Origin of the sequence: Vibrio sp. SCSIO 43097, from assembly GCF_023650755.1 — a bacterium.
GTDB lineage: Bacteria > Pseudomonadota > Gammaproteobacteria > Enterobacterales > Vibrionaceae > Vibrio > Vibrio alginolyticus.
This window is the reverse complement of sequence record NZ_CP071841.1, coordinates 1-57,671: the sequence shown is the minus strand read 5'-3', so window position 1 is coordinate 57,671 and position 57,671 is coordinate 1. Positions and strand designations below refer to the sequence as shown.

Here is a 57,671-nt window from a genome sequence, read left to right as displayed (position 1 = left end):
CGTTAGTCCCTATCCTGCCCGATATCACAGCGGATAAAGCCACTGTATATGCCTACTATCCAAAGCTGGATTATCAGCATACCCGAACTAAGCTATTCCTCGATTATCTCAAATCACGATTGGAAGAGGAGAAGCGCGCCTAGCTTAGCGTTTTTATCGTTATAGCTTTAAAAGGTTCAAGCATAAAAACATGAAAATAATGATTTGTTCGTTCACAAAATTTGAAAAATCTGCCTTAGTAACCGATAGTTTATTTGATGCATATCAAATAATAATTCGTCGTGTCTTACACGATATGTTAATAACAACGCTAGGTGAAATGCTCAATGGGTCAGGTACAAATCAGTTTCCACAAAATTGATGAGATATTGAAGCTAAACGGCACGGCTCAGCTAAACCGAGTCACGCTAGATATTCATCAACACTTGCAGAGCCATTGCACTTGCGTTGTAGAAGTTGCGCATCTTCAGCATTCGGCTCATACCATCTCCTTCGCCAGCAATGGAAAAATTACAGACAACCTAAGCTACCACCTTTCAGGCACCCCCTGTGAAAAAGTGGCGAAAGACATTGGCGAACATATTTTCTATCAAGACCAGGTATACAAGCGTTTTCCTGAAGATCAGATGTTTCAAGAAGATGGCATTCAAGCTTACATTGGCCTGCCATTGAAGACACAAAATGGCGAAGTTCTGGGAATTTTACTGTCTACCTTTACCCGAAGCATCCACGCGAAAGAAGCGCAAGATATCCTCGACTTCCACCGATTTTATGCCAATGTCATTATTCATAGCTTACGTGAAAAGTGGGTCAGTGAACGTTCAGATAAGCTTCTTAATCAGCTTAGCTATGAGGTATCGCATGATAACCTAACTGGACTGCTCAACCGTAGCTGTTTAGCTGATACCTTGGAGACATTAACGCAGCAGGCGACTCGCCCATTCAGTTTGGCGTATCTTGATATCGATAATTTCAAATCGATCAATGATATCAACGGAAACTATATCGGCGACCAAATCATTAAGTTCACAGCTAACGCCATTCAACAGAGCTTGTCGTCGCCAAACAATGCGTTCCGTGTTGCAGGAGATGAATTCGCCTTCATCACGTACGACGAAGATCCTGTCGCCGTGTGTCAGGAAGTACTCGACAAAATTGAAAGCGGCTACAGCGACAAATCTAACCGGATTTCTTTCACCGTTAGTATTGGTATTGCACGTGCCCCAGTACATATGTTGAACAGCGATGAGCTGATTTTGAATGCCAGTCTCGCTCTCAAAGATTGTAAAAAACACCGCGATACACGGATTCAGCATTACGACACACACCTTAGTGCGTTATACCACCGTAGGACGCAGCTTATTGAGGCAATGCGAATCCAGCTAAGTACTGATATACAAGACAGCGATGAGTTATATGTAGTGGTTCAACCGATCGTCGATATCACGAGCGACCGCTGGAATTACTTTGAAATTTTGACTCGTTGGAATAGCAATATCTATGGAAATATCTCTCCAGCGGAGTTCATTGAAGCTGCCGAGCAATCAGGCCTGATTATCGAGTTAGGTGAACGGATTATTGAACTCGCGTGTATCGCAAAGCAAGAACTCGAAGCGAACCTAGGCTATAAAGTCAAACTCTCCATCAATTGCTCAGCGTATGAGCTGGTTGATTCCAACCGTTATATTAATCACTTAACCAACATGGTTGAAAAGTATCAGCACGAAGCAAAAGACTTTGTTATAGAGCTCACCGAGACCGTCTTACTCTCACAAAGTGGCCGTGAACAGATGGTACTTAACTCGTTGCGATACTTGGGTTTTAAAGTCGCACTGGATGATTTTGGTACGGGATACTCAAGCTTGAACTATATACACAATTATCCGATTGATAGCATCAAAATCGATGCTACCTTTGTGCAGAACATGCTCTCAAATACAACCTCTGAACAAGTAGTGTTTTTGATAGCGCAATTGGCAGAGCTGCTTGATGTGGATTTGATTGCCGAAGGCGTAGAAGACGATAGAGCACTACAAAAGTTAATTGAAATGGGCTGCCACTACATCCAAGGTTATTTTTACTCTCGTCCACACAGTGTTGAAGAAATCGTACACCTGATAAATGAACGTGAAGTGCGGAGTGCCTAACGTACTGAACAGACTGCTGTCATAGAATTCAAATCTAGTTAATGCACAAAGTAAAAGAGACCAAGCTATGCTTAGTCTCTTTTTGTTTTTTGAGCGAAGTACTTTATTACAGCACTGCTTTCTCTTTATCGCGTAATAGTCTATCCATTTCATCTCTGTTCGCGACAAAAGTAGCCATCTCTTTCTTAGGAACAGAACTCGCCATTGGGATATTTGCTCGCATAGCGTTAACTGGACGGCCGTATTCAATCAACTCATAGTGAAGGTGTGGCCCAGTCACTCGACCTGTTTTACCAGAAAGACCGATACGCTGGCCTCGAGAAACCTTTTGCCCTTTCTTCACCAAAATCTTACTTAGGTGTAAGTAACGGGTTTTGTATTTGCTGCCGTGCTCAACAACCACGTAGTTACCCGCATAAGGGTGTTTACGAGTCATGATCACTGTACCATCACCAGTAGAAACGACTGGTGTACCGGTTGGTACAGCAAAGTCAGTGCCGTTGTGCGGCGCAACACGCCCCGTTACTGGATGTAAACGATTAGGATTAAAGCCAGAACTGATACGCCAACGGCTACTTACAGGGTAACGCTGGAATGCGCGCTGTAAGCTTTCACCTTTGGCATTGTAGAATTGACCATCAGTATGAAGGTAAGCGGTGATCTCGCGGCCGCGATTATAAATCTTAATCGCCTCAATTTCGTTCTTACCTGTTGGTACACCATTGATGCTTTGTGAGCGACGAACAACTTCAAATCGATCACCTGCACGAAGATCACGTCCAAAGTTAAGTTGTTCTTTGAGTAAGCTTACGACTTGACTCACTTCCGCCGACGTTAAACCTAAACGACTCGCAGAAGAAGAAAAACTGCCTTGAATAACGCCAACTAAAGGTTCTTGGCTCCACACGCCAGGAATGGAAATATCAGTAAAGTCATAGCTACCATCACTATTCAGCTTGTAGACCACTTTATCTGCAATAGAAAATTGCAGTTCCATTTTCGCTAACTCGCCTGTCGCATCATCACGCCAGAAACGGAGCGTATTGCCCGGCTTAAGTGTATCAAGTGCCAAGTAGTTCAAATCCGTTTCCATTACTTTCATTAACGAGCTGTAACCGAAACCGAGCTGACTAAAAATAGTGCTTAGGTTGTCACCTGCTTGGATTTGATATTCGAAGTTCGGGGGAGTGACAACTTCGGCAGTTGTCGCATCAAGAATTTTTTCAACGACCTGAGATTCAGGTAGGTTCAATGCGATGGTTTTGGTTAAAGATGACTCTTTGAGAGAGTGAGAAACACCAATCGCAACTAAAACTGGCAAGGAGTATAACAGCAGCGCTCTACGACTTGTCAGATTCGGCAACCGTCTTGTAATTTCATTTGTAGACACGGGAATTACTATCTCCTTTCAAACAAGGCTCATAGCTTATGCATTCCCGAATAAGAAATCACTAGGAAATTTCGAGATCTAGCGCAGAAAATACTGAATTTTTACAGAACTCAAAAAAAATTCATCACTGTTGCATATGTAAGTTATTCCCTACACGCTGTAATGTGGATGAATTGAATTGATTTGGCTTGTCTGCCATTGCTTGATCGTCACCGTGCGCTAAATATGAAAGCGTGATAGTTGTATCACTTTTCCATTCGAGCTGAGTAAATTTCACGCGGTCACCAACAAAAATACTGTCTAAAAGTACAACTCGGCTCGGCACGGGGTCAAACTTGAACAAGCCAACATAGTTAAACGAACCGCTACCTTGTGTCGTTACAATCATCGATGCAACAACCCATGAAACACCTTCAATCTCACGCTGGCTAATCGACGCAGTTGGAACAAGTACCTGACCTTTCGTCGCACCTGCATCATAGTCACCTATCAAATAGCCGTTTTCTTTATCCCACTCATCAAGAAAAGTGACCGCACCCTGCTCGGGGACTTGGATCGTCCAAGGATTACGTGCAGTGATACCAAGCGTCTCTTGCACAATAACGTTCGTTTCTACTTCTGTTTGAGGAAACTTAGCCATGATCTCGTCATCAGACAAACTAAAACGATAAACACCCGCGATCACAACCACAACCAATAAAACGATTGGAATAAGTAGAATAAGTGGTATCGGCAGGATTTTTTTGTGAGTCATGAAGAGTTCCTTGTTTCAAGGTATAAACGAAAAGCGAGTATACCATTGTATACCCAAATGATTTCACCTCTTCAAGTGTTTCAAAATTAAACTAAACTGATTGTATCCAAATAGTTTCAAGTCCAGAGCTCATAACGAGCCAGTGACATAAGCTCTGTGCTCTAGGTCTATTGGTGTATTGGGACAAATAGGTAATCACGATGACAAAAACCATTCATACATGCGAGTGCGCCTGCGGTTTAGTTGAGATCCGTTGTAAGGGAGAGCCCACCCACACGTCTGTCTGCCATTGCTTCGAATGCCAAAAACGAACTGGCAGTGTTTTTGGGGTACAAGCTCGCTTTGAAAAAGAGCACGTCACTTTAAACGGTGAATTCACTAGCTATACCCGAATTGGCGATGATGGCAGTGAGGTTCAGTATGACTTTTGTCCATCCTGCGGCACGACAATGAGGTTGTTCGTTTCTGCATACCCAGAAATCATGATCATTCCCGTCGGTCTATTTACTGATAAAGAGTTCCACCAACCTACGGTTTCAGTCTATGAACAAATGAAACACGGGTGGGTGAGTTTCGAATGCACAACGGAACACATCTGCTAGCGGGCAATCCACGTTCACGTATTTACTTTGGCTCGGACAAACGCCCTATAAGTGAGATTTTTTTGAGAATGATCAATCGAGTTTTACTGTAAAGGGTTTCGTAACTCGGTGTGAGCGTTATAATCGGCTCCTAATATTTGGTGGGGGTTTATTGTGATTTCCAGACTTCCTCGTTGGGTGGAATATGGCGCGTTTCTACTAGCTCTTCTCGCGGGCTGCGTCAACGCCGTTGGTCTTCTCGGCTTTCAACACCAAGCGATAACTCATCTTTCGGGAACCGTAACTCAGCTAGGGAACAGCTTGCTAACAGGTGTGGATAGCTCCATTCACCTGCTCTTCATCGTATTTAGCTTTTTGATTGGCGCTGCCTTTAGCGGCTTTTTTATTGAAAGCAGTGCGTTAAAACTAGGGCGAAGATATGGTGTTGCACTGTGCATAGAAGGGAGCTTGCTCTTACTCAGCTTGGGCTTTTTGGTGCAAGGGGATTTGTACGGCCAATATCTAGCATCAGCAGCATGTGGATTACAAAACGCAATGATCACCACGTTTAGCGGCGCAGTAGTCAGAACCACACATATGACCGGAATCATCACCGATCTAGGGATTATGATTGGAGAGAGCTTGAGAGGTCGTCAATTTGACCGACGTAAAGCAAAATTATTCCTATTCATTTTCTTTGGCTTTTTGTTTGGCGGCGTCGCGGGAGCGGCTCTATTTACGGTATATGGTTTATATACGCTGGTTTTCCCAGCAATATTGGCTTTTTCTACAGCTCTGATTTACTGGAGTTACCTATACATACTTAGCCGTCAACAAAAAGCATAAAATTTCGATCCGATTGAAGCGACATGCTTCAATCGGATTTGGCTCAATAAGTTCACACTGCAACGGTACAAGAAACGCTGAACGGTATTTTGACACCACTAAAAACCTTAGAATAGATAAGGCTAACTGAATTTCTGGCAAAGAAGTTAGTTAGATCAAAATCACATTTGTTTACCATTTTATTATTCCAGTCACAATGCGCCCCATAATTCACTGCGCAATTCGCCTCTCGTGCTACAATTTTCTAACACAAGCAACATATTCGCATACACTTAGATGTTATTTGACCAATTACCCGACAAATCGGCTGAATAACTAGATGTATTTAATGAATAGTATTGCAATGGATGCAGTTTGCGGGTACCCTCCGCAAAACTGTGATTAAATACGGATGTTTAGTGAATATTTATGCCATGGAAATGGCAAGTATTGACTAGTAGTAACACGAGACAACTATGCATAACACCACTAATGCTACTGAAGCTCCTAAGGGCAACTTTTGGATGTTTTTCATCCCTTCCCTAATTGGTCTTCTACTCTTTATGGCTCCGATCTCTTACGATGGCGGCCTAACCATTCCCGTTGCCGTGATGGCAAAAGTCATCCCAGCGGTGTTAGGCGATACCTTGATTGCTATCGTCACCAGTATCATCGCTTTCATGGCCGTTGCTTCTGTTCTTTGCAAAATTTTTAAGCCAGCTGCAATTTTACGTAATGGTTTTTTAAACGGTCTCTTCAACCCATCTCCACTTTGGCTCGTTGTTCGTTTAATCGGCGGCGCTGCCGTGTTAATGACGTTCTTCGAAGTGGGTCCAAAAGCAATTTGGGAAGAGAACACTGGCGGGCTTGTTCTTACTGGTCTTCTACCTACTCTGTTTGCCGTTTTCATTTTCGCGGGTTTACTGCTTCCGCTTCTTTTGAACTTCGGTCTTCTGGAGCTATTTGGTGCGTTACTCAGTAAAATAATGCGTCCGGTATTCAACCTACCTGGCCGCAGTGCAATTGACTGTATGGCATCTTGGTTAGGCGACGGAAGTGTTGGTATCTTGCTAACCAGCAAGCAATACGAAAATAAGTTTTATACTCAGCGTGAAGCGGCTGTTGTCGGGACCACTTTCTCAGCAGTATCGATCACGTTTAGCTTAGTTGTTATCGCTCAGGTAAAACTAGAGCACTTATTTTTGCCTTTCTACGGCGCTATCTGTCTAGCTGGTATCGTAGCTGCGATTATCATTCCTCGCCTGCCTCCGCTTAGTCTGAAGAAAGATCGCTACATTGACGGCAGCAACCCAGATAAAGACGCAGATGCAGTGCCAGAAGGCCACACCACATTCTCTTGGGGTATGGATCTAGCTCTTAAGCGTGCTGGTCAAGTCACATCGGTTCAGTCTGTATTTAAAGAAGGCGTACACAACGCAGTCGACATGGTATTTGGCGTACTACCTGTAGTTATGGGTCTTGGTACCGTCGCATTGGTGATTGCAGAATACACGCCTGTATTTGCAATTCTGGGTCAACCGTTTATCCCATACCTAGAGCTACTGCAAGTCCCTGAAGCTGTTGCAGCATCACAGACAATCGTTGTTGGCTTTGCAGATATGTTTATTCCAGCAATTTTAGCGGCCTCAATAGATAACGAAATGACACGTTTTGTTATTGCAGCAATGTCAGTAACTCAGCTTATCTACATGTCGGAAGTAGGTGCCCTACTGTTAGGCAGCAAAATTCCAGTAAACATTGTAGAGCTCTTCGTAATCTTCATTTTACGTACGTTAATCACGTTACCTGTGATTGCTGGCGTTGCTCATCTTATTTTCTAAAATCGAGACGTCAATAAACAAAGGCTCCGCATCGTCGGGGCCTTTTTTATACCCAAAACTCCGTTCACATTAGGCTTTTAGTAAAAAGCTCATAATTTACAAAGACAAAACTTCAACAAAACACCTGCCAGCACCAACAAAATTTTCATCACCTCACCTGCAAAGCCAGTTGATGCCACTATTTGTTAAGCAATTCTTTTCATTATGACGATTTCATTAATCGAGCTCGCAAACATGATCACACTCACAAGTTTTAACGTAAACTACCGTTTTGTTTAAATTTAGTTAAAAAAGACGACAAATGAGTTCATGTTTTTGACAAAGATGTCGATAAAAATATAACCAAACACAATAGGTTTCTCTTTATGCCCAATTCGCTCGGTTTAAAAGAGGCGAAAGCAAAGTGGAACCAACCGGGAGAATCAGAGGAAAGCTCATGAAATTCAGACATAAGGTTGTCACAGCCTCTTCATTTTTGCTGCTAATTACCGTGTCGTTATTGTCGACACAACAAGTTATGACCATCCGCTCCCAAACTCAGGAGCAAATCGACTCAAGTGTAAACGAGATATTGACCAGTGTTGGTAACACTGTGCAATCAGAAATGAATGCAAAGAAGGATCTCGCTCGCTCCATTACTGAAGTGATTGAGCTTGACCCCAGTTCACATAGCTATGTTCAAAACATACTTGAAAGACCCACGCCAAAAAGCAGCTTCCTTGCCATCGGTTTTGGTTATGAAAGTAATGGCTTTGTGATTGAAAATGACGACGGCTGGGATGCGGGCCCAGACTACGACCCACGTCAGCGTCCTTGGTTTATTGCAGCTAAGAGCAAAGGCGATTTGGTCGTAACCGATCCGTACGTCGATGCGTCTTCGAAAAACGTTATCATCTCTGTTGGTACGCCAGTAAAAGAAAATGGCCAGTTTTTAGCCGGTATGTTTTATGACCTCGAATTAACTACCCTTTCTGATCTCGTCAACCAAGTGAATCTGTTTGATGCTGGTTACTTATTTTTGGTCACCGCTGATGGCACAACCATTGCTCACCCTCAAAGTAAATACAACGGTGAGAAAGTCGGTAGCTACCTCCCACAAATCGAACTTACGCAATCAGCACAACATGTTGAGATTGATGGCAACCGCTACATGGTTAACCTGACTCACATTCCTGGCGAGAACTGGTACGTAGGTTCGGTGATCGATGAAGCTGTTGCCTATTCTGCCGTAGGAGAGCTTCGTAACAACGCTATTATTTATTCAATCATTGCCGTGATTGCATCTATTATCGCCCTAACTCTGTTGATTCGCACTCTCATGCGTCCTTTGGACACGCTAAACAATGCGATTAAAGATGTAGCATCAGGGAAAGGCGACCTTACACAACGCCTCGAAACAGATACTGACCAAGAGTTTTCTGAGCTTGCCACAAACTTCAATACGTTCATGGAGAACTTACAACAGCAAATCATTGAGTCGAAACGTATTTCTGATCAAATTTTAAATGGAACTCAAATCACCGCTGAGGGCGCAAAAGACTCGGCAGGCGCAATTCACACTCAGCTGCAAGAGCTAGAACAACTTGCTACCGCGATGCATGAGATGTCTGTCACCGCGACAGAGGTTGCTAATAATGCGCAAGGTGCGGCAAGTGCAGCCAAAGAAGCCGACCAAGCAACGGTTGAGGGGTCTTCTATCGTTGGTGAATCGACACAAACGATAAACATGCTTTCCGATAGCATTGACCTTGCAGTCGAAGAAGTACAAGTGTTGGAATCTGCTACCGCCAATATCGAAACGATTCTAAAAGTCATCAACGATATTGCGGACCAAACGAACTTACTCGCGTTGAATGCCGCAATCGAGGCTGCACGTGCGGGAGAATCTGGCCGAGGCTTCGCCGTTGTTGCAGATGAAGTACGTACACTGGCACAACGTACCCAAGAGTCGACAACAGAGATTCGTACTATGATTGAGCAACTACAATCTGGCGCTTCATCTGTGGCAAATGCCATGCATCAAAGCAAAGGTAGTGCTATAGAGGCCGTTGAAAAAGCGGGTTTAGCAAATAGTGCGTTACAACGCATTCGTGATGCGATTCAGCGTATTTCCGATATGAACTTGCAAATTGCCTCAGCAGCGGAAGAGCAAAGCCTTGTCGCTGAAGAGATCAACAACAATACGGTGAATATTAAAGACCTATCGACTCAAGTCGCCGAATCGGCAAATCGAACCAACGACGCGATGCAGGCGCAACAAGAAGATGTACATAAACAAGATCAAATCTTAAATAGATTTACTGTCTAACACTCATTTAAGCAAAAACAGCGAGCACCGGCTCGCTGTTTTTGTTTTTAACCCTCTACCCTAGTATTGGTCGATGTTACATGTGCCATGTTGGTGCTATTAAGCTCAACATTACAAGAACGCCGACTATGTGTCCTTTCAAGTTTAATTGAGCTCGACATGGATATAGCGATCATTAGAACGACGATAATAGCGGTCGTCCACTTTTAGATAAGTGAAATCTCCAATCTTTATGTAGGTACTATTCCGAGGAATTCGGTCATGGTAATAGTAACTGCGCCTTGGTCGTCTGGTCTCCACATAAATAACGTCACGATGTTTGTGTTTATGCTTGTGCTTGCGCTTGTGTTTATGATGGTGGTGATGCGCATGATCGTGATCGTACCGATGTCCATGCTTATGCTTCGGGTCAGCCACCGCTTCTGTACTCAACACACCTAAAGACAACATAACGCCAACCATGGAAAAAGATAATTGCTTTGACACAACAGAGCCTCTTATTCATATCAACATCGATATAATAGAAGGGTGAATCACTGTACATGTCAGCCTTTCGCTAAGGAGTTTTACTAAAAAGTCAGCGCTAACCGTGATTATCAGAGAAACGTCAAACATCACAAATGCTGATGACTTCGAGTGGCCTGGGTTCGGCTATGAATACAAAAAAGCCGCCCGTTTGACTACGAGCGGCTCAGTTTTTAAATAAGCTAGCGTGATTTTATACTGCTTGGGCAAACAGCAAGAAACAGCCGAATAGGAAGATCATGCTCATTCCCATTGCGCCGCCACCAGCTTCATAAATATTGTCATCTTCTACCGGCACTCGGCGCACTTTCATGGTCATTGATAATGGAACAAAGACCGCGAGAAACACAAGAATAATCCCCGCGTAGCTGAGAATAGCTAGGAAGTGTTCTGGCGCAAATACAGCACCTAATAGTGGTAGCACAAAAGTAGTAACAAAAATCACTGGCTTACTTGCTTTCAGTAGGTCTGCATTTTGATCGTATAGCGCCATCGCAACACCTAAGAACGACGTTAGTAGTGCCAAACCAGTAAACATGGATAGGATGAACTCTAAGCCCTCGTATTGCTGACCTAGTACCGAGATCAACTCTGTTACGTTGGAGTATTGAACAAGCTCATGAGGTGGTAGGTTGCCGACAACCGCTAACAACCATAATAGGTAACAAACAAGCGGAATAGTTGAGCCCACGATAATCATATTACGCAGCTGTGTTTTACTCGCTTCTTTGTTGTAAGTTACAAGCGATGGGATCACGACCATAAAACCGAAACTGGTGAAAAGCACCGAACTGGTTTTGATAAGTGCCATTTTATCGTCGCTCACAACCTCATCAAGTCCTTCAAACGAGACGCTTGGTGCAAGCGCAAAAAGTGTCAGGATCAGCGCTACGATCATGCCTAGGAACAAACCGCGATTAAGCTTATCTACTACCCCTGTACCTGCCGAAACAATGATACCAACTAAAAGAGTAAAACCGACTTGGCTTGCGATCGTGGATGTTGGAAGCCCAATTGAGGCTGTTACTTTTTGTACCAGATCACCCGCACCAATGATGTAAGCCATTAATAGACAAACTAACAGGGCGTAAAGCAAGCTGTTGGTTACCAACTGGCCTCCTTTACCAAGCGTTTCGCGAGCAATTGCATTCATGCTCACACCACCACCGACTTTGCAACTGGCTTCAAGAAGGAGCAGCGCAGCATAAGTCGTTCCAGCCCAGATGAACAACATAAGAAGAGTGCCCCAAAGGAGGCCAAATTGAGCAAGCACCATTGGTATAGCAAGCATACCAGCGCCAAGAGCAGTACCTGCAACGATCAGGGAGCTGCCGACAAGTTTTAGGTTCACGGTTAATACCTCTAAATTCAATCCGTTAATTTCTCGCCAGTTGTGCTTTATCTAAAGCACACAACAAAACGCTCCGACTTAGTCAAAATTTGGTTACAAGAGCACTATGTTACAAGAGCCCTGTATGGCTAAGAAAACATGCAACAAAAGGTGGTTAATCATTTGCACATGAACACTTGAGAGTCATTTTTGGCGATGTCATCGCTGATGAAATGTGCGCAACTTTGGGTTCGAAGCAAAATTGTTCATCTTAATTCATCAACCCCATTCGTTATGAATGGATTTGGTTCGAAAAGATTGTAAGGCATAAGCAGGACGATTGAAAAGCAAAAGGTCAATCTTATAGCGATATATTTTAACAACTCTTATCTTTTACCTAAGATGTGTTGTTTTTTTCGTCACTAATTAGTCTTTTATCGCTTAAAGAAAAGGAAGAACGTGCTCAATGGCTCAATTTGGCTGGGTGTACAGATTAATTTACAGGTTAAGTGAAGGTGTTAGATTCCAAGGACGTAGCCTAGATCGGACAATATCGCTATTATTCGCTGCGTACCGACACTGTTCGGTTCACATACCTCTAAACACTGATTTACGGTTCGAAAATATAGGTAAATGAGTGTCCGAATGCTGGGTGTGGTTCCCCAGCATTTGCATCCTTTCTTTTAGATGGCATCAATTGATCGAAATTCCATAAATCTTGTATCGCCCGACTTTACGGCTGTGTTAATACGCTTTATCTAGCGCGCCAATGATATAAGTTAACACTGGAATACCCATATCGGCGACCTGCTTCTCAGTCTCACTCATATTTTCATGCGCCATCCGCAACTCTACTTCACTTATCGATTCTTTGTGAAGGTAAAGCTCTTTGTAGTTCATCAATCGCTGTTGTGACTGTTGAATCAGTGTCACAACATTCTCTTTAGTCTCACGATGTTGCTGATCAATTTCACTAAATAAATGATCTAAAATGCGTTGCATTTTGCGAATAGAAGCTTTCGTTTCTATTGATTTGTATGATTGATACTTTTCCATTGAGTTAATAACTGACTAAAATATTTACGTTTTTATAAGACAGTTATTTTTATACTGATTGCAAAGCAGGTAAATATGTGGTGGTTAAACTGGTCCACTTCTTGCTCCGTTTAGGTCAAAACTGTCCTTTCAGGAGAGCACATGCAGGTAGACCCTATAATTCAAGCACTGATCGCAAGACGAAAATCGAATGGCCTCTCCCGTGAGCAAATGGCAAACATCGCTGGAATGAGCGTAAAAACATATCAAAGGATCGAGCGCGGAGAGTCCGATCTTAAACTCTCACAATATCGTGCCATATTGCGTTCGCTTCATTTGACTGACCTAGATATTGCCTTAGATGTACGTGATGTTCAGCATGTCACAGCAAATGACTTAACGGCCGTGGCGCGATTGCTCTCACCGGAAGCTCAGTCCCTGCTCGTTCGCCTGTTATCGTTAATCCTTGAACAAAAGAACAAGAAAGGTGATTAACCACATTACTCATACTCAAACGATGAATGCCCTGTTGAGCGTTGAAACATGAATCGTTTAGACAAAAATAAAACTCGTCAAATGACGAGTTTTATTCTTTATATCAGTCCGTTACTCTAGGCTTTTTAATTCCGATGTATCAACGCCTTTTATTGCATCTTTCGCCACTTTATCAGGATCAAAGACATCACGTTCTTCATACGAATTATCAATCATGCCTTGTCCTATCGCGGTCGCCTGCTTTTGTAACTTGTTACCCTCTACCTCACCAGCATCCCAGCCTTGTCGATAATCGGAGTCGGTTTGATACCTTGTTTCGTCCTTAATATAGTGTTCAAAATCATTCCCTGCCTCTTGCATACCACTATGCCGACCGTCATGAAAGCCTTGAATATAAGCTTCATCATAACCGCTCTCTTTTAACGCGCTGTCACTCGTACCACAGCCTGAGAGGAGAACAAAAAATAGCGAAACGAATACCTTATGAAACATATTTAGGCCTCAAAGCTTTCAAATAAATTAATCATAGTTCGCGATTTCAACTTCTGCTTACTTCAGGCTATTAGATAGCATTGTGACTCGACGAAGCCTGTGAACTTGAGTCCCTACAGTGAGTACAAAGCTGGACAAAGCATCACACCTACTGATAAACATTATACTCAACGCGCGTTTAATACTTCCATCGCAAGTGCTTCATCATCTTGCTCAGCCAAACCACTGATACCAATTGCACCGACGATTTTCCCCTCTTGTTCTATAGGCACACCACCCATAAAGCCTGTGATCTTCGGGTCAGTCCAATAACTCAACTGCTTACCCGTCTCACGAGCCCAAGCACCCAGATTGCCGCTAGGCTGACGGTCTCTAGCCGAGGTGTAAGCTTTGTTCTGTGCCAACAAACCTGCTTGCACACTCACATCATCCATTCGGGCAAAACCGAGCAATTCTCCATGTGTATCAACCACGGCAACCGCAATGTTTTGCTTGCGAGCAGTCGCAATTTCCAATGCCGTTTGAATTAGAGTTTGAACTTGTACGTATTTCATTTTTCTCTCCTAAGGGATCTCATGACCAAGGGTTTTCTCGAACAATCCATACCAATGGCTGCGTGATAGCGTGACGTTCTCTACTTGAGCACAAGCGCGAATACGCTGTGGGTTTGCAGTCCCAATAACAGGCTGAATTTGGTTTGGATGACGCGTCAAGAAGGCTAAAACAATCGCCTCTGACGGCACGCCATATTCAGCTGCCAGCGCCATCACCATCTCCGACGTCTGTCTGGTGTTGTGATCATCAGAATGTAAGCCACGCTCTGAGAATCTTCCTTGCGCCATACTGCTCCACGCTTGCAGTTGGATATTGTGCTTACGGGCATGCTCCAGTGTTCCTACAACGTAGTCAGATGCAGACGAAGGAAGCCCCATGCCTTGCTTTATGAAGTCAGACTTAGCCAGACTCATTTCCAACTGGTTCGCCACAATAACTTCGCCCGTTGCTTGTTGAAGAAGATCAATTTGAGCACTGTTCATGTTAGAAACACCGAAGTGGTTAACTTTGCCAGCTTGTTTCAGTGCTTGGAGCGCTGTGCCCAGTTCTTCAAATTCAACCAGAGGATCAGGACGATGCAGCATCAAAACATCAAGGTTTTCCACGCCAAGGCGCTCAAGAATGCCCTCAACAGAAGCCGTCACCCATTTGGCAGAGAAGTCATACTGCTTAACACCTTGCTCATCTCCTAGACGGATGCCGCACTTGGATTGCAGATAAATTCGCTCTCGTAAGGTTGAGTCATTGGCTAAGATGCACCCAAACACTTCTTCTGCCTTACCGAATTTGTAGATATCCGCATGATCAAAGAGATTGATGCCAACCTCTAATGCAGCCTCGACAGCGGCATAAGCTTGGTTTTCATCTTGGGCGGTTAATGGGTTGCGATTCCACTCCCCTCCAAGTCCCATACAGCCGAAGACCAAGCGGCTAACGTTAGGTAAGGTTTTGGCGAGCGGTAGTGTTGGATTGTTCATCGTTATTCTCACTTTTCCGATTTCTGCATCTTCAATTTCTTAAGTTAACTCTAACCATCTTACCGTTCGTAAAAATTAGTTTAATACCGTAAAATCGAATTCATTATCCTCGCTACCGAACAATTAAAGCGAACAATAAAGACGAGCAATCAAGATGGCAGATTATAAGAGAATCGAAAAACTGATGCTGTTTGCTGAAGTGGCTCAAACACTCAATTTTTCTAGAGCAGCGGAGCAACTTGGCATTTCTAAAAGTTACCTGTCGGAACAAATCAAGCGTTTGGAATCGGAACTCGCAACGCCTTTGATTGTTCGAACCACACGCAGCGTGAGACTAACAGCAGAAGGTGAATCGATCTTTGCACAAGCGGAAGATCTCAAACGCCGCGTAGTGGAAATGGAAAAGAGTTTAAGTCAGCGATCTGAACAAATAGACGGTCTGATTCGTCTTACCGCTCCCAAGATGTTTGCTGAAGCGGTGCTGCATGATTTGTGCGTAGCGTTTCGCGCTTTACATCCAAACGTAGAGTTCGAGATTCTTTCTAGCTATCAAGCGTTTAATCTGACGGAAACCAGCGTTGATTTTGCGTTTCGAGCGACAAGAACGCCGCCAGAGAATATGATTGCTCATCACCTTTTGGACTACCACCACTGGCTGGTTGCCTCTCCTCATTATCTGCAAGAAGAAGGTACGCCGGAGACGTTAGCGGATTTAAAACAGCATCAATGCTTAACCACATTGCATCAAAAAGAGTGGCCGTTAAAAACGGGAACAGTTCAAACCCAAGGTTGGCTTTCAAGCAATGAAAACCGCTTACTCAAAGAATCAGCCCTGTCTGGCAATGGCATTGCTCGGTTAGCAAGTTACTTTGTCGAACAAGACGTTGAGCACGGCCGTCTAGTGCAGGTTCTATCGGAAGAAACTTACCACCAGCACAACGCGGTGTACTTGGTGTATCCGCAGCTCATCTATCAATCGGCGAAAACCAGAGCCTTCATTGAATTCGTGAAGCAGCGCTTTGCTATATAACTAAGGCAGTTAATCCGCAGACCACACCGAGCGAATATCTGGCCAACCCCAGTTAGTAAGAGCGACGTCTTCTAAAACACCTTGGAAACGCAAAGTTTGTGTATGGTGGAACATGGGTGCAATCCAGTATTCGCTGATCAACGTCGATGCAATTGGCTCCAATGCATTAAGGTAGTCCTCAAGTGGAACGAAAGATCTGACTCTCTGTAGTTGTTCATCTAACCATTGTGCGTTCTTCTCTCCCAAAGTGTGGAATAGCACAGCGTTGCTGAAGAAGTTCGTGAACGCTGAGGCATGACGATTATCATCTAGGTTTATGTTCGTCACGACCATCGTCTCATTTAGCTCACCATTCTTAGCTTTCTCGTTCAGCTCACGATAGGAATACATAACAATTTCTACTTTACTGCCAACACTCACCAAACGATTAGAAATAGCCCGCGCACAGCGACGCAACGCGGTATAGTTATATCCGGCTATCGTAATGTGTTTAGGTAACTTAAGCGGCTCACTGAACGGACGGAGCACTGGCTTCCAACCTGGTAGCAGGTTATAAGCGGGTATACTCCCAAATACAATATTCTCGCGGCGCATAACTTCGGCCAAGTGCTCAGGCTGAATTAGCTCACTAATATAACGGCGCTGCGCTAAAGAGAGTTTGTGCTTAGCGTGCTGATTAAATAAGGCGAATAAGCAACCATCTTCTATTCGACTACGCTTGCTCGCCGATGAGTTTTCTCGGTTTTGCGTCGACATATAGTGTCCACACAAATCCTCCTCGGGCGAAGCATCCCTTTGCAACGTATTTGCTGCCAATGACGGGTTCTCCATTTGCTCGTCATTAACAATCCAGATAGTCACCAAATCCGTTAGAACTCTACATGCATAGTAACCATTAAATGCTTGCAGTTTTAAACGACTTTCATTGTGCTCGACAACAGAGAATGGGCCACTTCCGACCACCAGCTTGTTATTCGCTACGTTAACTTGGCTTACTGGTTGAACGCCGTATTTCACTCCAGAAATAAGTCCAGCAAAGCCCAAGTCAGCTCGATTAAGCTTAAAAACAACTTTCAATGGCGTTGGCGCAGTAATGTTAGCAACATGTGCCAACTCTTTTTCGTAGTACTGTAGTGAACTCAACTTTGCAAACAAGCTAACCACTGTTTCTGCATCAATGGAATTACCATTATGAAAAGTCAGACCTGGACGAAGGTAGAAAGTCCATTCGTAGGTGTCTTCGTCATAACGCCAGTGATGTGCGAGTTCTGGTTGCACTTTCCCATTGTGATCACTCGAAACTAAGCAACAATAGATTTGCCTTAATAAGAAACGTTCGCTGCTACGCTGAAGTTGATGTGGAACGACGCGCTCAAACATTCGCTTATAGGTTAATTGAATATTGAGCTGTCCTTCTTGCACAGAAGCACCAGACGTTGTTTTTAACAAACGGCCAAATGCCATTTCGTCTTCATCTAATATCGCCAGTGCTTTTTCATACTTGCCTAGCTTGATACGTTCAAGAGCCAAGCTCTCTTTTAAAACGTCTAACTCCATATTCAGAATAAGAGTCGATCGTTGGTTCCGCCCAGCTTTCGGGTGCCAGCTCAACCACGCCTTCTGCTGCATCTGCGTTAGCAGGCTACGAGCATGCCGAGAAGAAGTGAACATTATGTCAGCAATGTCCTGTAACGTGGTTTTTGTTTCATCACCAACACTAAACGAGAGTAATCGTTGGTAATAGCGAAACAAATTGAGATCAGACACTGAATCAACCTTAGATCTGTGAAGTTTGTGGATAGGAATAGTTTACTTAAGTTGGCGGTAATAAAATAAGAAAACTTCCTAATTATCTGTTCCCCTTTTCCACAATTAACCTCCAAATTCGGCTTTAAAGCCCCATATATTTACGTTATTAGGAAAAAAGCCAACAAAAGCACTCTCTTTTTTATATCCCCTTTTATACGCATAATTTACTCGTCAGCTAAAGGAGGAAAAAATGAAGAAGCCAATGATGGCGTACTTTTTTCAGCAACGCCTAGCTCAATCGAGTAATAAAATAGAAGTGATGACTCTGGTTTATCTTAACGATATGTTCCAGTGGTCATAGCCTAACCTCAAGCAGAACTTAGCTCCTGATACTACACCCCCACTTCGTTGTATCTTAAGTTCTGCTTTTTCATCTTTTGCACTCTACTACCTTATTGCAGGTTACTAAAAGTTAACTAGTTGAAACACCGCAAAACAGAGTCTACATTGAAGTCTCATCCCCCAATCGCTTTGTTGAGAAAGGGGCATTCATGGATATACACCACCAATTCGGGAGTCAATATGGCAACTTCAGTGAAACTTAAAGCGGGCGACAGCTTCCCTCATCTTCAAGCCACTTTGCTAGATGGTTCAAGCGTAACGTTGGGTCAGCCGCAAGGTGATGCGACTTGGCAAGCAGTATTCGTTTATCGTGGTAAACACTGCCCTCTTTGTACTAAGTACCTCAACGAGCTTGAGAGTTACAAACAGGCTTTCGCTGATGCTGGCGTCGATATTCTTGCCGTTTCTGGCGACTCAAAAGCACAGCTAGAGGGGCATCTAGAGAAACTCGAAATCAGCTTCCCTATCGCTTACGGCCTGACCGAAGAACAAATGAAAACGCTAGGCTTGTATGTATCTATTCCTCGATCTGAACAGGAAACCGATCATAATTTCGCAGAACCAGGTCTGTTTGTGGTGAATGAACACGGCGACTTACACGTGGTGGATATTTCAAACAACCCGTTTGTTCGCCCTGAGCTTGGCGCACTATCACGCGGATTGGCATGGATTCGCGATCCAAACAATAACTACCCTATCCGTGGCACATTGGATTACTAATATCTTCTACACCCAAGTAAACTTTCTATCCTTAAATAAGCTAGGATTCTTGCCTTAGTGAGAATAACTTGGAATGCATATCAGATCCGTGAGATCTGATATGTATCAACAAGTTGGAAATAGAGTCCTTGTTCATTATACAACGTCTTGATGAAAAACAAGATTAGTGAAGCCCAGACTCCCCTCAAACAACGTTAAGTATTTACTTCTAAGTCACTTTCACGATAAACACATGAAATTAAGACTAAAAACTTAGACTTAACGGATGTATAAATCATAACGATACCTACACAAGTAGTTAGCTAGCGATTATTATCGCTACTGCAACTCACAATTGTGCACTTCTAACAATTCACACCATAAATGAAAACATAGATACCGTAAGAGACAAAATAAAAGCAAACGATTAAATTACCAATAAAACACCGTTCAATTAAAAATAAAAAACATTTCACTTTATAAAAATGTAATTAATCGTTATTTGCAATCACACATCTTAATTGAGAAATACAGTATGAATAAAATCTCTTTGCTTTATATAGCCGTTTGTATCGGATTAGTTGGATGCGGTTCAGGAGGAAGCGACAACGATCCAGCAAAAGATATACATCCCACCATTTCAAACCCGGAACAAGTCAACGCAATGACGGTGGACAAAGGTCATTTCTATTGTTCTGTAAACCAACAAAAACTGGAACACGGAGGGACATCTGCAAGCATGTCCTACCTGATTGAAAAGAAAAAAAATTCTACGGTTGTCGACGATTATGAATGTACCGAATACGGTTTGAAGAAAGGTGAGTCAATTATCGTCACTAAAAGTGCAATTGAAAACTTTTCATACTCAAAACATTATAAAAGCACGAAGAAGAATGACATTAATAGGTTTAAAATCATCTACCCTACAGGGCTTACGACTCCGATTAATAAAGATTATGAAAAAATTACGATCACGTATAATACGGAGAGACCTGACGTTAACATTAAGATAATTCAATATTTTGACGAAAAGTCTAAATTATATACCATCAAAAAATATGAAAGCCACGTTAACGACAACTCACCAATAGGTTTAGTTGAGAAAGAGGAATTCGATAAATATTCCGATTTTGAAAAGAAACTGGAATTAAATAGTGCTTTTTTAAATTCAACTGAAGTGAGTGATTTATTCTACAACTTATTAAGTATGATAAAATAATAACTAAAAATCAAAAACTTAAAAAGTACGATTATGCTCAAGTAGCTTCGATATGCCTGACTCGAAAGAGTACGTTGTTTTACGAAACAAATTACGATTTGAATGAAGCACATCTAAGTTACTTGGGTATAAACGGCGATGTATTGTTAATCAGCTTTCAAAAGAGAGTGACGTTTGCGATTAACTACTTTGGTCTTAACGAAGCTCAATTTGATGCTTTTCAGACCAAATTCGCAAATCATCAAGAATCTTAAGTGCGGTACGGCCGAACTCTGTTAGTTCATAGCTTACGGCAATTGGGCGGTCGCTGATCACTTTACGCACCACCATACCTTCCGCTTCTAGCTCTTTAAGACGTTGGTCGATCATCTTTTTACTTGCACCGCCTAGCATGCGTGCTAAGTCATTGAAACGAACTGGGCCGTCTTTCAAATGATAAATCAGAGAACCTTTCCATTTACCACCAATTAAACGCATCCCTTTCTCGATAGCACATGGCTCCGCACATACGTTCGCCACTGACTTACGACCTTTGCTATCTACACTGATTCTGCTTTCCACAATACACCTCAAGATACGCACCTAATCTAGGTAACGAAAAGTAAGCTAGATACATTTAGTGCTTTAGAGTAATAAAAACGTCACCTCGCCGCAAACAAATAAAAATGGACCGCGTACAGCAGTCCATCTCAATTCATCATTCAGTTCGCACTATCTTTCTAAAAGGATTAGAAGTTTTCGTTAATGTGAGCTTCGAAACGAACAAAATCGTTTTCGATATCTGCGTTCTTCATCACGTCGTAGCAAGCGAATGTAGGTAATGCTGACATACCAAAGAAGCGGAAGTTAGCGTGCATGTGGAACATCAAATCATCCACGCCTTTACCTTGGAATAGGTATTCGCTCTCATCATCAAACGATTCTTCTGGTGCGTTGAATGTCAGTGAAAGCATGTATTTGCTGTTGGTTTGAGTACCGCCTGTACCATAGTTTTTCTTTGGTTCTTCTGCGCTACGGCCATCAAATGCACACAGTGCGCCGCCCATACCCGCAGTAAACACGTCGTCCATGTATTTTTTGAATGACCAAGGCACAGACATCCAGTTGATTGGGCTTTGGATGATCACGCGATCAGCCCATTCAAAGTGTGCGAGTTGCTCATCTACGTTGATCTCATCTTGCATTGTCACAACGCGAACTTCATGGCCTTTTGCTTGCAGAAGCGTCTGTGCTTTGTCGACAAGAGAAGCATTTAGACGACCTTCTGAATATGGTGATGGTTCGTGTGCATTGATGATCAGTACGTTGCTCATGGGATTACCTTTAAATAAGTTCACAAGATGACGCAGTAACCATTGTGCGTCGGATGTGGTTTATTATGGTAACCTAGAAATATAGTGCAATTAGTTAACTTTTAGTAACCTACTTAATTTTTAATTATATCACTGTTTTTAAAAGATATATTTTTTCAACTTTTTATCCATCGTTATTTCACGATTAATTTTTTCATCGACTTGTTGCATCTTCCACAGAGCAGGCGTACACTTTATCGCAATTCGACGATTAACTATTAAGGCCAGCGAATGAGTGATAAGTGCAAGGACACGTGCGAAGTCGTTTTTCAGACAACGCAACAACAGCTCGAGAAAGAACAAACTCTAGCAGCGCAAGCAAAAGCTTTGTCGCATCCAGCACGTTTGCGCATTCTGCATATCCTGCACACGCTCGATACCATGGGCGGTTGTTTGAACAGTGATTTGGTTTCTGAACTGGGTCTTGCGCAATCTACTGTTTCCGAGCACTTGCGTATTCTAAAGCAAGCAGGCTTTATCAGCGCCGAGCCAAACCCACCTAAGGTGTGTTACCGCATTCAACGCGACGCGTTTGATCAGTTCAATCTAGGATTTTCCAAGTTATTTGATTAACTCCCTTTGCACGCTGGTCAGGCGTGCAGAGATAAACTATACCTTTAACTATCGCCTTTCGACGATGAACGAATAAGAGAACACTATGACTACTCAAGTTTTAAATAGTGCCAGCGACAAAATGAGCTTCTTGGACCGTTACCTAACGGTGTGGATTTTTGTTGCAATGGCAATCGGTGTAGGTATTGGCGCAGCATTCCCTCAAGTTGCTGAGTGGAATGAGTCAATGTCAGTTGGCAGCACAAACGTACCGCTAGCGATTGGTTTAATTTTGATGATGTACCCGCCACTCGCAAAGGTGAACTACAACCTGCTAGGCACAGTGACGAAAGACAAAAAAGCGATCACGCTGTCTTTGGTCATGAACTGGATTGTCGGCCCTATTTTGATGTTCATCCTTGCATTGACTTTCCTAGGTGATCATCCGGGTTATATGGTTGGTATCATTCTGATCGGTCTTGCTCGTTGTATTGCGATGGTATTGGTATGGAACGATATCGGTGGCGGTAACAAAGAATACGGCGCAGCCCTAGTTGCACTAAACAGCGCTTTCCAAATCGTGACTTACAGTGTGATGGCATGGTTATTCATCACTGTGTTGCCACCAGTCTTTGGTTACGAAGGTTTCGTGGTTGATATCTCGATGATGGACATCGCGGAAAGCGTTCTGATTTACCTTGGTATCCCATTCCTAGCGGGCTTCCTAAGCCGTAAATGGCTGGTCGCTGCGAAAGGTGAACAATGGTACAACGACGTGTTCATCCCACGCATTTCACCAATTACGCTTATCGCCCTGCTTGCGACCATCGTGCTGATGTTCAGCTTGAAAGGTGAAATGATTCTTGAACTGCCAATGGATGTATTCCGTGTAGCAATTCCACTGGCTATCTACTTTGTGTTGATGTTCTTTGTCAGCTTCTTCGTTGGTAAGAAAATGGGCATTGACTACGACAAAAACGCGTCGATTGCTTTCACGGCAACAGGCAACAACTTTGAATTGGCAATTGCGGTTTCTATCGCGGTGTTTGGCCTAAACTCAGACCAAGCTTTTGCTGGTGTCATTGGTCCACTGATCGAAGTGCCTGTGTTGATTGCTTTGGTGAATGTAGCATTGCGAATGAAGGCCAAATATTATGGCTAACCTAAAAAGCACAAAAAATACAAAAGCGGTAAAACATTAACTCACTACCGTTTTAATATACTCGCTGGGCGTTAGGCCGAACTTACTTTTAAAGCGTTGGCTAAAACGCCCCTCTGACTGATAACCACACAACTGTGCTAGCAGCGCAACGTTATACGAGCCATTTTGCATCAAGTAAAGTGCGTGATTTAGGCGCACTTCTGCCAATACTTCACGATACTGGGTACCTTCTTGTTTCAGTTTGCGTATCAATGTTGCTCGGCTCATAGCAAAGTGCCCCGCGACCATGTCTAATGGATGCTCCTCCCCTGGAGAGCGCGATAAGTAACGACTAAGTTTCTGACTAAAAGAGATATGTGAACTCGAGAACAACCGATGCAATAACCCTCTCTCAGCTAGCTGCTGATATAGACCCATAATCCAATAGCGTTGTGTCGCTTCACTTAAGCTTTCCCGCTCAAACGAAAACAAAGCATTTAACGTCGCTTGCAATGCTTTATCTGTCTCAACAACGGGTACATAGTTTCCTAATGCGTTGCTCATGCTTAGCTCCAACATTTCATCGCTAGGCACACAGTGAAAACTGAACATTCGAGAAAGAAATCGCCCTTGTAGAGGAAGATTTTCAAAATTTAGGGATGCATTTGCTTCACAAAGCATGATATTTGGATGATGGATGTCGAGTACTTCGTCTTTCCAGAAAAGATGTTTACTCCCCTTAACAATCTGAATAAGGCTTGGGGAGTGAATCCTGACATTACGAAGCTTCTGCTGCTGCTCCGCACGAAACAGCGTAACCTGATATTGGTGACCCATTCTCTCCCCTTATATTCAATTATCGCGTGTAAGTCGTGGTTAATGTCGCTTTACCCAAAGCAACACTATTCAAAGTAAACCCTACAATGGCTGGTGGCGTGTTTTCATCCAAATTCAGTTCTTCAGTTGGCAATGCCCACACCGTAAACTGGTAACGATGCATCCCATCATTCTTTGGAGGACACGCGCCGCCGAACCCCGTTGTGCCGTAGTCAATACGAGATTCTTTGCCACCTAACTTGTTCATATCAATGCCTCGAGGCAGCTCGCTAACGGTGGATGGAATATTAAACGCTATCCAATGCCAAAAACCACTGCCTGTTGGTGCATCGGGGTCATACACGGTGATCGCAAAACTTTTTGTGCCCTTTGGAGCTTCTTTCCACATCAATTGTGGTGATTGATTCCCGCCATCACATCCCCAACCAGAGTATTCAAATGTCTTCGCCATCGGGTGGCCTTCTTGAATATCTCTACTCACGAGTTCAAATGCATGGGCAGAACCGACCGCAAAAACACTCAATACCAAAACTGACCTGTAGATCGCTTTCATGTTTTTCTTCCTTTCAATGAATTCAACACTAGTCTAAATACCCAGTAGTCCGAATCCTTTTCAGCAAGTATCAAAAAACACAAAATAATCTATAATTTTGACACTTTAAGATTCTAACACAAACTTCTTACTCTCTTAATTGCACTTGGTTTATGCTAATTAATCGCTCACGGAATAAGGAAGGAAAATGGAATTGGATATCTACGTGGTGGACGCCTTCACCGATACGCAATTCAAAGGCAACTCAGCAGCGGTGATATCGTTAGAGGAATGGCTAGCCCCAGAATTGATGCAAAATATCGCGACAGAAAACAACTTGTCGGAAACGGCTTTTCTAAAATCCATTGGCGCAAACCGATATGAGATTCGTTGGTTCTCTCCGATTACTGAAATCGATTTCTGTGGACACGCAACACTGGCCTCTTCGTTAGTTCTGTTTGATGAGTTTGGCATTAATGGCACGATTGAATTTCATACTCTGGAAGTAGGAACTCTCACCGTAGAGAAGAATGCGCAAGGTAAGATCGAGATGACGTTCCCTGCTCGTCCTCCAAAAGCCGTTTCTGATATTCCCTCGGCATTGATTGAAGGCCTAAGTTGCGATGTGGAACGCGTACTGCTTAGCCCTCAAGCGTATTTCGTGGTGGTCGGCAACCAGCAGGAGGTACTTGAGGTTCAATACCGTTCAGAGCACCTCAAGACACTCGCTCCTTACGATGTGGTCGTTACCGCGAAAGGCGATCAACAAGACTTTGTATCTCGTTACTTTTGGCCTGCAAATGGTGGTGACGAAGACCCCGTAACTGGCTCGATTCACGCTGGATTAGCACCATTCTGGGCAGAAGAATTAGGCAAAACATCACTGGTTGCTTACCAAGCTTCTCAGCGCGGAGGTATTCTTCATTGTGAAGTTATTGGCGAACAAGTAAGAGTGTCTGGCGACGGCGTGCTCTACATGAAAGGCAAGATTTTTGTTTAAATGATATTCATGTAATCAACTTAAAAGAGCCAAGTAAAGCACGGCTTCCGCAGGATCAAGCCAACTTCAATAATTAATCAATTGATGAATATTGAAGGAATTAACTTCCTAGCCGGACAAAACTGACTCACGTTACACTGAATGCAGTCCCATACTCTTCTATAGCTTGATACGAGTTCGAGCTCACCTTCTTAGAGGAAGCGTCGCATGATGAAGCGAATCATTCTTGGCACCCTAGCCCTGACTCTTTTAACTGCCTGTTCCAAAGATGACGGACAGCAAGCCCTTGGCACACTAGAACGTGACCGCGTAACCTTCACTGCCACCTCTAGCGAGATAATTCGTGCCCTACCCATTAAGGAAGGCAGCCAAGTCACCGAAGGAGAAGTGCTGGTTCAGCTCGATACAAAGAACCAAGAAGCCGTTTTAGCTCACGCCGTTGCCGAACAAGCCAAGGCTGACGCCTATCTTTTGAAATTGACCAATGGTGAGCGACCAGAAGACATTGCCGCAGCGCAAGCTCGCGTTGCCAGAGCGGAAGCTCAATTGATTGAAGCGCAAAAGAACTACCAACGTAAAGCGGAGTTAGTTCGTAAAAAACTCATCAGCCAATCAGAAAAAGACACCGCTTTAGCAGCCAGAGATTCTGCCCGTGCAGAGCTAGACTCCTCACAAGAAGAGTTCAGCAAACTGACCGCTGGCTCTCGTCCTGAAGATATTGAACAAGCAAAAGCCGCACTCATGGCAGCAAAAGCCGATGTGGCACTACAAGAACAGAAACTGGCAGAACTCACCATCACCGCCACGCGAGATGGCTTGTTAGATAACCTACCGTTTAACCTTGGCGAACGCGTTCCTGTGAATGGTGTAGTTGCTGTAATACAAGCCAGCCGCGTCCCATACGCTCGCGTTTACGTTCCTGCCAACTACCGAGTCGATTTTGTGCCGGGTAAAACGGTTAACGTGCATGTAGATGGCGTTGAGCAACCATATAGCGGCACCGTTCGTTGGGTTGCGACTGAGCCTTCATTCACGCCTTATTTCGCGCTTACCGAGGAAGAACGATCGCGTTTGATGTACCTAGCAGAAGTCGACCTTCAAGACTCCGCACAATCCTTGCCTTCAGGTATACCAGCGCAAGTGGATTTGGTGGAGTAAGCCAATGACCGAATTCGCGATTCAAGCTGAAAATGTAGTGAAGAAGTTTGGTGACTTCACCGCCATCAACAACATCACGCTCAATGTGCCCAAAGGCAGTATTTATGGTTTTCTTGGCCCGAACGGCTGCGGTAAATCGACAACCATTCGTGTGCTGACGGGCTTGCTTAGCCCAAGCGAGGGCAATGTCGATGTACTCGGGCTAGAGATCCCAAAACAATCTGAGCTTCTGCGCCTCAAGATTGGCTACATGACACAAAAGTTTTCCCTCTATGATGACCTGACGGTTCAAGAGAATCTTGAGTTTATTGGACAAATCTTTGGTATGGAAACCAAGGCCCTAAAGGCTCGCATCGAAGAACAACTAGCCACCTACGGTCTCGACCAACTGCGTAAACAGCGCGTCGGAGGAATGAGCGGCGGCCAGAAGCAACGCTTGTCTCTTGCCGCAGCCACTATGCACAAACCAGAATTGTTGTTTCTTGATGAACCCACGTCTGCGGTTGACCCAGAGAACCGACGCGATTTCTGGGAGCAGTTGTTTGACCTCTCTGACCAAGGCACGACGATTTTGGTCACTACGCACTACATGGACGAAGCAGAACGCTGCCATCGTCTGGCGATTATGGAAGCGGGGGAAATCCGCGCCGATGGTGAGCCAGAAGAACTCATGGCGCAAATGGGCGTTAACATCGTCGAAGTCAAAGCGGACAACCTACGCGAGCTAAAAGAGAAAGTCATTCAGCGTGAAGAAGTCCGCTCAGCCGCACAGCTAGGCATTCGCTTACGCATTTTAATCCACCAGCACATCGAACAACCGATCGAATGGTTAACCCAAACCTTTCCTGAGCTTGATGGCTGCGAGATGAACATTGCTCGTCCTAGCTTGGAAGATGTGTTTGTCAGCGTGACGGGAGAAGGTCGCCAATGATGAAATCTATTGCCCGTATGAAAGCGGTAATGATCAAAGAGATCCGTCAGCTTTCACGTGACCGCATTACCTTTGGCATGGTCGTAATGATCCCCCTGATTCAGCTTCTGCTATTCGGCTTTGCCATTAATACGGATATTCGCGACATCCCCGTTGGCGTCGTCGATCAAAGTGGCAGTACTGCCGGGCGTGTAATTACCGAGTCCGTTAAAGTAACGCAAGTGGTCGATGTGGTCGAAACCTTCGCTACCGCATCAGAAGCAGAACAAGCCATTCAAGACGGTTTGGTGCGAGCGGCTTTAATTCTGCCTAGCGACTTAACCCAACGTATGGTGCAAGGGCGAGAGCTTGGGCAGTGGATTGTAGATGGTTCAGACACCATGATCAGCTCGGCAATTCTCTCACTACAAACCATGCCGTTAACGGATTTTGATTTTGAGATACGCCCTGCCCCAACCAAAACCTTTGAAGTTGCGCTGTATTACAACCCGAGTCGGCGCTCGGCGGTGAACATTGTCCCCGGTTTATTGGGCGTGATTCTGACCATGACGATGATCTTGTTCACCAGTGCAGCCATTGTTCGAGAACGAGAACGCGGCAATTTAGAGTTACTGATTACTACGCCAATTCACTCCATCGAACTCATGGTGGCGAAGATCATTCCCTACATCTTTGTTGGTCTGATTCAGGTGTTTATCATTTTAGGATTGGGGCACTGGATATTTGGCGTGCCAATAAACGGCGCCATTAGTCAGATACTGTTTGGCACGCTGCTGTTTATCGCCGCGAGTTTAACCTTAGGTTTGGTGATATCCACCATTGCGACGACACAGCTTCAGGCCATGCAGATGACGGTGTTTATTCTTTTGCCATCGATTCTTCTGTCCGGATTTATGTTCCCTTATGAAGGAATGCCCGTCGCGGCACAATGGATATCAGAAGCCCTGCCTGCTACCCACTTTATGCGAATTATTCGTGGCGTGGTGCTGCGTGGTGCAGACCTAATGGAGCTATGGCGAGATACAGTTTGGTTACTTGGATTCACCGTTATCGGCCTTATTGTCGCTTCATTTCGCTTCAAAAAATCACTCGACTAATCCCACGATATTGCGTTCATTCCTTAAAAACAAAAATAGCCCCAACGAAGGGCTATTTTTTGTTTGTGTATTCATACACTGTGCTATCGAGCTCAACTCTCAGACAATATTAATAGTACTCACCGTAGGAACAATCTCGTAAATCGGAAATATCGTAGTTTTTCAAAGAGTTTATTTTAAAGTTGAACACTACCTGTTTACAGACAACGCCTTCGCGATCCGTGTACGTGATAATACCTTCACTGTACGCACGCTGACCATCAGAGGATGTCACGTCAGCAACAAGTTCCAAATGGCCCTTATGCGCGTCTACGCGATTCATCATCTCAAACACATCTACCCACTCTTCGCGATTTGCCATTTGTATTAGCATGGACTTCGCCTGTGTTTCCAACTGCTGGGGGTATACATAATAACGGTTGTAACCAAAGTATGCGCACATAAGTAATAAAACGAGTGCAAATGAGGTTGTTCTTGTCATACAAGCTTCCTCTTGTTGTTATAAAAATCTTGCTTCGTTAATTCAGTATAGGAAGCGAGCAAAGTTTAGGTTATAGAACTTGCCCAAATAACAGAGGACAGTCAGAGACAGTCAATTCTATGACAAGCTCAACAACAAACTTTATTGAACTCTCATCATGGGCTTGAACAAAAATACGCCACAGAGACAGCAAGAAGTAAGAAGTAAGAAGTAAGAAGTAAGAAGTAAGAAAGGAAAACTAACCGGAGCGCGGTGATAACAGAAAAGTAAAAGGAGTTTGAAGAAAAAGCCCCCCCGAGTGAATGTAGTGAGAGCGGAAATCAAGATTAGATTATCCGCCCATCAACTAGGCTCAAATTGTCAGTGACCACAACAACGTGACTCGCCGAATTTAAACGTGTTGGTAACTATCTTCGAGAGACTCTGTCTGCGTTGTTTTTTCGCTCACTTCCACTTTAACCGCAGCGACCTTGAACTCAGGGATCTTCGCATGCGGGTCAGTTGCCATTGTCGTTAGGCGGTTGACTGGCGATTCAACAAAGTGGAAAGGAATGAACACCACACCTCTTTGAATCCGCTTAGTCACAAAGGCATCAATCTCAATGCTGCCACGACGTGTAGACACCGTCAGACGCTGACCATTACTGATGCCAAGTGCTTCTGCGTCTTCCACGCTCACCATTGCGCGAGGGCCAGCAAGATTATCCAACCCTTTGGTTTTGCGCGTCATGGTTCCAGTATGGAACTGCTCAAGTACGCGACCCGTCGTTAACACAAGTGGGTACTCTTCATCTGGCAGCTCAGCCGCATAACGGAACGGTACACCCACCATTTGCCCTTTACCACGAGTAAACTGGGTTTGGTGCATGATGCGAGTACCTGCTGGGTTGTTCTTGTTGCTAGGCCATTGCACACCGTTTGGCGTAATCGCATCCCAACGAAGACCTGCGTATTGAGGCGTCACTCGTGCAATCTCGTTAGTGATATCAGACACGCAGTGGTAATCCCAATCACTGCCCATTGCATTGGCGATTTCTTGAATAATCCACCAATCTTCTTTCGCTTCACCCGGTGCAGTTACAACCGGATTCACGCGCTGAACACGACGCTCCGTATTGGTGAAGTGACCCGCTTTCTCTGCAAACGAGCAAGAAGGCAGGACCACATCCGCGTATTGTGCAGTCTCCGTTAGGAAGATGTCTTGAACCACCAAGAAGTCGAGTGCTTCTAAACCTTCAATCACATGTGCTTGGTTCGGGTCACTCAACACTGGGTTCTCACCCATGATGTACATACCACGAACGTCACGATGGCAAGCCGCATCAATGATTTCTGTCAGGGTTAGACCTTGCTCAGAAGGCAGATTTGGTGCGTTCCATTCAATAGCAAACTTCTGTCGCACAATTGGGTTGTATACCTTTTGATAGCCCGGGAAGCTGTTTGGCAACGCGCCCATATCACACGCGCCTTGCACGTTAGATTGACCACGTAGCGGGTTAATACCACCACCTTCAATACCGATGTTGCCACACAGTAATTGCAGGTTAGCGATAGAACGCACGTTGTCATGACCTGTCGTGTGCTGAGTAATACCCATCGAGTAGTACACAGCGGTACGATCTGCCGTGCCAATCATGCGCGCCATTGCTTGAATGTCTTCAGCTTTAACACCCGTAACCAACTCCACTTTATCGAGGTTGTAAGCTGGCGACATCACTTCTTGCAATAAGGTATCAAAGCCGTCGACACGTTCTTCGATGTACTCTTGATCGTACCAACCGTTCTTGATGATCTGCTGCATGACACCATTTAGGAGCATCACATCTGTACCCGGACGGTGCGCCATATACAGCTCTGCATGCTCTGCCATATCGACACGTTTCGGGTCAGCCACAATCAAGCGAGCGCCGTGGTGACGAATGGCTTGTTTGATATGTGAAGCGATGATCGGGTGTGCTGATGTAGTATCCGAACCGATAATAAAGATCACATCCGAGTGCTTAATGCTTGGAATGTCGTTGGTCATTGCACCACTACCCAGTGATGCCTCAAGACCGGTTACACTCGATGCGTGGCACAAACGCGCACAGTGGTCGACGTTGTTAGTGCCCAGTTCACGACGGACAAATTTTTGGAACGCGTAGTTGTCTTCGTTAGTGGTTTTCGCTGAAGAGAAGCCCGCCAATGCGTTGCTGCCAAAATCTTGCTTGATGCCAGAGAACTTACTCGCAATCAGTTGAATCGCCTCTTCCCAGCTTGCAGGCTGCAACCAACCATCTTTACGGATCAATGGCGTGGTAAGACGCTCTTCACTGCCAATGAAGTCAAAACCAAAGCGTCCTTTCACACACAGCATGCCTTGGTTCACTGGCGAGTCACCGCCCTTCACGTAACGAATCGTATTGGTTGCTTCGTCCACGAACATGGTCAACTTACAGCCCACACCACAGTATGTACAAATGGTGTCGACCGCTTTCAGATCTTCAGTACGACCTTGTGAACGGTCACGACTATCGACCATCGCGCCCGTTGGACACACTTGAACACACGCGCCACATTGTACGCAGTTCGAATCGCCCATTAGGGTTAAGCCATTCTTATTACTTCCAAAGTGTGGACGATCATCAGGACGTAATGCCGGACGACCTTGTTTGTCGCACACAAAGTTCAGTACACCGTGTACGGCTTTGTCGCGGCACGCTTGGATGCACTGACCACAGCTAATACAGCGGTTAGCATCAAACTCAATAAACTCAGAACTGCGGTCAACTTCGTACTTATGACGCAAGTCTTTCGCACGAAGATCTAACCAATCTTGGTGTGATTTAATCTGCAAGGAGAAGTCAAAGCTTTGCTCGGCTTCATATTCGGTGGAGTAATCACGCAGCGCACAATCGGTATTTGCCTGACAGCCACATTCAAGGCAGCGTGCAGCTTCCTTCATCGCTTCTTCGTTATCAAAGCCCAACTCGACTTCAGCGAAGCTTTGCTCGCGTTGTGCTGGAGTCAGTTCAGGCATGATAGAGCGAGCGACTTTCTGGATGTTCTCGAAGTGAAGCGGATCGACTTGAGAGAGCTTCTTCTCTTTACGCGAGTTGAACGCTGCCTTTGGCATATCCGCCATATCACCATTCAAAAACAGGTCAATGGCTTTTGCCGCAACGCGGCCATCACCCACCGCTTCAACTGCCGTTGCTGGACCACGGCGGAAATCACCAATACTGAAGATGTTACCCGTGCCGGTGTGCATGGTCTTTTCATCTGCATCAGAGGTGTTCCAACGCGTAAGTGGAATCGACAAATCTTCGCCTTCGAGAAAGCTCAGATCTGGCTTTTGCGATACTGCCGCAATCACGGTGTCGAACTCTTCGGTAAAGAACTCGCCGGTTGGTTTAGGGCTTCGACGACCAGATGCATCCGGCTCACCCAACGCCATGCGCTCTAGACGAATCGCACTCACGCGTCCGGTTTCATCGGCAAGGTTTTCTGCAGGGTTGGTCAAGAAGTGGAATTTCACCCCTTCGTGTTCCGCTTCGACAATCTCGTAGTCTTCTGCCGGCATTTCGTCACGGGTACGACGATAAATCAACGTGGTGTCTGCACCAGCACGACGCGCAGTACGAGCACAGTCAATTGCTGTATTACCACCACCGATCACCGCGACTTTCTGACCCGTGACGTAGTTTTGCTCGGTAACGTAATCTTTGAGGTAATCAACGCCTAAGTAGCAACCTTCAAGGTCACTGCCTGTGTAGTGCATTTCAACCGCTTGAGACGCGCCGACCGCCAAACACACTGCGTCGTATTCTTCGCTCAATTGAGAAAGCGTGAAATCCACACCCAGCTTTTGATTGGTGTGAACTTGCATGCCATTGCGGCACATCAGTTCGATTTCTTTATCGAGAATGTCTTTTGGTAAACGGTATTCTGGAATGCCATAACGCAACCAACCACCCGCTTTTGGCATGGATTCAAAGACCGTAACGTCGTAGCCTTCGTTCGATAGGTAGTAGCCAGCTGTCAGACCACCAGGACCACTGCCGACGACAGCAATGTTCAAACCTTTGCTTGGTTTCTTTTCTGGTACGTAGGCTTCATGCGCAGACAAATCCGCATCCGCGGCATGACGTTTTAGCTGACGAATTGCAATAGGCTCATCGACTAACGAGCGGCGACATTCACTCTCACAAAATGCCGGGCACACACGGCCAATCGATAACGGCATAGGAAGCGTACGCTTAATCACTTCAATCGCTTTTTGATGATCGTTCTGTGCGATGTGATAAAGGTACGATTGGATATCAACGCCCGCTGGACACGCGGTTTTACATGGCGCTTCACAATCGGCGTAATGGTCCGTCATGATGCGGTTGAGTGCTTTTCTGCGGTGCTCGCTTAATTGTTCTGATTGCGTGACCACATTAAGGCCCCGGTAAACTTCAAGTTCACACGCACGCTTAGTACCGCCGCTTTCGACTTCAACCACACACAAGTCACACGGTACTTTTTCATTACTTTTGTTCATTCCGCACAGCGATGGGATCTCGACCCCACACACTTTTGCTGCTTCTAAAAGGGTTAGACCCTCTTCTACAATTCTATATTTTCCATCGATGACAATTTCTATCATGCAACCCCCGCAGCAAAGCAAATCCAAATCTGCACAAGCAAAACCATGCATTCTATAAGGATAATCATTTGTAAGACAAGTTAGTGTGATGTAAAACTTATAAACCACATTTTTCACGTGTCATAAAAAGCGAGGGCTTCTTTCGCTAACTTTCAACACTCGGTGTTTAACAAACGTTTTACTCCCTCGAAAGTGCGAAAACAGAAGGGTTGGACTATTTTGATAATAAGAGTAATAAATGATTGACCTTACCCTTAGGTTAACCTTTAGAATCGAAGGGTTTTCATCATTTTCATCAAACACATGGGAAAGGGTATGCACTTAAAATCGCTGCATACAATCTGGTTAACTCTCTTCACGACGCTAGTGCTATTGGTATCTAGTGTGGCGAACAGTGAGCCGTTGATGAATATTCAAATGATGTCTATTGGCATGGCTCACCATCCTTCTATGATGAGTGACAGCGAACACTGCGGTATGCCTGGCATGATGGACGTCTCCATGACTGACGCTTCTATGTCCGAAGATGGCGATGCAAGAGAAACCAGCATGAACTGTGGTGGTGGCTCCGGCATGGTTCATACCTGCTGTACTGCCGCGTGTACGATAGTTTTCGTCCCCCTACCGAATCCTGTCAATAGCCCGATGCCCGTCGTCTATCGCGCAACTATTACTCCTGAAGTTGCTTCCCCTGTCGTACACGTCAGCCGCGACCTGTACCGACCTCCTATAGCCTAAATCCGTCCTAGCATTCGACCCTGCGCGTGTATCGCAGGTTGTTTTAATGCGCCTGAACGATGAGGTAACAAGGCTTTACTGTTCCCGCAATAAAATCCGCACCTCCATCGATCCGGCGAACACTGGATTTAGATTATGGATATCAAACCATACCGCTTAGCTGCACCTATTTTTATGGTGGCTCTGGTCGCTGCGCCAACCTTGGTTAACGCCGCAGATAAAGAGACGCACGCAGCACAAAATTCCGCATCAAGTGAGCGAGCTTCAACGACCAAGCTTGCCCAACTGATCAACGTCGCTGTGAGTAACGATGGCAATCGTAAGCAATACTCAGCGCAATCTGCTGCCATGCGTGAAACGGGCGTCGCGAGTGCGACCTTGATGGACCCAAAGCTAAAAGTAGGTTTTGGTGGCTTGCCTGTCGACAGCTTCAAATTCGATGAAGACCCAATGACCAACATCTCCGTTGGTTTAATGCAGCAGTTTGAGCGTGGCTCTACGCTTGATTTACAGCAGAAGAAAGCCAATCAACAAGCCGACGGCCTTGGTCTTCAAGTGCATGCTCGTGAGCTTGAGGTAGCCAACAGCATGACTCAACTTTGGTTAGAACTTGGTTACCAGCAACGCGCGGAGCAAATCATGCTTGAGAACCGCAAGTTGATGAAGGAAATGGAAAGCTTTATTCAAACCAACTATTCGATTGGTAAGAGTGAAGCGCAAGATCTGCTCAACGCCCAACTTCAAGTCAGCAAGTTGGATGAGAAACTGCAAGCCAACGCACAAATGCAACGTCGTCTTATCTCTCAACTCTCCGAATGGTTGGGGTCAGATTGGTTGGCAAACGAACAGGCTCTGCACGCGAGCAATCAATTGAACTGGGACACACTGAACAGCAAACTTGCTGCGAGTCAGGGTTCCACCAAGCATTATCAGCAACTCAGCCAACACCCGATGGTTAAGATGGCCGACGTCAGTATTTCTGCCAATAAAACGCAGGTGGAAATTGCTGAGCAAGCCTACAACCCACAATTTGGCGTCGAAGTAATGTACGCCTACCGCCAAGCCGACAACATGATGGGTGAACCCGCCTCCGATTTGGTCAGCGCTTACCTAACCATGGACATTCCGTTGTTTACGGGTGACCGCCAAGATCGCAATCTCGCGGCCGCTCAATACCAAGTTGGCGCGGCACAATCACAAAAAGACACCTTACTAACGCAGATGAATGCCAAGGTGAACACTCTGTTGGTTGATCGCGGCAACTTAACCCAACGCTTAGAACGTTATCAATCCACCTTATTGCCTCAAGCGAAAGCGCGCATTCAAGCCGTTGAGCGGGGTTATCAAAACAACACAGCGCAGTTTAACGATGTGATTTCCGCCACGACTGACGAGTTGGCTCTGCAATTGGAGCAACAACGTCTACTGACCGATCTCAACATCGCAAACAGCAATTTAGCCACCCTACTCGGTGGTTTCGACTATCAAGTGGCTTCACCGGAAGCTCGCTCTATTTCGACATATTAATTTGTGATTCCCCAAGACAGTTGGGGCTACAGCTAGGCGGCAAACGAGAGAATCCCATGAGCACTTTCCCTAACAAACTAAGGGATCCTCTATGTGATTTGGGTGAACGAGAGCAGGCAACAACGCTGTAGCGTCAAATGTGAAGGGGAAAATAAGGTAAAACAATGAAAACATTAAAAATTGCAACCATTGCGCTGATTGTTGGTGGTGCTTTAGGGTTTGGTGCTAATCATTTTCTTACGGGCTCGGCTCACGACATGAGTGCGATGGGTGGTGAACCTGCTTCAAGCTCTAATGATCCGCTTTACTGGGTTGCCCCAATGGATCCGAACTACAAACGCGACAAGCCGGGTAAATCCCCAATGGGCATGGATTTGATCCCGGTTTACGCAGAAGATCTATCCGGTGAACAAGACGCACCGGGTACTGTGACTATCGACCCTTCAGTAGAAAATAACCTCGGGGTTAAAACCGCAAACGCGTCACTGCAACAGCTATCACCACGTATCGAAACGGTTGGTTATATTGCCTTTGATGAAAGTCTGTTATGGCAAACCAACGTTCGTGTGGCGGGTTGGGTAGAAAAACTCTACATCAATGCTGTGGGTGAGAAAGTGAAGAAAGGCGATGTGCTTTTCACGCTCTACTCTCCAGAACTGGTTAAAGCACAAGAAGAATTGCTGAATGCGTACCGCACTGGCCGCAAAGGTCTTGTAAAGGGGGCGACCGAACGCTTGGTAACGCTTGGTGTTGACCGTGCTCAAATCAAATCCATTACTCGTAGCGGGAAAGCATCACAAACCATTGAAATCAAAGCACCTGCTGATGGCGTTATCGCGAGCTTAAACGTGCGTGAAGGTGGCTATTTATCCCCTGCTCAAGCGGTGATCAGTGCAGGTCCCTTGGACAATGTTTGGGTTGATGCAGAAGTCTTTGAGCGTCAAGCACACTGGATGAAAGCAGGCTCTCAAGCCACGATGACCCTTGACGCGATTCCGGGCAATGAATGGCAAGGTGTTGTCGATTACGTGTACCCAATCCTCGATCCGAAAACACGTACGTTGCGTGTGCGTCTTAAATTCCCTAACCCAGATGGCGCATTGAAGCCAAACATGTTTGCCAATATTGCTTTGCAGCCTGTCACTGACGACGCAGTTTTAACGATTCCTAAATCATCTGTTATCCGCTCTGGCGGTATGACTCGCGTTGTTCTGGCGGAAGGTGATGGCAAATACCGTTCTGCTCGAATTGAAGTTGGCCGCGAAGCTGGCGAACAAATCGAAGTATTACAAGGACTTAAACAGGGCGACAAGATCGTTACTTCATCTCACTTCATGCTCGACTCTGAATCAAGCCAGTCGGCGGATCTGTCTCGCATCAATGGTGTAGAAGCAGCGGCAGAAACGGCATGGGCCAAAGGTGAGATCACGGATGTGATGAAAGATCACCGCATGCTGACCATCAACCACCAGCCTGTACCAGAATGGGATTGGCCGGGCATGGTAATGAACTTCACTTTCGCAGATGGCGTTGAAATGGGTGACTTGAAAAAAGGTCAGGCTATCGAATTTGAAATGCAAAAGACGGAGTCCGGTCAGTACCAAATCATCGACTATAAGGCAGACAACAGCGTCATTGCCGCAGAAGTTTGGCTAACTGGTGACATTAGCATGCTGATGGCTGATTTTGGCATGATCACCTTAAACCACCTACCGGTTGCAGAATGGAACTGGGATGCTGGCGAGATGAACTTCTCTGTGGGTGAAGCCGTTGATCTATCGGGTTTTGAAGAAGGACAGAGAGTTCGGTTTCTAGTTGAAAAACAAGGATCTGACTACGTTCTTAAACAGCTAGTTCCTGCAACAACAGCCGTCGAGGGTTAATTATGATCAATGCTATTATTCGTTGGTCACTGAGCAACCGATTCCTAGTGTTGGTCGCGACCTTAGCCCTTGTATTAGGCGGACTTTACAGTGTAAAGAATACGCCTGTTGATGCGATTCCGGATCTTTCTGATGTGCAAGTGATCATCAAGACAAGCTATCCGGGTCAAGCTCCTCAAGTCGTCGAGGATCAAGTCACTTACCCACTCACCACCGCCATGCTTGCCGTGCCGGGTGCTGAGACAGTTCGTGGCTACTCATTCTTTGGTGACTCTTACGTTTATATCATTTTCAACGATGATACCGACATGTACTGGGCACGTTCACGCGTGTTGGAGTACTTAAGCCAAGTAGCACCCAAGCTGCCACCGAACGCAAAACCAACGCTAGGTCCTGATGCGACAGGCGTAGGCTGGGTTTACAGCTACGTATTACAAGACAAAACTGGCAAGCATGATTTGGCTGATCTTCGCAGCCTGCAAGACTGGTTCTTGAAGTACGAGTTGCAAACCGTGGATGGTGTTTCTGAAGTCGCGACCGTGGGCGGTATGGTTAAGCAGTACCAAGTGCAGATTGACCCTGCCAAGCTGCGTGCGTACAACCTCACTTTGCAGCAAGTGAACATGGCAATCCAAAATGGTAACCAAGAAACCGGCGCGTCCGTTATCGAAGTGGCCGAAGCCGAACACATGGTTCGTACCACGGGTTACCTAACCAGCATCGAAGACATCAAATCACTGCCTCTCAAAGTCACTGAGAAAGGCACGCCGTTGCTATTAGGAGACATCGCAGACATTAACCTTGGCCCACAAATGCGCCGTGGTATCTCAGAGCTGAATGGCGAAGGTGAAGCGGTAGGTGGCGTTATCGTGATGCGTTTTGGTGAAAACGCCAGTGAAGTGATTGCGAAAGTCAAAGACAAACTTGCAGACCTACAACGCAGCCTACCAGAAGGCGTAGAAATTGTGGCAACCTACGACCGCTCTACCCTTATCGATTCAGCGGTAGAAAACCTATGGAAGAAGCTTGCAGAAGAGTTCATCGTCGTTGCGATTGTGTGTGCGTTGTTCCTGTTCCACATTCGTTCTTCGTTGGTTATCGCTCTGAGCCTACCGGTTGGCATTCTCACTGCGTTTATCGTGATGCATTGGCAAGGCATCAACGCCAACATCATGTCCCTTGGTGGTATCGCGATTGCCATCGGTGCCATGGTAGATGGTGCAATCGTGATGATTGAAAACGTTCACAAGCACATTGAACGAACGCCACTGACCGAAAAAAACCGCTGGCAAGTAATTGGCAAAGCCGCAGAAGAGGTCGGCGCACCGCTGTTCTTCTCGTTGCTTATCATCACTCTTAGCTTCGTACCGGTGTTCGCCTTAGAAGGCCAAGAAGGCAAGATGTTCTCGCCGCTTGCGTTCACTAAGACGTACGCCATGGCAGCGGCAGCAGGTTTGGCGATCACACTCGTCCCTGTTCTTATGGGCTACTTCATTCGCGGTAAGGTGTTACCGGAACACAAAAACCCGGTTAACCGCGGCTTGGTCGCGCTGTACCGCCCGCTGTTGAACACCAGCTTAAAATACCCTAAGACCATGATTGTTATCGCATTAGGCCTAATGGCATCGGCTTACTACCCAACCAGTAAACTGGGTAGCGAGTTCATCCCTCCGCTGGATGAAGGCGACTTGATGTACATGCCAACGACCTATCCGGGTATCTCAATTGGTAAGGCGCGCGAGCTTCTACAACAGACCAACAAGCTGATCAAAACCGTTCCAGAAGTGAAAACCGTATGGGGCAAGATTGGCCGAGCTGAGACCGCAACCGATCCAGCGCCACTCACCATGATTGAAACCGTGATTCAGTTGAAGCCACGCGACCAATGGCGTGAAGGGGTAACAACCGAGTCACTACGCAAGGAGTTCGACAAACTGGTTCAGTTCCCTGGTCTTACTAACGCTTGGGTAATGCCTATCAAAACGCGTATCGACATGCTGGCAACGGGCATCAAAACCCCTATCGGTATCAAGATCGCCGGACCCGATCTGAAAGTGATCGAGAAGATCGGTTCTCAGTTGGAGCCAATTCTTAATGGTGTACAAGGCACGGCATCGGTTTATGCAGAACGTGTAGCAGGAGGCCGCTATGTCACGATCGACATTAAACGTCGTGCCGCAGCGCGTTACGGCTTGAGCATCAAAGACGTTCAGCAAGTGATCTCCACTGCGGTGGGCGGTATGAATGTGGGTGAAACCATCGAAGGCTTGGAGCGTTACCCAATCAACGTTCGTTACCCACAAGACTACCGTGACTCAGTGGTAAAATTGCAAAACTTACCGTTAGTGACACCAAATGGCGCTCGTATTGCACTGGCTGACGTAGCGGACATTCGTTACGAAGACGGTCCTCCAATGATCAAGACAGAGAACGCACGCCCGAACGGCTGGGTGTTTGTCGACATCGATGGTCGTGACCTTGGCTCTTACGTCGTGGAAGCACAGCAAGTCGTGGCCGATCAGTTGGAGCTTCCTGCGGGTTACTCGTTGGCTTGGTCTGGTCAATACGAATACATGGAACGTGCGAAAGACCGCTTGAGTGTCGTGGTACCAATTACCATCGCCATCATTATGCTGCTGCTTTACTTCAGTTTCCGTCGTGTCGGCGAAGTAATGATCATCATGCTTACCCTACCACTCGCTATGGTTGGTGGTTTGTGGCTCATGCATATCCTCAACTACAACTTCTCGATTGCCGTTGGGGTCGGCTTTATTGCCCTAGCAGGCGTCGCGGTTGAGATTGGGGTCATCATGCTCGTCTACCTCAACCAAGCATGGCACTACAAAAAGCTGGATGCGGAAGAGAGCCAACAGAAGCTTGAGGCGAAAGACCTAACCGATGCCATTCGTGAAGGTGCAGGCCTGCGTGTTCGCCCAGTAATGATGACGGTACTGACGGTCATTATTGGTCTGATTCCGATCATGTACGGCGAAGGTACAGGGTCAGAAGTGATGCAACGTATCGCTGCACCAATGATTGGCGGTATGGCCTCAGCACTGCTGCTGACGCTGTTAGTGCTTCCAGCCATCTTCAAGCTGTGGAAACAACGTGAGTTGCGCCCAAACAACTCAACTCCGAGCCAAACAAGCACGCAAACTGGCAACCAAATCGAAAACGCCGACAGCACAGATCGCACTGATAACAAGGCTTAATCCCTACCTTCCTCTCAAACATGCCGTTTGAGGGGAAGCAACCAAGTTATTAATGAATTAAAACAAGGATATAAAAATGAAAAAGACACTAATCACTCTTGCTCTAGCCCTAACAACAACGACTGCGTTTGCCCAAATGGATCATTCAAACATGGACCATGGCAACATGAAGCATGAAAACATGGACCACGGCAGCATGAAGATGGACCACAGTAAAATGGACCATTCAAACATGATGGATATGCCGGGCATGTCGGCAGTAGGTATGCCAGCGAAAGGGGCAAAGCCAGACAAGGTGGTACACGTAATCTTGGGTGATGACATGACCATCAAGTTCAAGAAAGACGTCAAGATTGAGCCAAACGATGTGGTGCAGTTTGTAGTCATGAACACAGGTAAGATCAACCACGAGTTTACGATTGGTTCGGCTAAAGAGCAGCTAGAACATCGCGAAATGATGAAGACAATGAGCGGTGATCACATGCATGACTCAGGCAACGCAGTTACGGTAGAACCAGGTAAAGCGAAGCAATTACTGTGGCACTTCCACGGTGACAACAAGGTTGAGTTCGCGTGCAACATTCCAGGCCATGCAGAATCGGGCATGGTTAAAAAGATTGAACTGTAAGTAATTATCCAACTAGACAAAGGAGCTGATGATTCAGCTCCTTTTATTTCTGGATCAAACTATTCGTTAGCTCATGATAAGAAATTCTGAGCCAGTGTCTCACGCTAAGATATTTTTGTGACCGAATCACCGACGTAATATATAAGCCAAACTACAGGCCTTGATAGCAACACTCTTCTCCCCATATTGAGACCGTTTAAGCGTATTGCAAAGAATCCTACATAAAATAGACATAGATTTAACAGTGTTTAGAGTATTGGCTCGTTATAGTTTACGTGACATCGCTACCGTGCGAACTAAAACTAAAATTGAAGAACACGATCCATGAAAAAGTTATTTTTGTTGGCTGGGCTAATGGTTTGCTCAACCCTAAGTTACGCGTCCCAACTGAATGAGGACATTTCTCTCCTCGAGCAACAAACCTCAAGCAGAATTGGGGTGTCAGTTTGGGATACCCAAGCAGACGAGCGTTGGGATTACCGTGGCGATGAACGCTTCCCACTCATGAGCACATTCAAAACCCTAGCTTGTGCCAAAATGTTAAGTGATATGGACAGCGGTAAGCTAAGTAAAAATGCGACCGCAAAAGTCGATGAGCGCAGTATCGTTGTATGGTCTCCAGTGATGGATAAGCTCGCAGGCCAAAACACACGCATAGAGCACGCGTGTGAAGCCGCTATGTTAATGAGTGATAATACCGCAGCCAACTTAGTATTAAATGAAATTGGCGGCCCTAAGGCCGTAACAATGTTTCTGCGAACAATTGGAGATAAAGCAACGCGCCTAGACAGAATAGAACCTCGCTTGAACGAAGCCACACCAGGCGACAGCCGCGACACAACCACACCTAACGCCATATTAAACACTCTTCGAACTTTGGTCGAAGGCGAAACGTTGTCTTATGAGTCTCGTGTACAATTAAAAATCTGGATGCAGGACAACAAAGTTTCAGACTCGTTAATGCGTTCTGTATTACCAACAGGTTGGTCTATTGCAGACCGTTCTGGTGCGGGGGGTCATGGTTCGCGTGGCATTAACGCGATTATATGGAAGGAAAATCATCGACCTGTTTACATTAGTATTTATGTCACAGAAACCGAGCTCTCACTTCAAGCTAGGGACCAACTCGTTGCGCAGATAAGTCAGTTGATTTTACAAAAGTACAAAGACAATTAAGTCACCACTCACCTGACCCTATTTGTATCCTTTTCTAGCCCTTCTATTCCAGAAGGGCTCATTCTGTACTTCCATCTTAAAAACACCACTTATTGAGTAATGACTTACTTATAAATAGGTATAAGATTTACTTATTTAGGGTGAGTTAACGCCCACATTAAGCAACCAAATGCACACAAACGGCGATAATTAAACCATACTCTTACCAAGAAGCACATTTTCTACAAAATAGCTTCACGTAATTTATTGTTGGTATTTGCAACATTGCCAAGGAGATGTCTATTGAGACTTGAAAGAACTTTTAACCCTGATGACTTATCGATGCAAAACATGGAAAGTCCGATATGTATGCCGATAGGGTTTGTTCACTTTTTAGCTCAATCGGAAACACTACAGCAAGTACTTGATACGGTGGCAGAATGGATAAATCGTATATTTAATTCTGACCGTGCGAGTATCACACTTTATGAAAACAATGATCATTTAAAGGTCTACTCTTTCTCTGGTAGTAAAGCGATTCCCGCTGAATTTTTAGTGCCCATTCATCAAGCGTTTGTTGGCCGAGTGTTCAAAAAGCAACAACTGATGATCTGCGACGATGTTACGCAATCTGATGAGATCGATTGTGTGATGCTCGCATCCAATGGTATGGGTACGTGTATGGACGCGCCTTTAATGCACGGTAAAGTCTGCCTAGGAACGCTTAATGTTGCGCATCATCAAACGCACATTTACACAAACGAACAAGCGGCACAGCTTCAGTGCATCGCTAATTGGATTGCTTTAAACATTGCTCTTCATATACAGATTATGAAAATGGAGCACCTCGCCACGACGGATGATCTAACAGGTATTCCAAACCGCAGAGAGTTCATGCGACAAATCGAAAGCCGCCTAAATGAATACCGAACCCAGGGCATTGACTTCCATGTTGCTATTTTAGATCTCGACAATTTTAAAAGCCTCAATGACCGATTTGGTCATGACGCAGGCGATAAATCACTGATCCATGCAGTCAATACTATTAAAAGTCATCTACTTGATTGTGACTTACTTGCCAGAGTTGGCGGTGAAGAGTTTGCCATCGTATTAAGAAGTCGCTCATCACAGCAAGCTCTAGACACATTAGAAACAATTCGTAATGCACTAGAAACGACGACCGTTCAACATTCAGGTTGTGATATGAGCTTCACCGCGAGTATTGGGGTAACTCAAGTCTGTCGTCTCGACGACTCATTTGAACCATTAGTTAAACGCGCCGACTTAGCACTTTACAAGGCAAAAGAAACTGGAAGAAATCGCGTTGAGTTTCATATTGGTGAAGAAAGGTAGAAAAAATAAAAAAAGGTAGCGACTCATTGCGCTACCTTTTATCGATTCTAACCCGCTTAAAATAACTAATACGAACTTTAAGCCAGTTAAAAATAAGAATGAGCAAATTTAATTATGCTTTCTTAAGATCTTTAGCTGGGTAAGTTAGTGTTTTTTCGCCTGCTTTTACATGTGTGTAAAAACCGCCACTGCTTAAACCTGTAACAACCATTTCGCCAAGATCGATACCTTTAGTCGCTACTACTACGTCACCGATTGAAAACATATTGAATACCTTGTTTGTTTAGATTAAGACACTAAGTCGTTGCGCGGTATTTAATACGATATTAGGCAAAGCACCTAATCGAGTTTTTTATCGTAAAGATTAATTTATATTTGTCGTGAATTCTAAGTTTCCACATTGAAAATCACAGGATATTTTCCAAAAAAAGATGCGCTATTCTTGTGAAATACGGTAATATTTTCTAGCATCAAGTGCGGAGGTATTCTCCGCCCTCATTGGAGAAAAATGATGAAGAAAGGCCTAAAAATGCGTGCATTAGAGCGTTCTGATTTGCGCTTTATTCATGAACTGAATAACAACCGAAATATCATGGCCTACTGGTTCGAAGAACCTTACGAGTCTTATGACGAGCTCGAAGAACTTTATCGAAAACATATACATGATGACGCTGAAAGGCGTTTTGTCGTCGAAGATGAAGACGGCATCGTAATTGGCTTAGTTGAGCTGATCGAGATTAACTACATTCACCGCAGCGCGGAATTTCAGATAATCATCGCCCCAGAGCATCAAGGCCGAGGTTATGCGACAGAGATGATTAATCGTGCGTTAGATTACTCATTCTCAATTCTTAATCTACGTAAAATCTACTTATTAGTCGCAGTGGATAACGAAGTCGCTATTCACTTATACAAAAAGTGCGGCTTTATCGAAGAAGGTCACCTTGTAGAAGAATACTTTATTAACGGCGCTTACAGCGATGTTAAGCGCATGTATATATTAAAACACCAGTACCAGAAAAAGATCGAAGAAAACAACTCAATTCACTAGTTCATTCTATCAAAGTAAAAACGCAGCTATTTGGGCTGCGTTTTTATTTATTCAAATTGATATTGATATGATAACACGATGCGCTTGTCTGCTTCATCCAAATAGGTGTTGTTGTCCATGACAAACGTCATTACGTTAAAAGAGTGGCGTTTGCTCACGAGGTAACCAAGACCAATACCACCAAAGAAGCCTTTGTAGTTCTCTCCTTCACTGTTTTCTGAGCCGTAAGTGCCTGCTGCGAAGCTGATTAACGTCAGCTCTTTGGTAAACGATTTCAGCGCAAATGCACCAACGTAACCGCTACTGCCTGAAGAGCTCATCATGTTGAAGCCATTCTCTGCACTTGGCGTCCCCGTAAAGTTAGGCTCGCTACAGAGACTACTTTCTGCACCGTCACAAACAGGAACATCACCAGTGTTGTACGTATAGCCTGCCATTGGGAAAATTTGGAAGCCTGCTGGCTCAATCCCGAAATAACTTAGCGGCATAAAGGTACCAACGCTGTAGTTGGTTTGATCCGCGCCGTTTACATATTCATTTTTACCGAAGTTGAAGTTCACGATACCGACCGGAAACAACCACGAGCCACCAATACGCCACTCGCTCGCATCATCATTGATACGCAGGTTAATTTTGCGCGCTTGGTCAAGCGCAAGTGAGCCCGAGAATGAGATGTTTTGATCATCAAAATCGTAGTTGTTTGCGTACGACGCGCCAAATTTCGTGATGACTTTTGTTGGGTCATCCGCCAACTTGTTTTTATTGTCTTTTACTCGATGCTCGGCACCATGAGCCAGCGTACTGACCAACAAAGTCGTACACACTAACGCTAGTTTATTTTTCATTTTTTAGTCCTTTGAGATGTTGAATACCCGTACTTAGCTGCGCAGATACTTTTTGAATCATCACTCACTGGATGTGACAGAAGCGCCCTAACTACCTTAGATGGTGTGACAGCATCCAGTGCAGGTAGTTAGGGTAGAATGGCCTGTAAGGAAGGCGTTTTAGCGATTAGGAATGATTAGTTTTTCCAGTTGTAGCTCATGCTCATGAAGTACAGAGCAGGCTCATCAAAACCAGCTTGTAAGCGTGGCGTTTCTGACGATTCCATCAAGATCGCTTCAAACGCGAAACCAATTGAGTTTTCTGAATCCAATTTGTAATCAATGCCTGTACCAATGCGGTACGCCTTGCCAGTAGGAACGGTAATGTCACCGTTTGATTGACTTTCATACATGCTGGTATCGAATGCAAAACCTGCATTCCACATCATTTTTTCATTCAGTTTGTACTGAGTACCCAATGCGATTTGGTAAGTGTCTTGTGTCTCTACGTTCAGCGTGGTTGTGTATTCGCTCCAGTCTTGCCAGTTCACGTTCCACATCACCGCTAGGTCATCATTCACTTCGTGGTAAGCACTGAAGATCAGTTGTTGCGGAGCAATGGAGTTACTATTGTCGAATTCAAATTCGGTTTCAGAAGAGTAAGACAGACCAAGACGCGTGCCTGGTGTTGCTTCATAAAGCACACCTACTCGGCCGTTGAGCTGAGTATCTTGGTCTTCGTCATTGAAGTTCAAGGCTCCCTTCGTTTCCACTTCATACATACCGTACTGAATGCCAAGCGCCGCACCCACAGACCAGTGATCATTGATGCGGTAAGAAGCGGAAGGTTGAATGGTCAAGGCTTGCGTCGTTGCTGTAGGGATATCTAAATGATTATTCAAAAGACCTTCGTACTCGAGGCCAAGGCCGTAGTTGCCATACAGACCAATACCCAGCGTCCATTTGTCGTTCACTTGTTGGCTGTAAAATGCCGACGCCATAGGAACAAAACCAATCACGTTGCCCGCATCGCCAGTCATCGTGTCTAATTGCGCGTCACCGTAAAGGCCAATCAGGTTACCAGAGAAAGATTTACCAGAAATATTCGCCAGACCAGCCGGGTTTGCTGCCATTACTGAGGCATCTTGCGCACGAGCCGCCATACCAGCGGATGCCAAACCAATATCCGATGCTGTAGTTTCGTAAAGGTATAACCCACCCGCTTGCGCAGCAGCACACGTCAGTAAAGAGCTCGCTACGACGATTTTTGAAAGATTTTTCATGTTAAAACCTATTATTGTTTGGGAAACCCACGCTGCGACGGTGGTTATATATCAATGAAAGGCATTGGCCAATCGCACACAACGTGGGGGTGTTGTGGAGTCAGTAAGTTGAAATCAGCGTTGTTGCTCGCTCACCTCAAGTTCAGTGGATTTCTTTCGCTTAAACTTCTCGCGCAGAGATTGCATCATCACGAAGAACACTGGCGTCAGTAACGTGCCGACAAACGTAGAGAGAATCATGCCGCCGAACACTGCAAAGCCCAGTGAGTGACGAGATGCGGCACCAGCACCCGATGCAATCACCAACGGGAATACCCCCCAGATGAAGGCGAATGCGGTCATCTGTACTGCACGGAAACGGATTCGAGCAGCTTCTTTGGCAGCATCAATGATGGATAAGCCCTTTTCTTCTCGCAGAACTTTGGCAAATTCCACGATAAGAATCGCCACTTTGGCGGACATACCGATCAAGATGACCACACCAATCTGCACGTATAAATCGAACGGTTGTCCCACCAGCAGTAGCATGCCCATTGCGCCGAGAATCGCGACTGGAACCGCCATCATTACTGCAGCAGGAATGGTCCAACTTTCGTACTGAGCCACCAAGAACAAGTAGGTGAACAGCAAAGACAATGCGAACGCGATTGGTGCCATGTAGCCTGCTTTCATCTCTTGGTAAGTCATGCCTGACCACTCGTACGAGTAACCACTTGGCAAAGATTCCGCAGCCAGTTTTTCAATGGCTTTTACAACATCACCCGAGCTGTAACCTGGCGCTGGCGCACCGTTCACGGTTGCAGAACTGAACATGTTGTAGTTCGACAAAGTATCAGGGCCGAAGATCGGCTTCACTTTCACTAGCGTTGCCAGTGACACCATTTTTCCAGAGCTTGAGCGAACAAACAGATGGTTGATGTCGTCGATGTTGTCACGGTATTGCTCTTCTGCTTGCACTTTCACTTGGTACGAACGACCAAACAAGTTGAAGTCAGAAATGTAGGCGCCGCCCAACTGTGCTTGCAGTGTGCTGAAGATTTCATTCAACGGTACGCCCATCGAAATCGCTTTATCGCGATCAATATCGATGTAACGTTGCGGAATATTCGCACGGAAAATCGAGAACGCACGTGCCACTTCAGGCAGTTGGTTGATTTGGGCAACAAAATCAGCGGTTGTTTTTGCCAATTCTTGTGGAGAACGACCTAAGTTGTCTTGCAACACAAGGTTGAAACCATCCACCGCCCCCATACCTTTGATTGCCGGCGTCGCGAAAACGAACGAAGCGGCATCTGGCGTTGAGTTCAGCATTTGGTTAACTTTATTCATCAACGCACGTTGGTGTAGCTCAGGGTCTTTACGTTTGCTCCAGTTATCCAGTTTGATGATCAACATGCCCGAGTTTGGAATCGACGCCATGTTAATTACCGAGAAGCCCGCAACCGAAACCACGTTCTCCACACCTTCCATCTGTTTTAGCTCATCAACGTACTTCTTCATTAATGGTGCAGTACGCTGCAATGCTGCTGCGTCTGGCAAACGCATTTCGACCATGAACACGCCTTTATCTTCGTTTGGTACGAAAGAGGAAGGTACGGTCATGAACGCAAATGCCAGCACCGCAATAAGCGCGCCATACACACCGATACTCAGCACAATACGACGGCTCAAGAAGCCAACTAAACCTTGGTATTTGCGCGTTATTGCTTCAAAACCTCGATTAAACGCACGCAAAGGCGCAATAGGTTGCGAGTGAGTAGATTTCAACATCAACGCACAAAGCGCTGGCGTTAACGTTAATGCGTTGATCGCAGAGATCAGCACCGACACACAGATGGTGACTGCGAACTGGTTGAACATTCGACCGGAAATACCCGGCAATAGCGCAACCGGTACGAATACTGCCAACAAAATAAGCGTTGTTGCCAATACTGGCCCCGTCACTTCTTTCATAGCTTGGATCGTGGCCGGAATCGGGTCTAAATGCTCTTCATGGATAACCCGCTCCACGTTCTCTACCACGATGATCGCATCGTCCACCACGATACCGATGGCGAGGATCAAGCCAAACAAAGAGATCGTGTTAATGGTCATGCCCATCACGCCCATGATTGCGAACGTCGCAATAATGGAAACCGGAATCGCTAAGGTTGGAATGATGGTCGCTCGCCAGTTCTGCAAGAAAACGTACACAACGAAGGTGACAAGAAGTACCGCAATCACCAGCGTCTCATACACTTCATCAATCGATGTCTCTACGTATTCGGTAGAGTCATACGCGATGTCGTAGACCAAATCACCAGGAAACGATTTCTCGTACTCTGTCATGGCCTCTTTCACGCGTTCCATCACGTCTAGCGCGTTCGCGGTCGGTAACTGGTACAAGGCCAGAACGGCGGCTGGTTCGTTATTCATACGACCATCAGCTTCGTAACCTTGTGCACCAACTTCCACACGAGCCACATCTTTCAAGCGAATCAAAGAACCTTTCTTGCTCGCACGAATGATGATGTTCTCGAACTCTTCCGCAGAAGTGAGGCGGCCTTTGGTTTGCAAAACATATTGATATTGCTGGTCACCCGGAGCTGGCATACCACCGATCTTACCCGCCGCCACTTGGATGTTTTGCGTTTTAATTGCGCCAATAACATCGCTAGCAGAAAGCTTCAAGGTAGCCAGTTTATTTGGGTTCAACCAAATACGCATTGAGTAGTCTTTCTTACCCAGCAGCGTAATGTCACTCATACCGTCGATACGTTTTAGACGCTCGACAATATTGAGATCCGCGTAGTTAGAAAGGTAGATACTGTCGTGAGACTGTTTCGGAGAACGCAGTGTGATAACGCCCAGCATGTCGGAAGATTTCTTCTTAACCGTCACACCGATTTGGTTTACTTCTTGTGGTAGAGATGACGTCGCCTGTGCCACCAAGTTGTTCACACGAACCTGCGCCATATCGCCACCTGCGCCCACTCGGAAGTAGATACGCAGTGTGTATGAGCCATCGTTACCAATCACAGAAGACATGTAAATCATGTCTTCAACGCCGTTGACTTTGGCTTCTATCGGTTGTGCTACGGTCTTTTTAACCACGTCCGCGTTTGCACCCGGATACATGGTACTCACCGTAATTACCGTTGGGGAGATTTGAGGATACTCAGAAATTGGCAAGACTTTCAGGGCGATCATACCCATCAATGTCATCGCCAGTGAGATCACCAAAGCAAACTTCGGCCGGTGAATGAAAAATTTACTTAACATCAGTACTCACTCAGCCTTGTTCACTCTGTAGCTCAACGTCTTTCACCGTTGCACCCGGACGCACTTTTTGTAGACCATTGACGATGACTTTTTCGTTAGCCGCCAAACCAGTCAGCACAGCACGTTTCACACCGTAGGTCTGACCGAGTTCAACGTTACGACGTGACACCACGTGATCATCACCAACCACCATGACGTAGTCACCCGCTTGGTCTTGCTGAACAGCCGCCGATGGGATAAGCAAACCATCAATGGTTTTGTTGCGCAGCTTGATGGTCAAGTTGCCATATTCACCCGGCATAAGCGCGTAAGTTGGATTATCGAATTGTGCTTCTGCTCGAATTGAGCCTGTTTCTAAATCGATCTTATTGCCAACGGCGTAGATCTTGCCATCAAGCGGATACAATGAACCGTCTGAAAGCGTCAGTGTTAAATCAACATCCAGTTTGTCATCGTTACGATGAGCCACATCAATGGCACTTCTTACTCGGCGGTAGAGCTTCTCATCCACATCAAAGCCAAAGCGAATTGGGTCTACTTGAGTGATCGAAACAAGAGGAACGAGTTGAATTTTCGAAATACGGTCACCCACTCGGAAGTTGCTGAAACCCACGCGACCAGAGAAAGGAGCACGCACAGAGCTAAATTCAAGATCGAGCCTTGCTGAAACCAGCGTCGCCTTCGCCTCTTCTACCGAAGCAATCGCTGCGGCTTGCGCGGCAATGGCGTCATCGTATTGCTGCTCACTGATGCTTTTATCTTTGATGAGTTTCTTCACACGTTCTGCATCACGCGTAGTTTGAACGAGTTGCGCTTTTGCTTTTTGCAACGACGCTTTTGCATACGCCAGTGCCGCTTTGTAAGGACGGTCGTCGATTTCAAACAACAATTGGCCTTTTTCGACCATATCGCCATCTTTAAAATGAATCGCGGTTAATTCGCCACCGACTCGCGGCATAATATCAACGTCATTTACCGCTTCAGTTCGACCGATAAAAGTATGATAAGGAGTGATTTTTGTTTCGGTTAGGGTAACGGTTTCAACAGAGGGTGCTTGGGCTGTTTTCGTTGCGATATCGCCAGTTTTGCATCCTGATAGTAATGCAGAAGATATAGCAATAGATACCAACGCAAATTTATATTTGGCTTTCATGATAAACCTACTTTATTTAGAAAGTGCCCTAGCCTAAATATTTAAATATATGGATAAACACACTTTCTATTCTGGAAATAAACGAGGGAGTTAGAATTGGTAGTTAAATTCGATACGGTGATCACCATCACCGAAATTAACGTGCTCATTCCAGTTTGCAAAGTAACGAATATTAGCGCGAGGATTAATTTGATAAGACAACGCAAACTCATGAGTTAAGATATTATCTTCACCCGCGTAATAAGTGTCTTTATATTGACTAGACCCTGACAATGCATGCATATACATTGGGTTGTAGTTAATCCAGATTTTATCGGTTAATTCAATTTTTGAGTACATACCGACAACGGTGAAAGTACCTGGAATTTCATAACCTTTGTCATCATCACTAAAATCATTAGCAATAGTGACACCCGCACCAGCTAAAGGAAATAACTGCAACATACCAAACTTAGGTAGGCCTTGAATAAAGCTGTAAGATGCATCTAATTTATCGTTATCAACATCGTAGTTTACATCCAATTGACGGCCTAGACCTTTTGCGACTTCTACTTGGAAATTACGTAGTCGGAAAGAGTCAATGCTGTCATCAACATTGGCATACATTGGATCGTCATTGTCGCGAATGCCAAATAGCTCACCACCAATGCCTTTCATTTCGATGATGTTCATCGCCATGGTACCAGGCTGGCTAGATTGGTAAGTTTGACCGATTTTGATGTTCGCGCCTTTATCAGTAATACCAAAGCCAGCTTGGGTGTATACCGCAAGTGGGTCAGACATATCTTGTAGTTCTTCGTTATTGTTTGTCTGCGCATAGGCAGAAGACGCGAGTTGTAGGGCTGCAACCATAATGGCAACAGACGGTTTCACTAAATTCATAAAACTGTATCCATTTTAATGATTATAAAATTATTCACGTCATGAGGTCATCATAAATAGCAAGCAACACAACTCGCTTTGGATAACATAAATTATCAAAGCAAATTCAATAATGACGAAACATTCGACGTTTTAATTAAAATAAAATAAAGCATCGTAAAAGTTCAATCACCGCTACTTATATCTTATATAACTTGAAATTTGGTAATACCAATGAAGAAGGAAATATTAAAACTTATGAAAATTCAATTATCATTATAACAAATGATTAATTAATTTTACCATATAAATAGAGAGTGCAATGTATTTAGGTGATCGCGATCAATGTTTCATTTCGATCGTACAACACTCTTCAGATTAATTAGAACATTATAATAATTTAAAAACCTTAGTTTGATTAGCCTAGTATCAGATTAGAATAGTAGGCCTATAATAAATAAAAAGGGAATCACTCTCTGTGATTCCCTTTTATTATCGAGCGATAAATCGCCGATGCGTTTCGATAACTAAAACGCAAACAATTCGCACTATTGCAGTTTCTCTATTCCCATATTGAACAGTGCAAAACTATAAATATCTGCATTTGTCTCAATTATTTTACGCGTTGGTGTGCCTGCACCATGTCCTGCATTGGTTTCGATGCGAATTAAGGTCGGATTTGAACCCGCTTGCTTCGATTGCAACTCAGCAGCAAATTTGTATGAGTGAGCAGGAACAACACGGTCATCATGATCACCGGTTGTAATCAATGTTGCTGGGTATTCCACCCCTGCTTTTACATTGTGCACCGGCGAATAACTTTTCAGATATTGGAACATCTCTTTACTTTGCTCTGCCGTGCCGTAGTCATACGCCCAACCAGCACCTGCGGTAAAAGTATGGTAACGCAGCATATCCAGTACGCCGACTGCTGGCAGCGCCACTTTAAACAGCTCTGGACGTTGCGTCATAACGGCCCCTACTAACAAGCCACCATTCGATCCACCGTTAATGGCTAACTTGTTTGATGACGTTACCTTTTCATCAATTAGGAATTCAGCCGCAGCAATAAAGTCATCAAACACATTTTGCTTTTGCATTTGAATGCCAGCGTTGTGCCATTCTTTGCCATATTCCCCACCACCACGAATGTTCGCTACCGCGTAAACACCACCAAGCTCTAACCAAGCCGCACGTGTCGGGCTAAAAGATGGCGTGAGGCTAATGTTGAAACCGCCATAACCATATAGGATGGTTGGTGCACTGCCGTCCATCGGTGTCCCTTTTTTATAGGTGATGATCATCGGCACTTTTGTTCCGTCTTTTGAGGTGTAAAACACCTGGCGAGATTCATACAAAGCTGGATCAAATGGCGCTTTAGATTTGTAGTACACCTCGCTATCACCATCTTTGATGTTCAGACGATACGTAGTGCTTGGCATCTTGTAGTTGGTGAAAGAATAGTAGACTTCGGTTTCATCTTTTTTACCCGAGAAACCGTATGCGCTGCCAATATCAGGCAATTTGATTTCTCGGATGAGTTTGCCGTTCATGTCGTATTGCTTCACCATCGAGATCGCATCAACAATATAACTCGCAAACAAATTGCCACCCGCGGTAGAAACGCGTAACACATTCTTTGTTTCAGGAATCAAATCTTTCCAGTTTTTGGGCTGCGGCTGACTCGCATCCACCGTCACGACGCGTTTGTTCGGCGCGTTAAGGTTCGTAACCAAGTACAGCTTCGTGCCTTGGTTGTCTATCACCCAAGTATCAGAACTGGTGTTATCTAAAATGGTTTTCAGCGGGCTATTTGGCTTACTCAGGTCTTTGAAGAACAGTTTGTTGCCCGACGTCGATACGCTGGCTGAGATAAACAAGTAGCGTTCATCTTCCGACGTGTAACCCCCAACGTAGCGATACTTTTCGTCCTTTACACCACCGAAAATTAATTGGTCTTCACTTTGTTTCGTTCCAAGTTTATGAAAGTAGAGCTTGTGTTGGTCTGTCTTCGCGGAAAGTTCACTCCCTTTTGGCTTGTCATAACTTGAGTAATAGAAACCTTGATTGCCGAGCCAACTGATGCCGCTGAACTTAATATCCACCAGCGTTTCGCCGACGGGCTTTTTGGTTTCTGTGTCTAACACAATGACTTTGCGCCAATCGCTACCGCCTTCCGAAATGCTGTATGCAACCAAAGAACCATCACGTGAAAAGCTCACTCCCGCTAACGATGTGGTGCCATCTTCACTAAAAGTATTTGGATCGAGGAAAATTTCTGCTTCGCCATCACCTAACTGCCGATAAAGCACATCTTGGTTTTGTAGCCCGTCATTTTTGTAGAAATAAGTGAACTTACCCTCTTTGAACGGTTGGCTTTGCTTTTCGTAGTCCATGAGCTTAGTGATGCGCTCTTCAATCTGCTCGCGGTAAGGGATTTTCGACAGATAATCAAACGTCACTGCATTTTGTGCCTTAACCCATTCTGCGGTTTCTGGGCTGAGATCGTCTTCCAACCAGCGATAAGGATCACTCACTTTTGTACCAAAGTAGTCATCGACAACATCCACTTTTTGTGTGGTTGGATACGTGATGGTTTTCGGGGTTACCTGTTCAACCGACGATTGCGCCGCTTCATTTGCATACGCCACAGACAACACACTTCCGAGTACGAGAGCCGTTGTGAGTGCTAGGGTGTTCTTTTTCATGAAATTCCTTTTTATTTTTCTGTTGTCTTTTTGTGCAATACATCAGAACTCTACTATATATCGACAAAATGAATCTAATTTCATTAAACGAGTTGTGAAAGCCATCCTAACTCCCTCATTTCCTTCCAGTTCTACAAACTAGTAAGTGGAAGTGTAGAACTTGGGAACAATACTGAAGAGCCACGATGGCGTTTACTCTCTTTCGTCTAAGTCAGCTCGATTTGGCGCAAAACCCCAGACTCAGAAGCGAAATCTTGGTCGTGACTAATCAGAACAAATCCACCTTTGTATACATTTAACGCCTGACTAAGCATTATTTTTGACTCGAGGTCGAGATGGTTATCTGGTTCATCAAGCAGCAGCAAAGGCTGAGAATTTTGGTGGCTGACTATCAGCATCGCGAGCTTCATCTTCTCGCCACCGCTCAGTAGGCGCCCCAATCGAAACACTGCATCTCGACGAAAACCGATCCCGGCCAATAAGGTCCTCGCTTCACTTTCCGTCATCTCTGGGCAGCTCTCCATTACGTTCTCAAGTAACGAAAGATTTGGATTCACTGCACCAAAATGTTGGTCGAGATAATACAAAGGCGTATTCACTTGCAACTCACCACTCTGCAATGATAACTCGCCAAGCAACGTCTTTAACAAGGTTGACTTTCCGCAGCCATTTTTCCCTTTGAGATGGACTTTATCGTTCGCAAAAATCTGCAAAGTGATAGGAGTAGAATCCCCAAAAGGCAATATACCTTCTTGTATCGACAACACTTTTCTCGAACGGTTCGGATTATCTGCAAGATAAAACTTTTGCGCTTTGAGCTGCTCATGTCGCGATTGCAACGCCCGCTCTTTGGCTTGTAAATGCGCTTGTCTGAGTTGCTCATTCTTATTGCGATTTGAGGCGCTGGCGGTCGCGCTATCCTTTTTGCCATCAAGCAAAATTTTGGGCTGACTGCCGTCTTTGCGCAGTTTGTTCCCTTGCGCGGCGCGTTGGTCTGCTTTTTCGCGATTTTTCTGGGCTTGCTCAGCTAACCGTTTTTTGTGTTTATCGACCTGCGCTAACTGCCTTTCGACCGCTTGTAACTCAGTGCGTTTTTGCTCGGCATACACATCGTAATTTCCACCAAAAACCTGTAAGCCTAGGCCCGAGAGTTCCCAAATTTCCTCCATTGCTCGAAGCAGATCGCGATCGTGACTGATGAGTAAAATCGCGCCACCGAAATGCCTCATAGACTCTATCAACCATTGTTTCGCCTCGGTATCGAGGTGATTGGATGGCTCATCGAGAATCAAAAGCTCCGCTTCGTTTTCAAACAATTGCCATAACTGCAAACGCGCCAACTGCCCCCCACTGAGCCGAGCACAAGAGAAATCAGGGTCTTGCGGCAAGCCCATCGCAGCAAGCTGCTGTTTGAGTTTCTGTTCAATATCCCACTGTTCGCCAACCAGTTCGAACCAATGCTCAGAAACATCACCTTGTTCAATCTGCTTCAAAGCATGTAAGACCGAGTCTGTTCCCAGAAACTGGGCGATCGATTGCTGACCTGAAAGCAAATCAGACGGCTGCTGGCGATACATCATGAAAGAAGAGGGAGAAGTCACAACACCGCTGGCAGGCTGAGTTTCGCCCGCCAAAATGGAAGCCAAAAGCGACTTACCGATGCCATTGCGCCCAACCAAACCAACACGTCGTTTAGTCATGGAACAAGAAATAGACTGGAATAGCGTCTCGCCATTATCAAACTGATGGCTAACATTAAAAGCTTGTAAAACTGGCATAATTTGCCTCCTGTATGACAGGGACAACAGCCGTAGCTATGATTTGAGATTGCAACAAAACGCGTGCACAAACGCATTAAGCTCTATGTAAAGCTCGACGATAAACGTCAAATCAAAAGGTCGTCTTGTTGCAAAGAAATATCGGAAAGTGAGCTACGCCTACTAACCCTGCAGATCCAAAAAATAAGTAA

Annotated in this window: 47 protein-coding genes (1 of these 47 running past the window's edge); 24 read left to right on the top strand and 23 right to left on the bottom strand. The window is 45.2% G+C overall.

Annotated elements, in window-relative coordinates; all coding sequences use genetic code 11:
- Together J4N40_RS16670 and J4N40_RS16665 are read left to right on the top strand one after the other, a co-directional pair.
- Positions 1-143, top strand: the 3' end of a protein-coding gene (locus J4N40_RS16670; RefSeq protein ID WP_017635852.1) for a LysR family transcriptional regulator. 745 nt of this gene lie to the left of the window's left edge; the window shows 143 of its 888 coding nt (coding positions 746-888); the start codon falls outside the window, past its left edge; it ends in the stop codon at positions 141-143.
- 183 nt (positions 144-326) lie between these two features.
- A complete protein-coding gene (locus tag J4N40_RS16665) occupies positions 327-2,147 on the top strand; it encodes a putative bifunctional diguanylate cyclase/phosphodiesterase (protein ID WP_005375494.1) in 1,821 nt (606 codons plus the stop codon).
- Between the two features lie 106 nt (positions 2,148-2,253).
- Here J4N40_RS16665 and shyA read toward each other — a convergent pair whose 3' ends face one another.
- Together shyA and J4N40_RS16655 are read right to left on the bottom strand one after the other, a co-directional pair.
- Entirely contained in the window at positions 2,254-3,537 is a 1,284-nt protein-coding gene (gene shyA / locus J4N40_RS16660) for a peptidoglycan DD-endopeptidase ShyA (protein ID WP_025768471.1), read from the bottom strand.
- Positions 3,538-3,661: 124 nt separating this feature from the next.
- Positions 3,662-4,291 carry a hypothetical protein gene (locus J4N40_RS16655; RefSeq protein ID WP_158173157.1) on the bottom strand — a complete coding sequence of 210 codons (630 nt, stop codon included), beginning with the start codon at positions 4,289-4,291 and terminating at the stop codon, positions 3,662-3,664.
- A gap of 200 nt (positions 4,292-4,491) precedes the next feature.
- Between J4N40_RS16655 and J4N40_RS16650 the strand changes: the two genes are divergently transcribed.
- The 4 genes from J4N40_RS16650 (at position 4,492) to J4N40_RS16635 (ending at position 9,846) form a co-directional block, all read left to right on the top strand.
- Positions 4,492-4,893: a GFA family protein gene (locus J4N40_RS16650; RefSeq protein ID WP_158173158.1), complete on the top strand. Its 402-nt coding sequence runs from the start codon at positions 4,492-4,494 to the stop codon at positions 4,891-4,893.
- 153 nt (positions 4,894-5,046) lie between these two features.
- The gene (locus J4N40_RS16645) at positions 5,047-5,718 is read left to right on the top strand and encodes a YoaK family protein (RefSeq protein WP_005375484.1); all 672 of its coding nucleotides are present in this window, start codon (positions 5,047-5,049) and stop codon (positions 5,716-5,718) included.
- Positions 5,719-6,173: 455 nt separating this feature from the next.
- Positions 6,174-7,538: a YjiH family protein gene (locus J4N40_RS16640; RefSeq protein WP_158173160.1), complete on the top strand. Its 1,365-nt coding sequence runs from the start codon at positions 6,174-6,176 to the stop codon at positions 7,536-7,538.
- Between the two features lie 436 nt (positions 7,539-7,974).
- Positions 7,975-9,846 (top strand): methyl-accepting chemotaxis protein, encoded by a 1,872-nt coding sequence (locus tag J4N40_RS16635; RefSeq protein WP_017821611.1) that lies wholly within the window; start codon positions 7,975-7,977, stop codon positions 9,844-9,846.
- Between the two features lie 144 nt (positions 9,847-9,990).
- Here J4N40_RS16635 and J4N40_RS16630 read toward each other — a convergent pair whose 3' ends face one another.
- The 3 genes from J4N40_RS16630 to J4N40_RS16620 all read right to left on the bottom strand — a co-directional run bounded on the left by J4N40_RS16630 (position 9,991) and on the right by J4N40_RS16620 (position 12,757).
- Positions 9,991-10,332, bottom strand: a complete 342-nt coding sequence (locus J4N40_RS16630; protein WP_250654592.1) for a VPA0510 family protein — start codon at positions 10,330-10,332, stop codon at positions 9,991-9,993.
- Positions 10,333-10,564: 232 nt separating this feature from the next.
- A complete protein-coding gene (locus J4N40_RS16625; RefSeq protein ID WP_005385167.1) occupies positions 10,565-11,722 on the bottom strand; it encodes an amino acid permease in 1,158 nt (385 codons plus the stop codon).
- Positions 11,723-12,445: 723 nt separating this feature from the next.
- Complete coding sequence (locus J4N40_RS16620; protein ID WP_005375472.1) at positions 12,446-12,757, bottom strand: hypothetical protein; 312 nt, start codon at positions 12,755-12,757, stop codon at positions 12,446-12,448.
- Positions 12,758-12,898: 141 nt separating this feature from the next.
- Between J4N40_RS16620 and J4N40_RS16615 the strand changes: the two genes are divergently transcribed.
- Positions 12,899-13,231, top strand: coding sequence for a helix-turn-helix transcriptional regulator (locus tag J4N40_RS16615; protein ID WP_005375470.1), 333 nt, complete (start codon positions 12,899-12,901; stop codon positions 13,229-13,231).
- Between the two features lie 111 nt (positions 13,232-13,342).
- Here the strand turns inward: J4N40_RS16615 and J4N40_RS16610 are convergent, their stop codons facing one another.
- The 3 genes from J4N40_RS16610 to J4N40_RS16600 form a co-directional block, all read right to left on the bottom strand.
- Positions 13,343-13,723, bottom strand: a complete 381-nt coding sequence (locus J4N40_RS16610; protein WP_005375467.1) for a hypothetical protein — start codon at positions 13,721-13,723, stop codon at positions 13,343-13,345.
- Positions 13,724-13,890: 167 nt separating this feature from the next.
- Entirely contained in the window at positions 13,891-14,277 is a 387-nt protein-coding gene (locus J4N40_RS16605) for a GlcG/HbpS family heme-binding protein (protein WP_042521512.1), read from the bottom strand.
- A gap of 9 nt (positions 14,278-14,286) precedes the next feature.
- Complete coding sequence (locus tag J4N40_RS16600; RefSeq protein WP_042521513.1) at positions 14,287-15,255, bottom strand: aldo/keto reductase; 969 nt, start codon at positions 15,253-15,255, stop codon at positions 14,287-14,289.
- Positions 15,256-15,409: 154 nt separating this feature from the next.
- Between J4N40_RS16600 and J4N40_RS16595 the strand changes: the two genes are divergently transcribed.
- Entirely contained in the window at positions 15,410-16,285 is an 876-nt protein-coding gene (locus tag J4N40_RS16595; protein ID WP_042521514.1) for a LysR family transcriptional regulator, read from the top strand.
- Positions 16,286-16,294: 9 nt separating this feature from the next.
- Here the strand turns inward: J4N40_RS16595 and J4N40_RS16590 are convergent, their stop codons facing one another.
- Positions 16,295-18,052 (bottom strand): SgrR family transcriptional regulator, encoded by a 1,758-nt coding sequence (locus J4N40_RS16590; protein WP_250654591.1) that lies wholly within the window; start codon positions 18,050-18,052, stop codon positions 16,295-16,297.
- Between the two features lie 564 nt (positions 18,053-18,616).
- Between J4N40_RS16590 and J4N40_RS16585 the strand changes: the two genes are divergently transcribed.
- Positions 18,617-19,156, top strand: coding sequence for a redoxin domain-containing protein (locus J4N40_RS16585; RefSeq protein ID WP_005385152.1), 540 nt, complete (start codon positions 18,617-18,619; stop codon positions 19,154-19,156).
- Positions 19,157-19,670: 514 nt separating this feature from the next.
- A complete protein-coding gene (locus J4N40_RS16580; protein ID WP_250654590.1) occupies positions 19,671-20,354 on the top strand; it encodes a hypothetical protein in 684 nt (227 codons plus the stop codon).
- 195 nt (positions 20,355-20,549) lie between these two features.
- On the opposite strand, the gene J4N40_RS16575 is transcribed toward J4N40_RS16580, so the two are convergent.
- Both J4N40_RS16575 and J4N40_RS16570 read right to left on the bottom strand, forming a co-directional pair.
- Entirely contained in the window at positions 20,550-20,915 is a 366-nt protein-coding gene (locus J4N40_RS16575) for a winged helix-turn-helix transcriptional regulator (protein WP_005375456.1), read from the bottom strand.
- Between the two features lie 167 nt (positions 20,916-21,082).
- Positions 21,083-21,667: an NAD(P)H-dependent oxidoreductase gene (locus J4N40_RS16570; RefSeq protein WP_017635228.1), complete on the bottom strand. Its 585-nt coding sequence runs from the start codon at positions 21,665-21,667 to the stop codon at positions 21,083-21,085.
- A 270-nt stretch (positions 21,668-21,937) separates the two neighbouring features.
- Between J4N40_RS16570 and J4N40_RS16565 the strand changes: the two genes are divergently transcribed.
- Together J4N40_RS16565 and arsB are read left to right on the top strand one after the other, a co-directional pair.
- The gene (locus tag J4N40_RS16565; protein ID WP_005375451.1) at positions 21,938-22,279 is read left to right on the top strand and encodes an ArsR/SmtB family transcription factor; all 342 of its coding nucleotides are present in this window, start codon (positions 21,938-21,940) and stop codon (positions 22,277-22,279) included.
- Positions 22,280-22,364: 85 nt separating this feature from the next.
- The gene (gene arsB, locus J4N40_RS16560) at positions 22,365-23,420 is read left to right on the top strand and encodes an ACR3 family arsenite efflux transporter (RefSeq protein WP_005385145.1); all 1,056 of its coding nucleotides are present in this window, start codon (positions 22,365-22,367) and stop codon (positions 23,418-23,420) included.
- A 36-nt stretch (positions 23,421-23,456) separates the two neighbouring features.
- Here arsB and J4N40_RS16555 read toward each other — a convergent pair whose 3' ends face one another.
- Positions 23,457-24,236, bottom strand: a complete 780-nt coding sequence (locus J4N40_RS16555; protein ID WP_137283102.1) for a helix-turn-helix domain-containing protein — start codon at positions 24,234-24,236, stop codon at positions 23,457-23,459.
- A gap of 19 nt (positions 24,237-24,255) precedes the next feature.
- Positions 24,256-24,789 carry a YbhB/YbcL family Raf kinase inhibitor-like protein gene (locus J4N40_RS16550; protein ID WP_104976490.1) on the bottom strand — a complete coding sequence of 178 codons (534 nt, stop codon included), beginning with the start codon at positions 24,787-24,789 and terminating at the stop codon, positions 24,256-24,258.
- A gap of 187 nt (positions 24,790-24,976) precedes the next feature.
- Here J4N40_RS16550 and J4N40_RS16545 point away from each other — a divergent pair, with 187 nt between their 5' ends.
- From J4N40_RS16545 to J4N40_RS16530, 4 genes are all read left to right on the top strand, one after another.
- Complete coding sequence (locus J4N40_RS16545; RefSeq protein WP_250654589.1) at positions 24,977-25,768, top strand: PhzF family phenazine biosynthesis protein; 792 nt, start codon at positions 24,977-24,979, stop codon at positions 25,766-25,768.
- A 207-nt stretch (positions 25,769-25,975) separates the two neighbouring features.
- Positions 25,976-26,926, top strand: coding sequence for an HlyD family secretion protein (locus J4N40_RS16540; RefSeq protein ID WP_005375436.1), 951 nt, complete (start codon positions 25,976-25,978; stop codon positions 26,924-26,926).
- 4 nt (positions 26,927-26,930) lie between these two features.
- Positions 26,931-27,857, top strand: a complete 927-nt coding sequence (locus J4N40_RS16535) for an ABC transporter ATP-binding protein (protein WP_213889714.1) — start codon at positions 26,931-26,933, stop codon at positions 27,855-27,857.
- On the top strand, positions 27,857-28,954 hold the full coding sequence (locus tag J4N40_RS16530) for an ABC transporter permease (RefSeq protein WP_206225814.1): 1,098 nt from the start codon (positions 27,857-27,859) through the stop codon (positions 28,952-28,954). Before J4N40_RS16535 ends, J4N40_RS16530 begins: the two co-directional genes overlap by 1 nt.
- Before the next feature lie 109 nt (positions 28,955-29,063).
- Here the strand turns inward: J4N40_RS16530 and J4N40_RS16525 are convergent, their stop codons facing one another.
- A complete protein-coding gene (locus tag J4N40_RS16525) occupies positions 29,064-29,435 on the bottom strand; it encodes a hypothetical protein (RefSeq protein WP_248486213.1) in 372 nt (123 codons plus the stop codon).
- 391 nt (positions 29,436-29,826) lie between these two features.
- Positions 29,827-34,065 (bottom strand): formate dehydrogenase subunit alpha, encoded by a 4,239-nt coding sequence (fdhF, locus tag J4N40_RS16520; protein ID WP_250654588.1) that lies wholly within the window; start codon positions 34,063-34,065, stop codon positions 29,827-29,829.
- A gap of 315 nt (positions 34,066-34,380) precedes the next feature.
- On the opposite strand from fdhF, the gene J4N40_RS16515 reads away from it, so the two are divergent.
- From J4N40_RS16515 to J4N40_RS16485, 7 genes are all read left to right on the top strand, one after another.
- Positions 34,381-34,803, top strand: coding sequence for a hypothetical protein (locus J4N40_RS16515; protein WP_115386744.1), 423 nt, complete (start codon positions 34,381-34,383; stop codon positions 34,801-34,803).
- A 135-nt stretch (positions 34,804-34,938) separates the two neighbouring features.
- A complete protein-coding gene (locus J4N40_RS16510; protein ID WP_213889716.1) occupies positions 34,939-36,330 on the top strand; it encodes a TolC family protein in 1,392 nt (463 codons plus the stop codon).
- Between the two features lie 164 nt (positions 36,331-36,494).
- On the top strand, positions 36,495-38,213 hold the full coding sequence (locus J4N40_RS16505) for an efflux RND transporter periplasmic adaptor subunit (protein WP_213889717.1): 1,719 nt from the start codon (positions 36,495-36,497) through the stop codon (positions 38,211-38,213).
- A 2-nt stretch (positions 38,214-38,215) separates the two neighbouring features.
- Positions 38,216-41,425 (top strand): efflux RND transporter permease subunit, encoded by a 3,210-nt coding sequence (locus J4N40_RS16500; RefSeq protein WP_250654587.1) that lies wholly within the window; start codon positions 38,216-38,218, stop codon positions 41,423-41,425.
- 76 nt (positions 41,426-41,501) lie between these two features.
- Positions 41,502-42,053, top strand: a complete 552-nt coding sequence (gene copI / locus J4N40_RS16495; protein ID WP_053307858.1) for a copper-resistant cuproprotein CopI — start codon at positions 41,502-41,504, stop codon at positions 42,051-42,053.
- Positions 42,054-42,377: 324 nt separating this feature from the next.
- Positions 42,378-43,229, top strand: coding sequence for a carbenicillin-hydrolyzing class A beta-lactamase CARB-42 (locus J4N40_RS16490; protein ID WP_005375420.1), 852 nt, complete (start codon positions 42,378-42,380; stop codon positions 43,227-43,229).
- Between the two features lie 282 nt (positions 43,230-43,511).
- Positions 43,512-44,561, top strand: a complete 1,050-nt coding sequence (locus J4N40_RS16485) for a sensor domain-containing diguanylate cyclase (RefSeq protein WP_053303796.1) — start codon at positions 43,512-43,514, stop codon at positions 44,559-44,561.
- Between the two features lie 112 nt (positions 44,562-44,673).
- On the opposite strand, the gene J4N40_RS16480 is transcribed toward J4N40_RS16485, so the two are convergent.
- Positions 44,674-44,826, bottom strand: coding sequence for a hypothetical protein (locus tag J4N40_RS16480; RefSeq protein ID WP_005375418.1), 153 nt, complete (start codon positions 44,824-44,826; stop codon positions 44,674-44,676).
- 246 nt (positions 44,827-45,072) lie between these two features.
- On the opposite strand from J4N40_RS16480, the gene speG reads away from it, so the two are divergent.
- Entirely contained in the window at positions 45,073-45,612 is a 540-nt protein-coding gene (gene speG, locus J4N40_RS16475; protein WP_005375417.1) for a spermidine N1-acetyltransferase, read from the top strand.
- Positions 45,613-45,659: 47 nt separating this feature from the next.
- Here speG and J4N40_RS16470 read toward each other — a convergent pair whose 3' ends face one another.
- From J4N40_RS16470 to J4N40_RS16440, 7 genes are all read right to left on the bottom strand, one after another.
- On the bottom strand, positions 45,660-46,457 hold the full coding sequence (locus J4N40_RS16470; RefSeq protein ID WP_005385112.1) for a hypothetical protein: 798 nt from the start codon (positions 46,455-46,457) through the stop codon (positions 45,660-45,662).
- 176 nt (positions 46,458-46,633) lie between these two features.
- Positions 46,634-47,719: an OmpP1/FadL family transporter gene (locus J4N40_RS16465; protein ID WP_250654586.1), complete on the bottom strand. Its 1,086-nt coding sequence runs from the start codon at positions 47,717-47,719 to the stop codon at positions 46,634-46,636.
- Positions 47,720-47,833: 114 nt separating this feature from the next.
- A complete protein-coding gene (gene vmeQ, locus J4N40_RS16460) occupies positions 47,834-50,980 on the bottom strand; it encodes an efflux RND transporter permease subunit VmeQ (RefSeq protein WP_250654585.1) in 3,147 nt (1,048 codons plus the stop codon).
- Positions 50,981-50,990: 10 nt separating this feature from the next.
- The gene (gene vmeP, locus J4N40_RS16455) at positions 50,991-52,133 is read right to left on the bottom strand and encodes an efflux RND transporter periplasmic adaptor subunit VmeP (RefSeq protein ID WP_017635246.1); all 1,143 of its coding nucleotides are present in this window, start codon (positions 52,131-52,133) and stop codon (positions 50,991-50,993) included.
- Between the two features lie 90 nt (positions 52,134-52,223).
- On the bottom strand, positions 52,224-53,015 hold the full coding sequence (locus J4N40_RS16450; RefSeq protein ID WP_250654584.1) for a hypothetical protein: 792 nt from the start codon (positions 53,013-53,015) through the stop codon (positions 52,224-52,226).
- 527 nt (positions 53,016-53,542) lie between these two features.
- Positions 53,543-55,702, bottom strand: a complete 2,160-nt coding sequence (locus J4N40_RS16445; protein WP_017635248.1) for a prolyl oligopeptidase family serine peptidase — start codon at positions 55,700-55,702, stop codon at positions 53,543-53,545.
- A 206-nt stretch (positions 55,703-55,908) separates the two neighbouring features.
- Positions 55,909-57,480 (bottom strand): ABC-F family ATP-binding cassette domain-containing protein, encoded by a 1,572-nt coding sequence (locus J4N40_RS16440; protein ID WP_250654583.1) that lies wholly within the window; start codon positions 57,478-57,480, stop codon positions 55,909-55,911.
- Positions 57,481-57,671: the final 191 nt, after the last annotated feature.

What these genes read in the sequence shown, in the direction of transcription:
- J4N40_RS16585 (WP_005385152.1), top strand. Translation starts at nt 18,617, where the DNA reads ATGGCAACTTCAGTGAAACTTAAAGCGGGCGACAGCTTCCCTCATCTT.
- J4N40_RS16530 (WP_206225814.1), top strand. Translation starts at nt 27,857, where the DNA reads ATGAAATCTATTGCCCGTATGAAAGCGGTAATGATCAAAGAGATCCGT.
- J4N40_RS16550 (WP_104976490.1), bottom strand. Translation starts at nt 24,789, where the DNA reads ATGAAAGCGATCTACAGGTCAGTTTTGGTATTGAGTGTTTTTGCGGTC.
- J4N40_RS16620 (WP_005375472.1), bottom strand. Translation starts at nt 12,757, where the DNA reads ATGGAAAAGTATCAATCATACAAATCAATAGAAACGAAAGCTTCTATT.
- J4N40_RS16640 (WP_158173160.1), top strand. Translation starts at nt 6,174, where the DNA reads ATGCATAACACCACTAATGCTACTGAAGCTCCTAAGGGCAACTTTTGG.
- J4N40_RS16580 (WP_250654590.1), top strand. Translation starts at nt 19,671, where the DNA reads ATGAATAAAATCTCTTTGCTTTATATAGCCGTTTGTATCGGATTAGTT.
- J4N40_RS16510 (WP_213889716.1), top strand. Translation starts at nt 34,939, where the DNA reads ATGGATATCAAACCATACCGCTTAGCTGCACCTATTTTTATGGTGGCT.
- vmeP (WP_017635246.1), bottom strand. Translation starts at nt 52,133, where the DNA reads ATGAAAGCCAAATATAAATTTGCGTTGGTATCTATTGCTATATCTTCT.
- copI (WP_053307858.1), top strand. Translation starts at nt 41,502, where the DNA reads ATGAAAAAGACACTAATCACTCTTGCTCTAGCCCTAACAACAACGACT.
- J4N40_RS16595 (WP_042521514.1), top strand. Translation starts at nt 15,410, where the DNA reads ATGGCAGATTATAAGAGAATCGAAAAACTGATGCTGTTTGCTGAAGTG.
- J4N40_RS16650 (WP_158173158.1), top strand. Translation starts at nt 4,492, where the DNA reads ATGACAAAAACCATTCATACATGCGAGTGCGCCTGCGGTTTAGTTGAG.
- J4N40_RS16465 (WP_250654586.1), bottom strand. Translation starts at nt 47,719, where the DNA reads ATGAAAAATCTTTCAAAAATCGTCGTAGCGAGCTCTTTACTGACGTGT.
- J4N40_RS16480 (WP_005375418.1), bottom strand. Translation starts at nt 44,826, where the DNA reads ATGTTTTCAATCGGTGACGTAGTAGTAGCGACTAAAGGTATCGATCTT.
- J4N40_RS16445 (WP_017635248.1), bottom strand. Translation starts at nt 55,702, where the DNA reads ATGAAAAAGAACACCCTAGCACTCACAACGGCTCTCGTACTCGGAAGT.
- J4N40_RS16545 (WP_250654589.1), top strand. Translation starts at nt 24,977, where the DNA reads ATGGAATTGGATATCTACGTGGTGGACGCCTTCACCGATACGCAATTC.
- J4N40_RS16505 (WP_213889717.1), top strand. Translation starts at nt 36,495, where the DNA reads ATGAAAACATTAAAAATTGCAACCATTGCGCTGATTGTTGGTGGTGCT.
- J4N40_RS16600 (WP_042521513.1), bottom strand. Translation starts at nt 15,255, where the DNA reads ATGAACAATCCAACACTACCGCTCGCCAAAACCTTACCTAACGTTAGC.
- J4N40_RS16655 (WP_158173157.1), bottom strand. Translation starts at nt 4,291, where the DNA reads ATGACTCACAAAAAAATCCTGCCGATACCACTTATTCTACTTATTCCA.
- J4N40_RS16490 (WP_005375420.1), top strand. Translation starts at nt 42,378, where the DNA reads ATGAAAAAGTTATTTTTGTTGGCTGGGCTAATGGTTTGCTCAACCCTA.
- J4N40_RS16555 (WP_137283102.1), bottom strand. Translation starts at nt 24,236, where the DNA reads ATGGGTCACCAATATCAGGTTACGCTGTTTCGTGCGGAGCAGCAGCAG.
- J4N40_RS16515 (WP_115386744.1), top strand. Translation starts at nt 34,381, where the DNA reads ATGCACTTAAAATCGCTGCATACAATCTGGTTAACTCTCTTCACGACG.
- J4N40_RS16450 (WP_250654584.1), bottom strand. Translation starts at nt 53,015, where the DNA reads ATGAATTTAGTGAAACCGTCTGTTGCCATTATGGTTGCAGCCCTACAA.
- J4N40_RS16470 (WP_005385112.1), bottom strand. Translation starts at nt 46,457, where the DNA reads ATGAAAAATAAACTAGCGTTAGTGTGTACGACTTTGTTGGTCAGTACG.
- J4N40_RS16500 (WP_250654587.1), top strand. Translation starts at nt 38,216, where the DNA reads ATGATCAATGCTATTATTCGTTGGTCACTGAGCAACCGATTCCTAGTG.
- fdhF (WP_250654588.1), bottom strand. Translation starts at nt 34,065, where the DNA reads ATGATAGAAATTGTCATCGATGGAAAATATAGAATTGTAGAAGAGGGT.
- J4N40_RS16525 (WP_248486213.1), bottom strand. Translation starts at nt 29,435, where the DNA reads ATGACAAGAACAACCTCATTTGCACTCGTTTTATTACTTATGTGCGCA.
- J4N40_RS16540 (WP_005375436.1), top strand. Translation starts at nt 25,976, where the DNA reads ATGATGAAGCGAATCATTCTTGGCACCCTAGCCCTGACTCTTTTAACT.
- J4N40_RS16605 (WP_042521512.1), bottom strand. Translation starts at nt 14,277, where the DNA reads ATGAAATACGTACAAGTTCAAACTCTAATTCAAACGGCATTGGAAATT.
- J4N40_RS16610 (WP_005375467.1), bottom strand. Translation starts at nt 13,723, where the DNA reads ATGTTTCATAAGGTATTCGTTTCGCTATTTTTTGTTCTCCTCTCAGGC.
- J4N40_RS16535 (WP_213889714.1), top strand. Translation starts at nt 26,931, where the DNA reads ATGACCGAATTCGCGATTCAAGCTGAAAATGTAGTGAAGAAGTTTGGT.
- arsB (WP_005385145.1), top strand. Translation starts at nt 22,365, where the DNA reads ATGACTACTCAAGTTTTAAATAGTGCCAGCGACAAAATGAGCTTCTTG.
- J4N40_RS16665 (WP_005375494.1), top strand. Translation starts at nt 327, where the DNA reads ATGGGTCAGGTACAAATCAGTTTCCACAAAATTGATGAGATATTGAAG.
- J4N40_RS16570 (WP_017635228.1), bottom strand. Translation starts at nt 21,667, where the DNA reads ATGAGCAACGTACTGATCATCAATGCACACGAACCATCACCATATTCA.
- vmeQ (WP_250654585.1), bottom strand. Translation starts at nt 50,980, where the DNA reads ATGTTAAGTAAATTTTTCATTCACCGGCCGAAGTTTGCTTTGGTGATC.
- J4N40_RS16615 (WP_005375470.1), top strand. Translation starts at nt 12,899, where the DNA reads ATGCAGGTAGACCCTATAATTCAAGCACTGATCGCAAGACGAAAATCG.
- J4N40_RS16440 (WP_250654583.1), bottom strand. Translation starts at nt 57,480, where the DNA reads ATGCCAGTTTTACAAGCTTTTAATGTTAGCCATCAGTTTGATAATGGC.
- J4N40_RS16565 (WP_005375451.1), top strand. Translation starts at nt 21,938, where the DNA reads ATGAGTGATAAGTGCAAGGACACGTGCGAAGTCGTTTTTCAGACAACG.
- J4N40_RS16635 (WP_017821611.1), top strand. Translation starts at nt 7,975, where the DNA reads ATGAAATTCAGACATAAGGTTGTCACAGCCTCTTCATTTTTGCTGCTA.
- speG (WP_005375417.1), top strand. Translation starts at nt 45,073, where the DNA reads ATGAAGAAAGGCCTAAAAATGCGTGCATTAGAGCGTTCTGATTTGCGC.